This is a genomic window from Gulosibacter macacae, assembly GCF_003865375.1.
GTDB lineage: Bacteria > Actinomycetota > Actinomycetes > Actinomycetales > Microbacteriaceae > Gulosibacter > Gulosibacter macacae.
This window is the reverse complement of record NZ_RQVS01000014.1, coordinates 1-44,263: the sequence shown is the minus strand read 5'-3', so window position 1 is coordinate 44,263 and position 44,263 is coordinate 1. Positions and strand designations below refer to the sequence as shown.

66 protein-coding genes are annotated in these 44,263 nt (G+C 63.4%); 55 read left to right on the top strand and 11 right to left on the bottom strand.

Annotated features, from left to right (window positions below; genetic code table 11):
- The 6 genes from EG850_RS11215 to EG850_RS11190 form a co-directional block, all read right to left on the bottom strand.
- On the bottom strand, positions 1-287 hold a 287-nt coding region (locus EG850_RS11215; protein WP_214609554.1), incomplete at its 3' end, for a hypothetical protein.
- Positions 284-670: an ImmA/IrrE family metallo-endopeptidase gene (locus EG850_RS11210; RefSeq protein WP_124973512.1), complete on the bottom strand. Its 387-nt coding sequence runs from the start codon at positions 668-670 to the stop codon at positions 284-286. The genes EG850_RS11215 and EG850_RS11210, both read right to left, overlap by 4 nt.
- A gap of 42 nt (positions 671-712) precedes the next feature.
- Complete coding sequence (locus EG850_RS11205; RefSeq protein WP_124973510.1) at positions 713-1,549, bottom strand: DUF3037 domain-containing protein; 837 nt, start codon at positions 1,547-1,549, stop codon at positions 713-715.
- Between the two features lie 6 nt (positions 1,550-1,555).
- Positions 1,556-2,416 carry a hypothetical protein gene (locus tag EG850_RS11200; RefSeq protein WP_124973508.1) on the bottom strand — a complete coding sequence of 287 codons (861 nt, stop codon included), beginning with the start codon at positions 2,414-2,416 and terminating at the stop codon, positions 1,556-1,558.
- Positions 2,413-3,300 (bottom strand): hypothetical protein, encoded by an 888-nt coding sequence (locus tag EG850_RS11195; protein WP_124973506.1) that lies wholly within the window; start codon positions 3,298-3,300, stop codon positions 2,413-2,415. The genes EG850_RS11200 and EG850_RS11195 overlap by 4 nt, the downstream gene beginning before the upstream one ends.
- A 2-nt stretch (positions 3,301-3,302) precedes the next feature.
- Positions 3,303-3,791, bottom strand: a complete 489-nt coding sequence (locus EG850_RS11190) for a hypothetical protein (RefSeq protein WP_124973504.1) — start codon at positions 3,789-3,791, stop codon at positions 3,303-3,305.
- A gap of 166 nt (positions 3,792-3,957) precedes the next feature.
- On the opposite strand from EG850_RS11190, the gene EG850_RS11185 reads away from it, so the two are divergent.
- The 24 genes from EG850_RS11185 to EG850_RS11080 all read left to right on the top strand — a co-directional run bounded on the left by EG850_RS11185 (position 3,958) and on the right by EG850_RS11080 (position 17,400).
- The gene (locus EG850_RS11185) at positions 3,958-4,206 is read left to right on the top strand and encodes a helix-turn-helix domain-containing protein (protein WP_124973502.1); all 249 of its coding nucleotides are present in this window, start codon (positions 3,958-3,960) and stop codon (positions 4,204-4,206) included.
- Entirely contained in the window at positions 4,203-4,457 is a 255-nt protein-coding gene (locus tag EG850_RS11180; protein WP_124973500.1) for a hypothetical protein, read from the top strand. The genes EG850_RS11185 and EG850_RS11180 overlap by 4 nt, the downstream gene beginning before the upstream one ends.
- Positions 4,454-4,744 (top strand): helix-turn-helix transcriptional regulator, encoded by a 291-nt coding sequence (locus tag EG850_RS11175; RefSeq protein WP_124973498.1) that lies wholly within the window; start codon positions 4,454-4,456, stop codon positions 4,742-4,744. Before EG850_RS11180 ends, EG850_RS11175 begins: the two co-directional genes overlap by 4 nt.
- Complete coding sequence (locus EG850_RS11170) at positions 4,741-5,535, top strand: phage antirepressor (protein WP_124973496.1); 795 nt, start codon at positions 4,741-4,743, stop codon at positions 5,533-5,535. The genes EG850_RS11175 and EG850_RS11170 overlap by 4 nt, the downstream gene beginning before the upstream one ends.
- Positions 5,536-5,599: 64 nt before the next feature.
- A complete protein-coding gene (locus EG850_RS11165; RefSeq protein WP_124973494.1) occupies positions 5,600-5,812 on the top strand; it encodes a hypothetical protein in 213 nt (70 codons plus the stop codon).
- Positions 5,809-5,973 (top strand): hypothetical protein, encoded by a 165-nt coding sequence (locus EG850_RS13325; protein ID WP_185715044.1) that lies wholly within the window; start codon positions 5,809-5,811, stop codon positions 5,971-5,973. Before EG850_RS11165 ends, EG850_RS13325 begins: the two co-directional genes overlap by 4 nt.
- Positions 5,970-6,338: a hypothetical protein gene (locus EG850_RS11160; protein WP_124973492.1), complete on the top strand. Its 369-nt coding sequence runs from the start codon at positions 5,970-5,972 to the stop codon at positions 6,336-6,338. Before EG850_RS13325 ends, EG850_RS11160 begins: the two co-directional genes overlap by 4 nt.
- A complete protein-coding gene (locus tag EG850_RS13320; protein ID WP_185715043.1) occupies positions 6,331-6,660 on the top strand; it encodes a hypothetical protein in 330 nt (109 codons plus the stop codon). Before EG850_RS11160 ends, EG850_RS13320 begins: the two co-directional genes overlap by 8 nt.
- Positions 6,657-7,628 carry a YqaJ viral recombinase family protein gene (locus EG850_RS11155; protein WP_185715042.1) on the top strand — a complete coding sequence of 324 codons (972 nt, stop codon included), beginning with the start codon at positions 6,657-6,659 and terminating at the stop codon, positions 7,626-7,628. The genes EG850_RS13320 and EG850_RS11155 overlap by 4 nt, the downstream gene beginning before the upstream one ends.
- Complete coding sequence (locus EG850_RS11150; RefSeq protein WP_124973488.1) at positions 7,625-8,323, top strand: hypothetical protein; 699 nt, start codon at positions 7,625-7,627, stop codon at positions 8,321-8,323. The genes EG850_RS11155 and EG850_RS11150 overlap by 4 nt, the downstream gene beginning before the upstream one ends.
- Entirely contained in the window at positions 8,323-8,778 is a 456-nt protein-coding gene (locus tag EG850_RS11145; protein ID WP_124973486.1) for a hypothetical protein, read from the top strand. Before EG850_RS11150 ends, EG850_RS11145 begins: the two co-directional genes overlap by 1 nt.
- Complete coding sequence (locus EG850_RS11140) at positions 8,775-11,351, top strand: DNA methyltransferase (protein WP_124973484.1); 2,577 nt, start codon at positions 8,775-8,777, stop codon at positions 11,349-11,351. Before EG850_RS11145 ends, EG850_RS11140 begins: the two co-directional genes overlap by 4 nt.
- A complete protein-coding gene (locus EG850_RS11135; RefSeq protein WP_124973482.1) occupies positions 11,351-11,749 on the top strand; it encodes an HNH endonuclease in 399 nt (132 codons plus the stop codon). The genes EG850_RS11140 and EG850_RS11135 overlap by 1 nt, the downstream gene beginning before the upstream one ends.
- A complete protein-coding gene (locus EG850_RS11130) occupies positions 11,746-13,131 on the top strand; it encodes a DNA cytosine methyltransferase (protein WP_124973480.1) in 1,386 nt (461 codons plus the stop codon). The genes EG850_RS11135 and EG850_RS11130 overlap by 4 nt, the downstream gene beginning before the upstream one ends.
- A gap of 399 nt (positions 13,132-13,530) precedes the next feature.
- Complete coding sequence (locus tag EG850_RS11125; RefSeq protein ID WP_124973478.1) at positions 13,531-14,109, top strand: hypothetical protein; 579 nt, start codon at positions 13,531-13,533, stop codon at positions 14,107-14,109.
- A complete protein-coding gene (locus EG850_RS11120; RefSeq protein WP_124973476.1) occupies positions 14,072-14,413 on the top strand; it encodes a hypothetical protein in 342 nt (113 codons plus the stop codon). Before EG850_RS11125 ends, EG850_RS11120 begins: the two co-directional genes overlap by 38 nt.
- 12 nt (positions 14,414-14,425) lie before the next feature.
- On the top strand, positions 14,426-14,638 hold the full coding sequence (locus EG850_RS11115; RefSeq protein ID WP_124973474.1) for a hypothetical protein: 213 nt from the start codon (positions 14,426-14,428) through the stop codon (positions 14,636-14,638).
- Positions 14,638-15,129: a single-stranded DNA-binding protein gene (locus EG850_RS11110; RefSeq protein WP_124973472.1), complete on the top strand. Its 492-nt coding sequence runs from the start codon at positions 14,638-14,640 to the stop codon at positions 15,127-15,129. Before EG850_RS11115 ends, EG850_RS11110 begins: the two co-directional genes overlap by 1 nt.
- Before the next feature lie 110 nt (positions 15,130-15,239).
- On the top strand, positions 15,240-15,782 hold the full coding sequence (locus EG850_RS11105; protein WP_124973470.1) for a hypothetical protein: 543 nt from the start codon (positions 15,240-15,242) through the stop codon (positions 15,780-15,782).
- On the top strand, positions 15,779-16,105 hold the full coding sequence (locus EG850_RS11100; protein ID WP_124973468.1) for a hypothetical protein: 327 nt from the start codon (positions 15,779-15,781) through the stop codon (positions 16,103-16,105). The genes EG850_RS11105 and EG850_RS11100 overlap by 4 nt, the downstream gene beginning before the upstream one ends.
- Positions 16,092-16,277, top strand: a complete 186-nt coding sequence (locus EG850_RS11095; protein WP_124973466.1) for a hypothetical protein — start codon at positions 16,092-16,094, stop codon at positions 16,275-16,277. Before EG850_RS11100 ends, EG850_RS11095 begins: the two co-directional genes overlap by 14 nt.
- A gap of 17 nt (positions 16,278-16,294) precedes the next feature.
- Entirely contained in the window at positions 16,295-16,621 is a 327-nt protein-coding gene (locus EG850_RS11090) for a hypothetical protein (RefSeq protein ID WP_124973463.1), read from the top strand.
- Positions 16,611-16,898: a hypothetical protein gene (locus EG850_RS11085; RefSeq protein WP_124973461.1), complete on the top strand. Its 288-nt coding sequence runs from the start codon at positions 16,611-16,613 to the stop codon at positions 16,896-16,898. Before EG850_RS11090 ends, EG850_RS11085 begins: the two co-directional genes overlap by 11 nt.
- Positions 16,888-17,400 (top strand): hypothetical protein, encoded by a 513-nt coding sequence (locus tag EG850_RS11080; RefSeq protein ID WP_124973459.1) that lies wholly within the window; start codon positions 16,888-16,890, stop codon positions 17,398-17,400. The genes EG850_RS11085 and EG850_RS11080 overlap by 11 nt, the downstream gene beginning before the upstream one ends.
- Before the next feature lie 124 nt (positions 17,401-17,524).
- Here the strand turns inward: EG850_RS11080 and EG850_RS11075 are convergent, their stop codons facing one another.
- Both EG850_RS11075 and EG850_RS11070 read right to left on the bottom strand, forming a co-directional pair.
- Complete coding sequence (locus EG850_RS11075; RefSeq protein WP_124973457.1) at positions 17,525-17,710, bottom strand: helix-turn-helix domain-containing protein; 186 nt, start codon at positions 17,708-17,710, stop codon at positions 17,525-17,527.
- Positions 17,707-17,949 carry a hypothetical protein gene (locus tag EG850_RS11070; RefSeq protein ID WP_124973456.1) on the bottom strand — a complete coding sequence of 81 codons (243 nt, stop codon included), beginning with the start codon at positions 17,947-17,949 and terminating at the stop codon, positions 17,707-17,709. The genes EG850_RS11075 and EG850_RS11070 overlap by 4 nt, the downstream gene beginning before the upstream one ends.
- Before the next feature lie 95 nt (positions 17,950-18,044).
- Here EG850_RS11070 and EG850_RS11065 point away from each other — a divergent pair, with 95 nt between their 5' ends.
- The 4 genes from EG850_RS11065 to EG850_RS11050 all read left to right on the top strand — a co-directional run bounded on the left by EG850_RS11065 (position 18,045) and on the right by EG850_RS11050 (position 20,561).
- The gene (locus EG850_RS11065; RefSeq protein ID WP_124973454.1) at positions 18,045-18,404 is read left to right on the top strand and encodes a hypothetical protein; all 360 of its coding nucleotides are present in this window, start codon (positions 18,045-18,047) and stop codon (positions 18,402-18,404) included.
- Entirely contained in the window at positions 18,397-18,729 is a 333-nt protein-coding gene (locus tag EG850_RS11060; protein ID WP_124973452.1) for a hypothetical protein, read from the top strand. The genes EG850_RS11065 and EG850_RS11060 overlap by 8 nt, the downstream gene beginning before the upstream one ends.
- A gap of 440 nt (positions 18,730-19,169) precedes the next feature.
- On the top strand, positions 19,170-19,568 hold the full coding sequence (locus EG850_RS11055; RefSeq protein ID WP_124973450.1) for a hypothetical protein: 399 nt from the start codon (positions 19,170-19,172) through the stop codon (positions 19,566-19,568).
- A 150-nt stretch (positions 19,569-19,718) separates the two neighbouring features.
- Positions 19,719-20,561 carry a hypothetical protein gene (locus EG850_RS11050; RefSeq protein WP_124973448.1) on the top strand — a complete coding sequence of 281 codons (843 nt, stop codon included), beginning with the start codon at positions 19,719-19,721 and terminating at the stop codon, positions 20,559-20,561.
- Positions 20,562-20,623: 62 nt separating this feature from the next.
- On the opposite strand, the gene EG850_RS13315 is transcribed toward EG850_RS11050, so the two are convergent.
- Positions 20,624-21,412: a PH domain-containing protein gene (locus EG850_RS13315; protein ID WP_185715041.1), complete on the bottom strand. Its 789-nt coding sequence runs from the start codon at positions 21,410-21,412 to the stop codon at positions 20,624-20,626.
- A gap of 166 nt (positions 21,413-21,578) precedes the next feature.
- On the opposite strand from EG850_RS13315, the gene EG850_RS11030 reads away from it, so the two are divergent.
- From EG850_RS11030 to EG850_RS10910, 26 genes are all read left to right on the top strand, one after another.
- A complete protein-coding gene (locus tag EG850_RS11030) occupies positions 21,579-21,959 on the top strand; it encodes a hypothetical protein (RefSeq protein WP_185715040.1) in 381 nt (126 codons plus the stop codon).
- Positions 21,960-22,359: 400 nt separating this feature from the next.
- Positions 22,360-22,794: a DNA primase gene (locus tag EG850_RS11025; protein ID WP_124973446.1), complete on the top strand. Its 435-nt coding sequence runs from the start codon at positions 22,360-22,362 to the stop codon at positions 22,792-22,794.
- An 11-nt stretch (positions 22,795-22,805) separates the two neighbouring features.
- Entirely contained in the window at positions 22,806-23,192 is a 387-nt protein-coding gene (locus EG850_RS11020; RefSeq protein ID WP_124973444.1) for a hypothetical protein, read from the top strand.
- A gap of 76 nt (positions 23,193-23,268) precedes the next feature.
- Positions 23,269-24,663 carry a terminase large subunit domain-containing protein gene (locus EG850_RS11015; RefSeq protein WP_124973442.1) on the top strand — a complete coding sequence of 465 codons (1,395 nt, stop codon included), beginning with the start codon at positions 23,269-23,271 and terminating at the stop codon, positions 24,661-24,663.
- A gap of 4 nt (positions 24,664-24,667) precedes the next feature.
- Positions 24,668-26,083 carry a hypothetical protein gene (locus EG850_RS11010; RefSeq protein ID WP_124973440.1) on the top strand — a complete coding sequence of 472 codons (1,416 nt, stop codon included), beginning with the start codon at positions 24,668-24,670 and terminating at the stop codon, positions 26,081-26,083.
- Between the two features lie 136 nt (positions 26,084-26,219).
- Entirely contained in the window at positions 26,220-26,939 is a 720-nt protein-coding gene (locus EG850_RS11005) for a VG15 protein (RefSeq protein WP_124973438.1), read from the top strand.
- Positions 26,940-27,027: 88 nt separating this feature from the next.
- Positions 27,028-27,582, top strand: a complete 555-nt coding sequence (locus EG850_RS11000) for a hypothetical protein (RefSeq protein WP_124973436.1) — start codon at positions 27,028-27,030, stop codon at positions 27,580-27,582.
- An 18-nt stretch (positions 27,583-27,600) separates the two neighbouring features.
- Positions 27,601-27,984: a potassium transporter gene (locus EG850_RS10995; RefSeq protein WP_124973434.1), complete on the top strand. Its 384-nt coding sequence runs from the start codon at positions 27,601-27,603 to the stop codon at positions 27,982-27,984.
- Positions 27,985-27,998: 14 nt separating this feature from the next.
- Complete coding sequence (locus EG850_RS10990) at positions 27,999-29,018, top strand: major capsid protein (RefSeq protein WP_124973432.1); 1,020 nt, start codon at positions 27,999-28,001, stop codon at positions 29,016-29,018.
- A gap of 62 nt (positions 29,019-29,080) precedes the next feature.
- Positions 29,081-29,425, top strand: coding sequence for a hypothetical protein (locus EG850_RS10985; protein WP_124973431.1), 345 nt, complete (start codon positions 29,081-29,083; stop codon positions 29,423-29,425).
- A gap of 2 nt (positions 29,426-29,427) precedes the next feature.
- Positions 29,428-29,823: a hypothetical protein gene (locus EG850_RS10980; RefSeq protein ID WP_124973429.1), complete on the top strand. Its 396-nt coding sequence runs from the start codon at positions 29,428-29,430 to the stop codon at positions 29,821-29,823.
- On the top strand, positions 29,813-30,145 hold the full coding sequence (locus EG850_RS10975; RefSeq protein ID WP_124973427.1) for a hypothetical protein: 333 nt from the start codon (positions 29,813-29,815) through the stop codon (positions 30,143-30,145). Before EG850_RS10980 ends, EG850_RS10975 begins: the two co-directional genes overlap by 11 nt.
- The gene (locus EG850_RS10970; RefSeq protein ID WP_124973426.1) at positions 30,142-30,378 is read left to right on the top strand and encodes a hypothetical protein; all 237 of its coding nucleotides are present in this window, start codon (positions 30,142-30,144) and stop codon (positions 30,376-30,378) included. Before EG850_RS10975 ends, EG850_RS10970 begins: the two co-directional genes overlap by 4 nt.
- On the top strand, positions 30,375-30,740 hold the full coding sequence (locus tag EG850_RS10965; RefSeq protein ID WP_124973424.1) for a hypothetical protein: 366 nt from the start codon (positions 30,375-30,377) through the stop codon (positions 30,738-30,740). Before EG850_RS10970 ends, EG850_RS10965 begins: the two co-directional genes overlap by 4 nt.
- Before the next feature lie 12 nt (positions 30,741-30,752).
- The gene (locus EG850_RS10960) at positions 30,753-31,358 is read left to right on the top strand and encodes a hypothetical protein (protein ID WP_124973422.1); all 606 of its coding nucleotides are present in this window, start codon (positions 30,753-30,755) and stop codon (positions 31,356-31,358) included.
- Positions 31,359-31,448: 90 nt separating this feature from the next.
- Complete coding sequence (locus EG850_RS10955; protein WP_124973420.1) at positions 31,449-31,784, top strand: hypothetical protein; 336 nt, start codon at positions 31,449-31,451, stop codon at positions 31,782-31,784.
- Between the two features lie 224 nt (positions 31,785-32,008).
- Positions 32,009-32,161, top strand: coding sequence for a hypothetical protein (locus EG850_RS13310; protein ID WP_185715039.1), 153 nt, complete (start codon positions 32,009-32,011; stop codon positions 32,159-32,161).
- Between the two features lie 75 nt (positions 32,162-32,236).
- Positions 32,237-35,644, top strand: a complete 3,408-nt coding sequence (locus tag EG850_RS10950) for a phage tail protein (protein WP_124973418.1) — start codon at positions 32,237-32,239, stop codon at positions 35,642-35,644.
- Positions 35,641-36,468: a phage tail family protein gene (locus EG850_RS10945; protein ID WP_124973416.1), complete on the top strand. Its 828-nt coding sequence runs from the start codon at positions 35,641-35,643 to the stop codon at positions 36,466-36,468. The genes EG850_RS10950 and EG850_RS10945 overlap by 4 nt, the downstream gene beginning before the upstream one ends.
- Positions 36,469-36,476: 8 nt before the next feature.
- Positions 36,477-37,376 (top strand): hypothetical protein, encoded by a 900-nt coding sequence (locus tag EG850_RS10940; protein WP_124973414.1) that lies wholly within the window; start codon positions 36,477-36,479, stop codon positions 37,374-37,376.
- Positions 37,377-38,531: a hypothetical protein gene (locus EG850_RS10935; RefSeq protein WP_124973412.1), complete on the top strand. Its 1,155-nt coding sequence runs from the start codon at positions 37,377-37,379 to the stop codon at positions 38,529-38,531.
- The gene (locus EG850_RS10930; RefSeq protein WP_124973410.1) at positions 38,525-40,483 is read left to right on the top strand and encodes a hypothetical protein; all 1,959 of its coding nucleotides are present in this window, start codon (positions 38,525-38,527) and stop codon (positions 40,481-40,483) included. Before EG850_RS10935 ends, EG850_RS10930 begins: the two co-directional genes overlap by 7 nt.
- A gap of 7 nt (positions 40,484-40,490) precedes the next feature.
- Positions 40,491-40,949, top strand: a complete 459-nt coding sequence (locus tag EG850_RS10925; RefSeq protein WP_124973408.1) for a hypothetical protein — start codon at positions 40,491-40,493, stop codon at positions 40,947-40,949.
- 61 nt (positions 40,950-41,010) lie between these two features.
- A complete protein-coding gene (locus tag EG850_RS10920; RefSeq protein ID WP_124973406.1) occupies positions 41,011-41,673 on the top strand; it encodes a hypothetical protein in 663 nt (220 codons plus the stop codon).
- Between the two features lie 10 nt (positions 41,674-41,683).
- Positions 41,684-42,157: a hypothetical protein gene (locus EG850_RS10915; RefSeq protein WP_124973404.1), complete on the top strand. Its 474-nt coding sequence runs from the start codon at positions 41,684-41,686 to the stop codon at positions 42,155-42,157.
- Positions 42,154-42,513: a hypothetical protein gene (locus tag EG850_RS10910; protein ID WP_124973402.1), complete on the top strand. Its 360-nt coding sequence runs from the start codon at positions 42,154-42,156 to the stop codon at positions 42,511-42,513. Before EG850_RS10915 ends, EG850_RS10910 begins: the two co-directional genes overlap by 4 nt.
- Before the next feature lie 161 nt (positions 42,514-42,674).
- Here the strand turns inward: EG850_RS10910 and EG850_RS10905 are convergent, their stop codons facing one another.
- Positions 42,675-43,322, bottom strand: coding sequence for a helix-turn-helix domain-containing protein (locus EG850_RS10905; protein ID WP_124973400.1), 648 nt, complete (start codon positions 43,320-43,322; stop codon positions 42,675-42,677).
- Between the two features lie 48 nt (positions 43,323-43,370).
- The gene (locus tag EG850_RS10900) at positions 43,371-43,712 is read right to left on the bottom strand and encodes a hypothetical protein (RefSeq protein WP_124973398.1); all 342 of its coding nucleotides are present in this window, start codon (positions 43,710-43,712) and stop codon (positions 43,371-43,373) included.
- A 140-nt stretch (positions 43,713-43,852) separates the two neighbouring features.
- On the opposite strand from EG850_RS10900, the gene EG850_RS10895 reads away from it, so the two are divergent.
- Entirely contained in the window at positions 43,853-44,071 is a 219-nt protein-coding gene (locus tag EG850_RS10895; protein WP_124973396.1) for a DUF3263 domain-containing protein, read from the top strand.
- Positions 44,072-44,263 lie beyond the last annotated feature (192 nt).

The window sequence follows — 44,263 nt, the reverse complement described above, 5'->3', positions numbered from 1 at the left end:
TATCGACCTACGCGAATGTCCTCTTCCATTGCCGCGGCATACGCCTCGGCATCGAGCTTCACGGTGAAGCTACGGCCGCGCTCGCGGCGTTTGCCGTCGTGGTGTTCGTGCCAGACGACGCGCCATCTCTTGCCGCGTTGAAACTTCGAGGTGCGGAACTCATCGGGGAGTTTGTTCAGTGCGCGCAGTTGTGCAGCTGTCGGTGGGATGCGGCGCAGTGACCCGTCGGGCATGATCACTTCGGCGTCCTTGACCCAGAGATCGACGATCCATGTGGCGGCCATCATGCTCTCCTGGCGATTGGTGGACGGGCGACTTGCTGTTGTGCGAGGTGTACCTCGAGCAGGCGCGGGGAGACTTGCAGGTGCAGGCACCAGGCGCCGGGGTTGTCGGGGTAGAGGCGTGCGACTCGCTCGAGTTCGGCGGGGTCGATGAGGCGACGTGCTGCCCATCGGTCGGCGAGTAGTTCGGCGCGCGGGCTCGAGCAGTAGTGGCCATAGTGCCGGTGGCCGAGTTCGTGCGTGAGCACCGACCGTTCCTCGATCGGTGTTAGGCCGGTTCGGATGAGGATGCGGTCGCTACCGGGGTAATAGCGGCCATCATCGGGGAGGTCGTGTCGGTACTCGACGTCGATGTCGTTGAGGGCGACGTAGGCGTGCGGGTCAAACATGTCGCGAGCATGCCACTAGCCTCCGACGGAACGAACTTTTGGTCAGCGTAGGAGCATCTCCGGTTCGAAACTCGAGATGGGGGTTGCGTCAATCTCGTAGTGCTCAAACAAGCTGAGCGTGTTGCGCAGCAAGCTATTCCGCTCCTCCGCTGGGCCTCGCCAAACAGTGTCATAGACGACAGTGATCGGGGTGTCATCGCGCAATTCGTGCTGTTCACTGTCAAGACGTACCGTTGCTCCGTGCTCTCGAATGATTGATACGCCGAGTAGCCAGGCTTGGATCTTTTCCATGAGGTTGTCGAGGTTCATCATGTCGAATGACCACGCGTGGGCCAGCTCCAGACTGGAACCTTGTTCGACTGCGAAGTCAAAGCTCAGTGGGAATGCATTCTCGACGCTTGGCGATGCGCTTACGTGCTCGAAGAACTCGACACTTGAAAGGCTTGATAGCGACTGTGCCAGCTTCTCGTGGATTAGCTTGCGTAGGAGCGTGCGAGCCTGCGACCGATCTTGTTGTTCCCGTTGAACCAAGTGAGAGAAGAGCATCTCAGCGGCAGCGGTAGCTGACTCGGCGAGTACTGGCCTTGGGTCAGCAACTCGGAATGAGTTATTACCGAGCTCCGCGAGGAGGTGCATGTATCGCTCGGAGATTGCATCGTCAACGGAAGCGAGCCATCCTTGCTGATCCGAGACTCGACGTTCGAGATCGCGTAGGGCATCACCGATGTCAGAGACCCGTGCGCCATCGCGTTGCGAACTGCCGGGTAAGATCTTGGCCGCCCAGTCGCCACCGTCGGCACCGGCAACGACACCGACGTTACGAAATTCGCCACGTGCCACGTCGGGAACCTGGCGTAGTAGCCAAGTTTGGTAGATCATTGCCAGTCACTTCCTTCCGTGTACTTGGCGACTTGCGTGAGTAGCGCCGTTTCTGAGACGTGACGCGACGTCGGGGATCCGGGTGGTGATGAACCAGCCTAAGGCTTCGAGGTCACGATTTGGAGTACCCCAGCAAGCAGGTACCTGTGCAATGACGTCTAGGACTTGCTTGTGTGTGATTGATTCCAACTCGAGCGCCGCAGTCTCGAGCGAATCCGGGTCAAGGGCGCTTAGGTCGGCCCACTGATTGTCGACGCCAACCAATTGGAATAGATCACATTCAGTCCAGTCGCTCTCCTGGGTGTACATCCAAAAGCCGTGGTCGTGGCTCCAAATCGAGTGGTCACGTGGGTGTTGATAGAGCCATTGAGGGTCGCCTCCAAGGAACAGATCCCAGAGAGCAGCCAGGTGTGCTTGTCGGCGCTCATTATCATCGCGCTTGGGATATTGGAAGGCCTCGGCAGGATGCTCGGTTACAAGCTCGATGTGGGTTGACGCATGGCCGATGACAGGCCCATCGAGATGCATATATCGGTCTCCCCAAAGTGGCCTGCCAGACCAGCTGTTAATTAGGTCGGCGTCAACGTTGACTAATTCTCTATGAGGTGTCGGGCCAGCAATAAGAGTTGAAAACCCTCCGATGACTGTCTCATTGACGAGTACCTGGGTGCCTTGCGGGTTGCCAGGCAACTTGACCCAGACTTCGGAGCCATCGTCGAGAAGTCCGAAAAAACAACCGGCACCAGAGTCAGTAGCTACGTGAAGTGGAGCAACGAGCGTTCTGACCGCGACTCCCCTGGGATATCCGTCCAGGATTCCAAACCACGATGCGCGCGTGCCAGAGATTGAGGTGATCTTCCGAGTCATGTGGTCTCCGGGTCGACGGTGTCCCGTGAGTGCTCGCCGGTCTTTGAACCAGATGATTCATTGGTAGGTCGGAATGCTGGTCTGCCGGGAGGGCTGTTGAGTGTATGAGGTGGAGTTGCTTTGCCGTCGCGAATTGCGAACCAGTAGTTGGCGATGGCTTTGATCTCGGCGAGTTCGCCCTGGTCGAGGTTGAGTTGTTCGGCGTTCTTGTAGACGCCCCACCATTTGCGTCCGTAGAGGTCGGCTGAGTGTGGGTCGGCTGGTCCATCGACAGGTGGGAAGACGCTGCCTGCGATATCGTGCCGGCGTTGCAGGGTCGGGTGGGGTGGCATGCCGAGGAGTGTGCGGGCGTCGATGACTCGGGCGACCATCTCGTCGTGGTGGCTCGGTTCGAGAACGGCGAGCGGTGCTCCTTGGATGATGCTGGTGACGTCTTTGAGTCGAAGGCCGACGGCTCCGGCGCCACGCCCGTAGCCGATGACGACGGCTGGGCTTGGGCCTTCAAACCCGTCCACGATGACTCGTTGGCCGACGAGTGCCGGTTCGCGGAGTCGCCAGTAAAAGCTGTAGCCGGTGTCAGGGTCTGTGCCATCGGGCATGAGTTCGTTGACGTCGCGGTAGGCGACGCGGACGATGAGGGGCTTGCCTGGCCCGTGTTCGGGGATCGCGGACGCGAGGTTGGCCCGGTAAGCCTGCTCGGCCAGGAGAGCAGCGCGTTTGGCTTCTCGCTTCGGCTGGCTACGGCGGCGTGCGTAGATGATCCAGAGTGTGATTGCGGCGATGAGGAACAGCGCGCCGACGGGCGGAAGCCAACCGAATAGAAATGTGCAGGCGGTCGAGATCCAAGCCCATTGCAGGATCGACAGCTTCTTCATCCATTCCATGCCTACGGCTCCTCGTGGTAAATGTCTTCGACGGAGTGGACGCCTCGTTTGGTTGCGGCGGACTGTTCCTCGTGGTCGAAGTCGTCGAGCAGGTCTTTGGGTGCGGTGACGGGTTCGTTTCGCGCAGTCCGGGCGGTGCGCATCTGGTCGAGATCCGTGACGTTCTCGAGGGCAGCCTCTTCGCGAAGCGTTGCGCGATGCAGGAGATGACCGAGCAACTTGGAATCGGGGAGTAGCTCGAGCTGTGCCGGTGTCGCGAGGTGGTTGACTTCGGCCTGATCGATCCAGCCGGCGGCGATTAGGCCTTCAAGCATCGGCAGGTCGAGCGTTTCGAGCGCGGCCACCACGAGGTGGATCGGCAGGCGGGGAAGTCGGTGTCGGTAGTAGGTGGATCGAGACACGCCCGCAGCCTGTCCGATTGCTTCGACGCTCGTGAGATCGGTTCGTGCGAGCACGAATGTCTCGAAGTCGGTGTACTCGGTTCGTGCCATGTCCCCATTCTGTCCCACTTGCGAGACGAATAAAGGTCACAGGCGGTTCGCAGACTTGTAGATAAGTCCCAATGCTGGGACATATATTCGAAACAAGTGTTCGAACTCGGGACTGTGGTGTTACTCTCATTGTGTAGTCGCACAAATGAGACGAAAGGTCGCACCAGTGACACCTAAACTTCGGGTTCGTGAGGGCTTCCTCGCCAATCGTCGCCGCGAACGCGGCCAGACCTCTATCGATGAACAGGCAGACGAGCTTGGTATCGGTCGCTCGACGCTCTATCGGCTCAACGCAGGTGCACAGCCTGCATCGGAGGTTGTCGCAACACTTTGCCTCCACTACGGCTATTCAGCCGGTGAAGTCGTTGAGCCGTACGACGCAACGCCCTCTGAAATGGCGGGGGTGGCCTCGTGATCACGCTCATCTCTATCCCTCGTCCAGGAGTCGGCCTGACCGACGATGCTGTCGCTTATCTCGAGGGTGCTGGCTTCACTCCTGAAGAGTGGGCGAAGCGTCACGATGACGCTGATGGCATGTGGCGTGGCGACTACTGCGGTTGCCCGGATGACCGTTGCGTCGGGAACCATCACGCGGTCGATGCTGACTGCTACTGCTTGATTTCGCTCGTTGAGGAAGCGATGCAGGAGCGGCGGGCGGAATCATGAGTATTGCGCCAGTCACGCCTATCGGTTCGCTTGAGATCTCGGCGGACGATCCCGAGCTCGATGACATTCGGCTGATGCGGGCGAGCGAATTTGCCGCTCTTGCCGGTGTCGCTCAGTCGACGTTGCACCGTTGGGATGCCGACGGCGTCGGGCCGGTGCGTCTGCGCCTTGCTGGATCGACGATCCGCTATCGCGAAGCCGACGTCCGTGCATTCATCGAGGAGAGCGCCAAGGATGCTGTCGCCGCACGCGAAGCGCGAGCCGAACTTCGGGCGGTGACCTCATGAGCGCGCTCGAGTTGTTCCAGTTCGAGGGCGCGGAGGTGCGTGTCGTCGTGATCGACGACGAACCGTGGTTCGTGCTTGCTGATCTTGCTCGCGTTCTTGATCTTGCGAGCACCTCACGCCTCGCTGCTCGGCTCGACGAGGGTGTGCGTCAGACGCACACCCTTCCGACCGCAGGCGGTGCGCAAGAGATGACCGTCGTCAGCGAAGCTGGCATGTACGAAGTGGTCATCCGGTCGGACAAGCCGGAGGCCGTGGCGTTCCGTCGCTGGATTACGAGTGAGGTGCTGCCGTCGATCCGCAAGTCGGGGTCGTATGCAGTGGCCGCGCCGACTGGTTCTGAATTGCTAGCGCTCGCGGTGCTCGAAGCACAGTCGATGATCGCCGCGAAGGACGCGCACATCGCTGAGATCGAAGCGAAGGTCGCCGAGGACGCGCCGAAGGTCGAGTACGTCGACCGGCATGTTGCCGCGGGCGACGACGTCGTGCTCTTGCGCGACATGGCCGCGCACTACGGCATCGGCGAGGGCGATCTGCGTCAGCGGTTGAGCGAGCGCCGGTTCATCTACCGGAAGCTGATCGGCCAGCGGTGGAGCGGTAAGCAGGGCCGCATCGTCGACGAGTACGAGTGGCGCGCCTATGCCGAGCACTCGCACGAGTTCAGTTTGCGGGCTCAGCACAACGCGCCCCGTCACCACAACGGCCAGGTGCGGCAGACGCTGTACGTGCTCGCCGCATCTATGCCGCGCATCGCCGCGCGCATCGGCCTCATGGCCGCCGAGATCTCGAAGTAAACAGATGGCCCCGTCGAGGTCGTAGCTCGCGGGGCCGGTCGACAACAAGCCTGTAGGAGGGCCGGTGTCTATCTCAATCAAATCAGGTGACCGATCGGATGGTCGAGTCGTCACGGAAATTCACTGCCGCACCGATGCCGATGCGCAGCGGGTGATTGCCGGGTTCAACGCGCTCGCTACCGAGATGTACGAGCGCGGCGACATGGAGTCGGTGCGCTTGTGGCGTGACGCGGCGGACGACCTCGAGATGGTCGCAGGGACGGTGAGCAACCGATGAGTAAGCGTGCCATTTTGGCTGGGCTCGTCGTGGCTGGCGCCTTCGCGCTCGCGATTGCGCAGGCGTGGGTCGCGCCTGCGGCCGCGTTCGGCGGCATTCTGATCGTCGCTGGCGGAATTACCGCCGCGGCGTTGATTCTCTCGTCGGGGGCGGAAGCATGACCCGCGGCGTGCAGGCGGCGTTCCGTGAGCTGCGGAAGCGGTTCCCGATCGAGCCGAACATGTTCGTGAAGTGCGGGCATGACGGCGGAGATCTCGCGGTCGGGGTGTTCGTGCTCGCCGGCGGCCATGACGTCGAGCCGATCTGGTGTCCGGTGAACGACCTCGATGAGATGGGCGGGCACATCGTCATCAGTGCGGGCGGCCGCTGGATTCTCACGTGCCCGGTCTGTGACGAGCGTCTCGACGTCGAGGCGGAATCGGCGGCGAGCGTGTTCGACGACCTCAAGCGCGCGCAACGCTCGCACCTCACCATGTGGGGTCTGCGGGATGCGCTCCGGTTCAAGCCGGGGGTGGTCCGTGTCTAACCGCATCGAGATCGTCGAACGTGCATCGGCGGGACTGACCTGGTGGTGCGTCGAACTGACGCTGACGAAACATCTTCGTGGTCGCACGGAGATCATCGCGTCTCGCGCGTGGGTCGGTGACGAGGCGAAGGCGAAGTGGTTGGCCGATCTCGTCAACGAGGCTCCGCATCATCCGGCGCTCAAGGCAATGCAGTGGCTTTCGCTCGCAGAGGTGCCGTCACCGGCGGCATGTGCGAGTCGCGCTATCGAACTCGACGGACACATCGCGTCCGTGATCCCAATTCGTGGCCGGGAGGCCGAGGTACAGGAGGTGTGCTCATGAGTAAGCAGTACGAGAAGGGCGTTGTTGTTGTGGACGCGGACGCGCCACGGCTGGTGTGGCTCGATGCTCGCGCCGAGGGCGTGACGGCGTCGGAGATTCACGAGATCGCTTCGGGCGACCTCAAAGTGTGGGAGCGCATCCTCGAGCAGAAGCTCAACGGGTCGCGATTCCAGGGCAATGCGCACACTCGCCGGGGGAATGAGCGTGAGGCGCTCTTGCTGGATTTCGCGGCGACGATCGATCCGACGATTGAGCCGAACGGGGCGCTTTGGGCTGCCGCGCTCGACGGACGTTTCCGTGGCACTCCTGACGGCATTGGTGACGGCACGGTCGCTGAGGTGAAGTCGCATGCTCATGGGCACAAGCTTGCTGGCGTGCCGCCGGAGCATCGGGCGCAGATGCAGTGGCAGATGCTCGTCACCGGCGCCACGCGCGCGCTCTACGTGCGCGAAGTGATGGACGAAGACGGGCTCGGCGCGCTCGATGACCCGGACTGGCAGTGGATTCACCGCGATGACGAGTACATCGCCTACCTGGTCGGTCGCGCGGTCGCGTTCCTCGACTGGTGGGACGACGACATGACAGTGGTCGCCTCAATCTCAGGCGACGACGAGGAGCTGCTCAAGGTGTGGCTTGCTGAGAAGGCGAAGCTGACCCCGGTCGAGAAGTCGGAGGCGGCGGCGAAGCGGAAGCTGACGGCGGCGATGAAGGCGCGTCAGGGGTCGAAGTTCGGTGTGCAGTTCCTCACCGACGGCGGTGGCGCGGTGTTGACGGGTGCGTCGTGGTCGCGGTCGCTCGACGAGTCCCGTGTGCCGAAGAGCTTGCTTGATGCGCGTACCGAGCTTCGTGCACGGGCCGATCGCGCGAACACGGCGCTCAAGAACCTTGAGGACGATCTGCTGCGCGAGTATGGCGTGGATTCGCCGTCGGGGTCGCAGTCGCTCCGCCTTATCGGGGGTGCGAAGTGAGCGCACAGACTGCGTCAACGATCGCGGAGATTGAGCGCATCGTTCTCGCCTCGGGCGAGTGGGACGGCATCGAAGAGGTCGAGTTCTCGGTCGACGGCAGTACGTGGTCGACGGTGTTTGTACCGGAAGAGACTGACCCGACCGCGTTCGCGCGGGCCACGGTGCACCGCAAGGGCGTATCCGCGCCGACACGGGTGACGATCTCGTGGGCCGAAGCGGTGCCGCTCGACGAGGAATGGCGTGCGAAGTGGAACCGTAACCCGATGGCGTTGTTCGGGTCGGCCGCGATCCGCGCTGCATACCGTCGAGCGTTCCGCGACTTGGTCGAGATCCTCCCGAACGCCGCTGAAGGCGATGGCGAGCCTGCCGAACCTGTCGAAGAGATCGATTGGTCGGCACGGATCAAGGAAGCCAGCACGCTCGACGAGGTCATGCAGATCGGGGCCGAGGCGAAGCGCGTGCGCGCGTTCACGACGGTGCTGGATCGCGAATGGCGGGCACGTCGACGTGAACTTGAGGCTCCCGCCGCGGTTGAGCAGGTTACTTCGGCGAAGCCGTCTCGGAAGCGTCGCCGCAAGCCTGCGGGCGACTTGAACAAGAGCATGACTGCTCTTCAAGAGCAGGTCGTGGCGGATGAGGCGGCGCGGCATTCGCGGCCGACTCCTCGCGTGCTCGACAAGAAGCGGGGTGCGTGATGGCTGAGCACATTGACCCGGAGACGGGCGAAGTGATCGATGCTCCATTGGGGCTTGTGCCGCTGAATCTGTCGGCGTTGTCGGAGGATGAGTTGGCGGCGGCGCTCGCGACTCCGCAGCAGGCGTATGCGGCGTTGCAGAAGGCGCGGTCGTTGAATGCGCGCGTGCCGGCGGGTCTCGATAAGTATCGGCGTGCGTTGCGTGCCGCGGAGCGTGATCTGTCGCTCGCGAAAGCGGTCGAACTGAAGCGTCTCCGTGAGGAATGGTCGAAGGCGACGTTGACGGAGCTTCGCGAGCTCGCAACCGTCAGCGACGCGGTGCAGGAAGCGCTTGATGCGCGCGACACGGCGTGGCTGTTGTTCGAGTACGCGCAGGACTGGGCGAAAGCTATCGCGGCGGATATTGACCTGTTGCGGTCGATCAACGCGAACGTGCGAGCGGAGCACAAGTCATGAGCGCGATACTCAACAACCAATTCTTCGCACGTCCGTCGGTTCCGTACGAGCAGTTCATTCGCGACAAGGTTGCCTTTGACCGATCCTTCGGGTTCGAAGTTGACGACACCGAGATTTCGCCGACACTGAAGCCTCACCAGCGGGACATCGTGAAGTGGGCGGTAGCTGGTGGGCGTCGCGCGATCTTCGCGCGGTTCGGGCTCGGCAAGAGCGTCATGCAGCTCGAGGCTCTGCGGTTGGTGATCGGTCATCACCGGTCACCGGTCTACGGAGGGCGGGCGCTCATTGTTGCGCCGCTCGGCGTGCGCGGCGAGTTCATTCGCGACGGACACGAACTGCTCGACCTCGAGGTGCGGTTCATCCGCCGAACCGAAGAGATCGACACGGCATGGAGCGGCATCTACGTCACCAACTACGAGAGCGTGCGCGACGGCAAGCTCGACCCCGACGAATTCGCGGCGGTGTCGCTCGACGAAGCGAGCGTGCTGCGCTCGTTCGGGTCGAAGACGTACCAAGAGTTCCTGCCATTGTTCGATCGGGTCTCGTTCCGATTTGTGGCAACTGCCACGCCGTCACCGAACCGACACAAGGAACTGATCCACTACGCCGGGTTCTTGGGAATCATGGACACTGGCCAGGCGCTGACGCGCTTCTTCCAGCGCGACTCGACCAAGGCCGGCAACCTCACGTTGTACCCGCACAAGGAACGCGAGTTCTGGCTGTGGCTCAATACTTGGGCATGTTTCGTGCAGCGACCTTCCGATCTTGGGCACTCCGACGCTGGCTATGACTTGCCGGATCTCACTGTCGATTGGCGTCCTGTCGAGGTCGACCTCATGTCGGGCGAGGTTGAGCGAGATGGGCAGGCGGTACTCGTTCGTTCTGGTGCTCGTTCGCTCGCGGACGCGGCGCGGGAGAAGCGCGATTCGATTGGCCAGCGCGTCGATGAGCTGATGCGCATCGTTCGCGCACATCTTGAAGATGGTGCCGGGCAGGTCGTCCTTTGGTGCGACCTAAATGCTGAACAAGATGCGATCGAGCGCGCGTTGAAGGCTAATGAGATCACGTTCTCGTCCGTGCACGGCGGGCTGGATGACGAAGAGAACGAGCGTCGGCTTGACGCATGGCGCGATCGCGAGACTGTGGCACTCATCGGCAAGCCGGTGATGCTTGGGCAGGGCATGAACCTGCAGCAGTCTCACGTTGCTGTCTTTGTAGGTGTGACGTACAAGTTCAATGACACCATCCAGGCCGTTCACCGTATTCAGCGGTTCGGTCAAGAACACGCCTGCACGGTGCATCTCATCTACGCGGAGACCGAAGCGGAGATCCGGGACGAGCTCGCGGCGAAGTGGGTGGAGCACGACGACCTGACTGAAACGATGTCGGATGTGATCCGAGAGTTCGGTTTGAACTCGGATGCGATCTCGCGCGAGCTCACTCGCACGATGGGGGTCGAGCGTGTCGAAGAGCATGGTGATGAGTGGACGATCGCGCTGAACGATTGCGTGCTCGAAACGCGTGATCACATGGCCGACAACTCGGTCGATCTCATCGTGACCTCGATCCCGTTCAGCAACCACTACGAGTACACGCCGAGCTACAACGACTTCGGGCACACCGATGACAACGCGCACTTCTGGGCGCAGATGGATTACCTCACTCCCGAGCTATTGCGAGTGCTGCGGCCGGGCCGAATCTACGCCTGCCACGTGAAGGACCGCATTCAATTCGGTGCCGTCACGGGTGCTGGAATCCCGACGGTGTCACCGTTCCACGCTGAGGCGCTCGCGCACGGGCTCAAGTGGGGGTTCGACTACATGGGCATGATCACGGTGACTACCGACGTGGTTCGCGAGAACAACCAGTCGTACCGGCTCGGATATTCGGAGATGCGCAAGGACGGGTCGAAGATGGGTGTCGGTTCGCCGGAGTACATCTTGTTGTTCCACAAGCCACAGACCAACCGTGCGAAGGGCTACGCGGACGAGCGGATCACGAAAGACGTCGACGGTTACTCGCTCGCGCGTTGGCAGATCGACGCTGCCGCGGACTGGCGGTCGTCAGGGGACCGGCTGCTTGCTGTAGATGAACTCGCAGCGTTACCCCCAGAGCAACGTTCGCGTCTGTTCAAACGTCAGTGGCGAGAGAACATCTACGACTTCGGGGCACATGTCGAGTTGGGTGAAGCGCTCGAGTCGAAGAAGGCGCTGCCTTCAACGTTCAAGAGCCTCGATCCGGGGTCGTGGCGGCCCGACGTGTGGGATGACGTCAATCGCATGCTCACGCTGAACGGTGAGCAATCTCGACGTGCGCTCGAGTTCCACATCTGCCCGCTGCAGTTCGACATCGTCGATCGGCTGATCGAGCGGTATTCGAATGTCGGGGAACTGGTATTCGATCCATTCGGGGGGTTGGGCACGGTGCCACTGCGGGCTCGGAAGCTCGGACGGCAGGGGCGGGCGTCGGAACTCAATCCGACCTCGTACCGCGATGCGGTCATGTATCAGCGCGAGATGGACGAAGCGCAAGCCGTGCCGACACTGTTCGATTTGTTCGATGAGGTGGCGTGATGGCTGTCGACAAGCGGTTGACCGCGCTGGTGCTCGCGCGCGATAACCACCTGTGCGTGATCGCCGGGCCACGGTGCGGGGGTTGGGCAACCGTGCCCGATCATCGCGCGAATCGCGGCGCTGGCGGATCTCGGGCGCTCGACGATGCCGCGAACCTCATCGCCGCATGCGGCGTGTGCAACGGCAACAAGGAAGACGCGACCGGGGAGTGGCTTCAGGATCTCATCCGTCGTGGTGTGCGCGTGCTGCGTCGCGGGCAACGTTCGGCGCAGGTGCTTACTCGTGCCCGTCTGGTGCCGGTCGAGTACCCGGATGGTACGTGGTGGCAACTCGATTCTGCGGGCGGTAGGACGCCGTGCTTGAGGTCGGTTGCGACGAGCGAGAGGGGCGAACGATGAACCTCAAGATGGGCGAGCTATTTGCAGGCTACGGCGGGCTCGGCATGGGCACGCACGCGGCACTGAGCCGGCTTGGCGTTGAGGTTGAGACGGCGTGGGTGTGCGAGTTCGATGAAGCGCCGTCGAAGTTGCTGGCGCAGCACTGGCCGGACGCGCCGAACCTGGGTGATGTGACCAAGGTGGACTTCACGAAGGTTGAGCGCGTGGACGTGCTCACGGGTGGGTTCCCTTGTCAGGACGTGTCGCTTGCGGGTCGTCGCGCTGGCATGGGTGCCGGTACGCGCTCGGGCTTGTGGTCTGAGTTCGCGCGTGCGATTGACGAGCTTCGTCCGGGGCTTGTCGTGATTGAGAACGTGCGCGGGTTGTTGTCCGCGCGGGCAGGGAAGGCTCACGATGCTGATTTGGAATATTGCCCTATCTGTGTGGGAGACGGCGACGGTTCAGATTTGCGGGCACTCGGAGCGGTTCTCGGAGACTTGGCCGAGCTCGGGTTCGATGCGGAATGGGGTCTGCTCGCCGCGTCCGCCGTTGGGGCGCCGCATCGCCGGGAGCGGGTATTCATCGTCGCCTGGCCTGCCGACTCTGACGGCGACCTATTCAGGGAACTCGCCCGAAGAGCATTTGCGGAAGAAACCGGGTCGCAAGAAGGTGACGGATTTGCGGATTCTGGTGGAGGAACTGGGTTTGTAAGCCTGTTCCGTACGCCGTGCGCTGCTGAGGCTGAGGGTGGGCGCCGGAATCCGGATCGTGAGGGTGCGACGATGCGGCTGTCTGATCAGGTGTTGGAAGAGGTGGAGGCGGGCAATTTGTTGCCGACTCCGGAGGCTGCGCTTGGTGTGCGTGGTGGTGCGCAGGATCCTGTGCGGCGTCGTGAGGGTGGGCATTCGGTGTCGCTCGCGGATGCGGTGCATGTGTTGCCGACGCCGACGGCTTCGGCGGGGGACAAGGGTGGGCCGGGCCAGCGGTATGGGTCGGGTTCGCTCACGATTACGTCGGCGGTCGCGATGTTGCCTACGCCGAAGGCAGGCGATGCGGACTTTGGCACGCCTCGCACCTCGGGGCGACCGCCGGAAATGTCTACGCATCTCGCTACTCGCATCGCTTACCGGGACTTTGGCGAGTATGCGCTTGCGGTTGAGCGGTGGTCGGGCGTGATTGGTCGTCAGGCGCCGTCGCCTACTGAGGTAGGTCCGAAGGGGGGTGCCCGCCTGTCGTCGGCGTTTGTCGAGTGGATGATGGGCGTGCCCAAGGGGCACGTTGTCGGTCATGGCTTGACTCGCGTGCAGGAACTCCGTGCGCTCGGGAACGGTGTCGTTCCGCAGCAGGCGGCCGCCGCGGTGCTCGCGCTGTTGGCGCGCGCGTGGTCGGAGGTGGCGGCATGAGCATGCCTGAGTACGCGATGACCTATATCGCCTATTGGCCGGAGCATGAGGTGCTCAAGGTTGGTCGTGCCTGGAAGTGGTCGCGGATTGATCTGCTGACTCGTTCGGGTGCGGTGATTGTGTCGGTGGCTCGTGGTACGCCGGCGAATTGGGAGCGGTTCGCGCTCGAGGAGTTGTCGTACTCGTTCCCGAAGGCTTTCGAGCGTTGGGAGGACGCCTTCGGCATTCTCTGGCGCGGGCGCGGGTGGACGGAATGCTTCCACGTCCCTGAGGCGCTGCTGAATCTTGCTCTGGAAGCGGTGATTGCGGGGTATGCGCGTGGCGATGAACCGATTGAGGTCGTTGAGACCGGAGGACTGGACGAACGCGAACCTGGCGAGGGCGTCGACGTTGGCGCGGATGACGGGCCTTGGCCTGCACCTGTTTGCGGACGATCACGGGCGGGCGGAAGCACGTCCGGCGCTGATCAGGGCGGCGCTCTACCCGGAGGACGAGTCGGTGACGACGAGTCTCGTGGAGGAGCATCTGCTGGAACTCGACGACGTCGGCTTCTTGCGCCTGTACACGTCGGAGGGTCGGGATCTGTTGCAGCTCCTGCATCCGACGCGGGTGGATCGGCCGACGAAGTCACGCATCCCGGAGCCGCCTCGGGAACGCTCGCGAGGATTCGCGGCTGTGGGGAGTGGGCGGGTGTTGCGGGAGCGGGTCGAGGCGTCGGCGGAGTGGGCCGAGTGGGAGGCCGCGCAGGAGCGTGGGGCCGCACCGCCGGTCAGGCCGCTGCTGCTGGATGCTCCGCCGATTGGGTGTCCCGATCATCCGAACGGACGGTTCGCCGATTGCGGGCCTTGCGGTACGGCTCGCCGCCGGCATTCCGCATGGCTGGCTACAGCGCGTTATTCGCAGCAGGTCGACGAGTACGAGAGATCAAGGAGGGTGACTGATGAGCAAGCGGACTATTACGACGAAGAACCATTTTGACGGGTCTACGACGGTGCCGGTGACGATGCCGACTGATGTGTGGGCGAAGCTCGCGGTTGTTGCGGATCGTGCCGATGCTCGGGTCGCTGACGTGATCGCGGATGCGATTCGTGGGCTCGTGTATGTCGGGCGTCCGGCGACGTTCACTGAGGCGCAGCGTCGGGCGCTTGATGCGGTTGCTGGCGGGTGGGACGACTGGACCATCGCCGAGCAACTCGGTGTGCCGTTGCGCATGGTTGCGCAGTGGCGTCACGAAGCAGGAATGAAGCCGTGCCCACCCGGTCGCGGTCATGGACAGATTTAGGGAGCAGGACACATGGACGAGAAGAAGATGACGGCTGCCGAGTGGCTTCAGTTGCGGGCTCGGGTGGCGGAGTTGATCAAGCGTGAGCATCCGCGGATGGAGGTGCTGACGTCGGTGAAGATCGCTGAGGCGTTGATCACGCTCGGGGTGATCGACATTGATGCGGTGAAGGCGTTGTGGGAGCGGTCGGTTCGGGATCTCGAGCCGGTGGAGGTCGACGAGTAATGGCTGGCGAGACTCTGATCACTGTGGTGGGCAACCTGACGGCTGATCCTGAACTGCGGTATACCCCGAACGGTCTTGCGGTCGCGAACTTCACGATCGCCTCGACTCCTCGCATCTTCGACCGTCAGTCGAACGAGTGGAAGGACGGCGAAGTGCTGTTCCTCCGCGCTTCGGTGTGGCGCGAATTCGCCGAGCACGTTGCTTCGTCGATGACGAAGGGCCAGCGCGTGATCGCGCAGGGCAAGCTCAAGCAGCGTTCGTATGAGACTCGCGAGGGCGAGAAGCGTACGACCTTTGAGCTCGACGTTGAAGAGATCGGTCCGTCGCTGCGGTATGCGACTGCGCAGGTGACGCGCACGTCGGGACGGGGTGGCGCGGGGCAGTCGCATGAGGCGTGGTCGCGGTCGGTGCAGGACCGTGCTGATTCGCCGTCGTCTGGGTGGGGTTCGCCGCCTACGGATCTTGGTTTCCAAGACGAGCCACCGTTTTAAGGAGTGCAGAGCAGTGAGTGATGCGACTGTGACGACGATTCCGACGCTTTATGCGCGCATGCACGTGTGCGTGATCAGTGATTGTGACTTTCTAGACGAGGAGTATTCCGATGAGTGAGTCGGTTCGTGACCGTATCGCGCGGGCTATCTACGAGAGCGATAAGCGCGAATGGGCCTGGACTTGGGACGCGCTTCTTGAGGGCGGCAAGAACCGCCCCTATCCCGACTACCCGCATCTGGTCGATGACTACTACCGGCAGGCGGATGCGGTTCTGTCTGCCGTGCTCGGTAGTGCGCAGCGGGCGCGGTTGGCGGAGCGTGACGCCGAGCGGATCGCGGAGCTGGAAGCCGAGGTCGAGCACCTGCGGGCGCAAGTCCCGCCTTGCGACGGCGGGTGCTCATACGGCGACGGACCACAGGAGGATTGTTCCGCGCATGGTCGGCGCCCGACCGACCTATGGCGCCTGCTACACGAGGAGCACGAGATGGGCCGAGCGGCGCATGAGCGGGCTGAGGCTGCCGAGGCGAAGATCGACGCCGTGCGGGAGTTCTGCTTGGAGCGCACTGAGGGCTATGCGGACGACCCGTTCGACTACGTCTTGCAGTTCGCGCTGAATGTCCTCGCGGTGCTCGACGGGAAGGAGACGACATGACGGAACGAATCGACCACGCCGCGGAAGCGCGGGAGGCGTTGGGAGGGAGCGGAGACGGGCGCAACTTCGCTACGGACGCGAGCCAGAACGCTATTGCGCACGCTTTGCTAGCGATTGCCGAGCAACAGCGCATCGCGACGCTCATCGCGTTGGCGACGCTCACCGACGTGGACACGGACGGGGACAAGCTGCGCGCAGACGCGATGGACCGGCTCGTTCGGTGGGTGCCACACGGCCCCGACGACGAGCACCCCGAGATGCGCCCCGAGATCGCTGCGGTGCTCGGGATCAAGACGAAGGAGACACCCAATGCGGCGCAGTGACCTGGAAGAGGCAGTGGCAGAAGCGAGGCGGTTCCTGGACCGCGCGGAGCGGGCGCTGAGCGCCGACCATGACCCGGACTACCCCTACCTGTACGGGCCGGAGGCGGCGGCGGTCAAGCGCGCGTCGATGGACCTGACGAAGGCCCTACCGAAGCTCAGGAGGACACGATGAGCGAGAGGACGAAGACGATGCCTGAGTTCACTGAGCGCCAAGCGGCGGCGTGGCCGGAAGCAATTGCCGAGGCCAGGCGGTACGTCGAGACGAGCACGATTCCGCTGGACATTGATCACTACGCGTGGCAGGTGACCTGGGCTGAGGAATCTCGGCCCGGTCGGGGCCACGGGTTTTCCGCCACGTGGTGCGACGGCGAGTACCTGGTGCAGGTCCACATGGACGTGTACGGCTATCCGTCCGTGTCGGTGGCTGAAACGACGTGGCTGCATTCCAGCAGTTACGAGGAGTGCGAGTGCTCATGGTGCGAGCGATATCGAGAGGACGAAGACGATGAGTATTGACCGACTCGTGACCGTGTACGAGAACGACTACGGCGAGAAGGCGTATCAGCCGACGCTCCCGGACGGGACAAGGCTCGTCTACGACTACTCGGCGTCGTGGGCTGGAGAGCCTCCGGACCCGGTTTGGACCAAGATCGGCCCGGTCCTCGTGCCATCTCAACGCCCGGTCCTCTATCGGTCCGAGCGACGTGCCCACCGGAAGGCCGCGAGGGAGCAGGCGCGACGAGACAAGCGCCAACGACAAGCATTCAGGGAGGTGCCGGGCGATGAGCAGTGACGAGGCGTTCGGGTGGCGGATCACGGATGAGGAGTGGCGAGAGTTCCAGGAGATCCCCGAGCAGGGGTTCTCGCATCGGGCATGGGTCGACTGCCGTTTGCAGCAGCGCATCGAGTGGCAGGCGAATCGTGACGCCGTGCGGATCGCGGAGCTGGAAGCCGAGATCGAGGGCATCAAGCGTCGTGACGCCGAGGTCGGCGAGGACGAGGGCTGGTGGGTCGGCGGAGCCTGGGGCGACTACGGCGAGGCCGTGGTGCCGCTGCGCATCCTCTCGTACGTGATCGACGGGAAGCTCGATGAGAAGGTCACCAGCATCGACCCCGGATTCGCTTTGACCTACGCCGAGCAGACCGCGCGTGCTGAGGATGCTGAGGCGAAGCTCGCCGAGGTGCGGGCGTACTGCATCGAGAACACCGAGGGCATGCCCGACGACCCGTTCGCATACGGCATCCAGGAACTGCGTCGTGTCCTCGCCTTGCTCGATGGGGGTGACGAGACATGACCGCCTGGAAGACACGGAGCGTCTACTACCGGAAGATCGCCGGGATTTCTACCGGGCTGAGGCGCGTGCTGTGCTCGAAGCCGTCTACGGGAAGGCAGAGCAATGAAGAACATAGACCTGGCGTCTACCGTTTCCCCGCCCATTTGCGCACAGTCATTCGGTCTACACCGAGGTCGCGCGCTACCGCTGCCTCGGCGTGGCCCTCGGCGAGGGCTTGCAGGGCGGCAGCCTGTGCTTCCTCGGTCGCTTTGGCGAGGGCGGCGCGGGCGCGCCGGAGTTTTGCCCCGGCGCGCTCTAGGTCGGTGGTCATGCTGCGATCATTCCACGGTTGCCGTTCCAGCGCGCCCAGCAGGCGTTAGCGGCTTCGCGGGCGGCTTTCTCGGTGAACTTGGTTGCCCAGGTCATCGAGCGGCGGTCAGAGGCGCGGCGGAGCAGGTGTACGAAGTCAACGATGTAGATGGTCTTGCCCGTGTAGGAGGTTTCCTGCCAGATGTTGATCTGGGTTGCGTTGTCTGCGGTGGTGGCGGTGGCGATGCGCTTGCTGTTCATGTAGATCACTCTACACCAATATCGGTAGAGTTGTCTACAGATCATTTAGGCGCGGAATCTTCAATTTTCCGCCCCGTTAAGAGGAAGGCAGAAGCATGAACGCGGCTGAGCGTGAGGCCGAGCGGCGCTACCCACTGTGGCTCCCGACTGGCGATTACGAAATCGACCGAGAGGACTACAGCGAACTCGATGCCCAGTGGCAGAACTATGACACGGAGCGCGACCGAGCCCACTTCGTCCAAGGGGCGAAGTGGCAGGCGGAGCGGGAGCGTGAGGCGGAGTTTCGAGCCCGGTTCCCGAATGGTGAAGTGGTCGGGGAATCGCGGATCAACGCTGGGGCTGCCGTCAACGCCTTGTACGAGGCTCACGCTGAGTACCCGTTCGTGATCGAGGACGAGCGGATCGTCGTGGAGAAGCGAACGGTCGGCCCGTGGGAGGTGATCGGCGATGAGTGACCTGATCGAGAGGCTGGTAGATCAGCGAGATACGTACCGGAGCCACCAAGAGCACTACTGGGCGGACACCCTCGCTGAGGCCGTGCATGCCCTGGAGCGGTACTACGCCATGCTGGATCGGCGCGAATACGCGGTCGCCCGCCCGGCTTCCATGCCGGACATGAGTGGCCGGGAGCGGTACACGCTGATCGTCGGGGCGACGTTCCCGACATGGGAGCAGGCGGATAACGCACGACGTCGCGTGCCAGCGCTACGGGACAGCCCCACGGTGATCGTGTCCCGGATCGCTCCCGGCTCTGACTGGGGGGAAGACGATGACCAGTAGAGAGCAGGTGCGCGAGGAGATCGCGCGGGAAGCGAGGGAGTCATGAGCATTTGGACGATCAAGTGCGACGGTGGTTGCGGTCGAGAGATGCACACCGATAAGCCCACGGTGCTGTGGTCCGTTACCACCTGCCCGGACTGCGAGCGAGAGGACGAAGACGATGAGCAGTGACCGGCTTGTGACCGTGTTCGAGAACGCCGACGGCGAGAAGGCGTATCAGCCGACGCTATTGGGCGGGACGCGCCTTTACAGCGATCGCACGATGTGCTGGAACGGCGAACCGCCCAGACGAGTGTGGGTATCGGCTGTGCCCCTGGACCGCGCGTGGTGCTTCACGGCGGTCCTCTATCGGTCGGAGCGACGTGCCCACCGGAAGGCCGCGAGGGAGCAGGCGCGACGAGACAAGCGCCAACGACAAGCATTCAGGGAGGTGCAGGGCGATGAGCAGTGACGAGGCACGGGCCGAGGCTGAACGCCGGTACGCGATGGAACACGGAGCGGGGTACTCGTATCCGCGAGAGGCTGTCGTGACGATGATGCGCGGAGCGTTCGTGGCGGGCGCGGAATGGCAAGCCGAGCAGCACAAGCCGCGTGGGTTACAGGAAGCCGAGCTATGTACGGGCATTACATTGCACGCGGCGATCGCCGTAGATGAGTCGCTAGCCAAGCTGCGCGCGCTCGGCGTTACTGATCCGAAGGGTGTTGCCGGGGTCATTGATTCAGGGATCGCACTTTGGGCTGCGGGCGTCGCACCGGTGGATGTGGTCACGTTGGTGAAGATTGCTCAGACAAGCGAGTTCGTCCGGCGGCACTTGCCGGAAGAGGGTGGTGGCTTGTGATGCCGTTCTGGGAGTACCTCGGATGGGTCTTGGTCATGCACGCCGCATTCGTTGCCGTGATTCTCTCCATCGAGTGGAACCGGAAGCCGGAGACGATCCCGCACCTGATTACTGGAATGTTCGATTGGCTCGCTGGCGGATGGAGAGATCGTGGATAAGTACCTTGACGCGCTTGTCGAGTTGCCGGATCTGCTCGAGCATCTCGCGCACATCGTGATGCCGGGCGCGCATCTTGGTGATGGACAACCGCGCTCGCGGGATTTGACGCCGGCACCGGTGCGCTTGGGTCCGCTCGATCAAGTGGACTTCAGCTTTGCTGAGCTGTGGAAGATGGAGAGCTACTTCCGGGAGGTCTTGAACCGGCACAACTTCGCGAGTACCGAGCACATGGTGCGCCGTGCCGTGAATGGTGAAGAGGTTGGTGTGCAGCTCGTCGTCACCGATGACCCAGACACACTTCGCACGTGGACGATCAACCTCACCGGGAGGCTCCGCGCTTGGTGGCCTGACGTCGTCGCGCATTCTGCTTGGCCGATCTACCGAGACCTCATGGACGTGTGGGCGATCCGCCCGATGCGGCAGTGGCCGCTCGAAGGTCGTGCCCCGGTGGCTCAACGCCCTCGGAAGTGTCCGGAGTGCGGTGCCGAGGTCTGGGCAGATCTGCAGCTCGACGGTGTGCGTTGCGACACCTGTCGGTGGGAGCGTCGCGCCGAGCGGTGGCGCCCGGTCGCACAGGCCGCGACAGAGCTAGGCAGATCTCGCCGCTCGCTTGAGGAATGGATCTCAGTCGGCGGTGTCACCTGTATCAAGCGCAACGGCAAGCGGCATGTCGAGCTTGGCGAGTGTGAGGAGTGGCGCGACTACCTCGAAGCCAAGCGACGACGGAACCTGCGACTGAAAGCCAAGTACCGGCCGGAGGTGGAAGCCGTCGAAACTGAATCCGGAGATTGGGAGATTGTTTTGCCCGAACTTCACAGTCCTGTAGTAGGGTGAGCCCTGCGAGATACGTGTGCCCCGACCAGATGACTGGCCGGGGCACACGCCGTTTCGGAAGACTATCGCCCGAGCAGGGTTGCCTTCGCCGTTGCGAACTCGTCGTCGGTGAGAACGCCTGCAGCACGGAGCGCGCCGAGTCGTTCGAGCTGGGCGAGTACGTCGTCGCCTCCACTGGCGGCGGCTGGTGCCGCGGCGGCAACGGTGACTTGCGGCATGGCGATGCGGCGCTCGCGGTCTTGAATCTCGTGCAGGCGAGCGCGGACCGCGTCGTTGATGAGGTCACGCACTCGTTGCGCATCGCTGATCGATTCGAGCAACACCTTTTCGGCACGGTCGCCGTGGGGCTCGCAATGCAAGACGATGTCGGACACTCCACGGGTGCGCTGTGCAAGCGACTGCTTCACATCGACATCCTTGACGGATTCGAGCGGAATCTGCTGCGACTGCGAAGTCAGCATGCCGCGCTCGAAGATGACGAAGCGTCGCGTGAGCCGGAACTTCCCGCCACCGACACCGGTCATGGTCTTCGAGGTACCTTCCCAGAGCACATCGTCACTCGAGCCTGCGGTGTCGTGCTGCACGCTTTCGCCGGAGGCACGCCGCACCATCCCAGTAGGGAGCTTCGGTAGGCGGTCGGAGACGCCTTGCAGACCGGAGAGTCGAGCGCGGAATCCGCCGGGCTCCTGCTGTACTCCAGGGTCATGAACCGCGACCGCACCGTCATCGACGACGACGACCTGCCAGCCATCCGGTGCTGGTGGCCATGACGGGTCCGGTAGCCAGCCTTCGGGAGGGAGCCACCCCTCGGGGGCAGGAGGCCAGCCGGGGGCGGGGTTGAATCGCAGCATTGTGTTCTCCATCGACACAGGGACAGTCCTGTCGCGATCCTATCCGGGCACATAGAACTACCAGGCCCGGCCAGGGGAGGAACGACAATGACCGACCCGTACTTGTGTAGCGATTGCGGCAAGGCATATGTCGTGCCTGGTCTAGCGAGAGATTGTGAGGCTCGTCATGAGCGTGCACGCCGGGCCGACTAACGCGAACGGTCACCGTCGCCGACAGCTCGTCGCTCGGGTCAAGGCGGAGGAAGACTACTGCGCACTCTGCGGTGGGATTGTCGACAAATCCCTTGGCATGATCGCGGGCGAGCACGGACCTCGCTGCGCGAAGCCTGAGTGCGCTGGTTGTGTTCCGCATCCGATGCGCGGCGAGGTGGACGAGGATCTACCGCGCGCTCGTGGTGGTTCACCGCTTGAACGCGCGAACGTGGCACTCATGCACAGGTCCTGCAATCAGGAGAAGGGCACGCGCACGATCGAGGAAGAACTCGCTCGACGCGCAGGCACCACTGCGCAGAGCGCGGCTGTGATCACGAACCTCGTCGAATGGTGACCGGCTCAAGCCACGGTCTGCCGACTTCGAGGTAGGGGGCACCACCCCCGCCCCCATCCCGGCAGGGCCGCCCCGGAGGCATAGGGCCGATCTCTCCCCGAAGTTTTTCCACACGGCACCGCGGTGCAATAAACCTCACTAGAGCGGGCTTCGGCATTGTCGCTGAGGCTCAATTGGACTCGATCCTTCACTCATTGAGGCTCGCTTGATTCTGTGCCGTGGTTCTGGTGTGCGAAATCGTGCACTTGCGTCTACCGCATAACTAAGCCATTTATGTGTGACATGCGTTAGAATTGAGAGCATGGAGCACCGCACCTGCATCGTCTGTAAGTCGCCGATCAACCTTCGGCGCGTTGACGCTCGGACTTGTGGTGCGAATTGCCGAAAGAAGCTGTCGAGAATGCCGGCATATCCGGCGGACATGATCGGTATTGACCGTTGGGTGCGATGGCAGCTCATCGATGGCCGAAAGGTTCCGCTGCAAGTCTCAGGACGGTACGCATCTTCGACCGATTCCGGTACGTGGTCGAGCTACCGGGAAGCCTCTCGCGCGAAAGTCGGTGACGGGCTCGGGTTCGTGCTCGACGGTGACGGCTTCGGCTGTTTCGACCTTGATGACGTCTTGGTCGACGGTGACCTTCTGCCGGCGGCCCGAAAGTTCCTCGACGAGCATGAGAGCTGGCTTGTCGAGATCTCGCCGAGCGGCAAGGGCTTGCATGTCTGGGTTTACGCCGACTCGCAAGCCGGATGGGTGCGAGACATCGACGGCATCAAAGTTGAGTTCTACACGCGAGGCCGATACATGACGATGACGGGAGTCAAGTTCCAGCAGTGAAAGGAGCCGTCGTGAAGTGCTCCACATGCGGGAAGCCCCTGAACAGTAGCGACCGACGTCGCCGGTATTGCTCGGCAAAGTGTCGCGACAACAAGGGCAAGCACCGTCACCTTCGAGCCGTCGAACCAGACGAGCCGCCCTCGGCACTGGAACCGCGCACTCTCGCTGTCGACGAAGCAGCACGCGACGGAAGCGACCTCGAGCTCCTCATGGCGATGCGAGATCGGGTCGCTGAAACGGTGGCCGATCCGAACTGTCCGCCGCGGGATCTCGCCGCGCTCACTCGCCGCCTCGAGGAGCTGCGTAAGCAGATCGCTGCCGAGCGCCTGCGTCTCAAGGAGGAACTCGCCGATGCCGAAGCTGTCGACGACGAAACCTGGGACGAGGCGTCTATCTGAAGTAGCGAAACATCTCGTTCTGCCGTCGGGGATCAAATCGAGCGGCTATCCGGCCGTCGCGGCGCAGTGCAAGCGTATGGGCGTCGTGCACGATGATTGGCAGCGGGGTCTCGGACGTGCTGTGCTCGCGAAGCGCGAGAAGGGGCTCTACGCGGCCGGCGTCGGCGGTGTCGTGCTCTCGACTTGCCGTCAGGTGGGTAAGACGTTCACGTTCGGCACGATTATCTTCGCGCTGTGCATCTTGCAGCCTCGGCGAATAGCGCTGTGGACCGCACACCACTCGAAGACTTCTGACGAGACGTTCGAGTCGCTGGCAAGCCTCGCGAAGCGGCCTCAAATCGCGCCCTATGTCGAGAAGATTCGCCTCGGCAACGGCCAGCAGGCGATCATCTTCAAGAACGGCTCGCGTATCCTCTTCGGTGCTCGCGAGCACGGCTTCGGCCGCGGTATCCCCGGCGTCAGCATCGTAGTTTTCGACGAAGCGCAGATCCTGAAGCAATCCGCGCTCAACGACATGATCCCGGCCGCGAACACCATCAAGAACCCGCTCATCCTGTTCATGGGCACGCCACCGGACCCGAAAGACCCGAGCGAGGTCTTCAAGGGCTATCGGAAGAAGGCGCTTGCGGTGAAAGAGGCCCGCGCCAACGGCGAGGTGGTCGAGTCGAACCAGCTCTACATCGAGATCGGTGCAGATCACGGCGCCGACCTTGACGACCGTGAGCAGTGGAAGCGCGGCAATCCCTCGTATCCCGATCGGACGCCGGAAGAGTCAATCCTCCGGCTTCGTGAGCTACTCGGTGACGAAGCTTCGTTCGCGCGTGAAGGTCTTGGGATCTGGGACGAAGAGATCCGTGCCGGGTCTCGCGCGATCCCCGCTCCTGCATGGAAGGCGACTGCGGTCTCGACGTCTCCGCCCGAGGGTGTTCGCTCGATCGCGATCACGTTCAGCCGCGATGGGCAGAAGCAATCCGTGGCAGGCGTCGTAAAGCACGATGAGGCGACGCATCTCGAGCTGGTCGGCAATTACCTCGGACCCGTCGAAGAAGGTGTCGAGCCGCTCGCAAAGTGGCTCGCCGAGCGGTGGCGTGACCTGGCCATGATCGCGATCTGTGGGCAAGCAGGTGCCGCATCTCTCGTGCAGGCGCTCCTCGAGGAGAAGGTGCCGCAACACTTCATTCACGTGCTCTCCGCTGCTGAGTACTTAGCCTCGGGTCCGCTCTTACTGACGGCGATTAGCGGTCGCAAGGTCACGCATCCTGCAGCGCCGGAAGACGACGTGCTCGAGAAGTCGGTCGCAGTGAGCGACAAGGAGTTCCGCGGCAAGACCGGCGGCTGGGCTTGGCGGGCCACGACCGACGACGGCGACGAGACACCGGTAGAAGCGATCGGTGTCGCGCTATGGGCGTCGCAGAACACTAAACGAATTCCGCGCGCGAAGCGCACCCGACGAGTCATCGTGAGGAGCTAACCCGATGTTTGACGGCCTCACCGAGGACGAACTCACCACGTTCAACCGCCTTCGCTCGACGATTGAGAAGAAACGCAACCGGAACCGAATGCGTACGCGGCTCTATGACGCGCACAAGAACGTTGAGCAGTTCGGGATCACGATCCCGCCGCCGATGAAGAAGTTCGCGACGGTGCTCGGTTGGCCCGCAAAGGCAGTCGATACGCCTGCGCGTCGAATCCGCCCGGATGGGTTCTCGATTCGCCAGGGGTCTGACCTCTTTGAGGAGGTGCAGAATGCGCTCGCTCAGCCGCGGCCGATGGCGGTGGAGAAGCTCGCGATCCAATCGTCACTGAAGCACTCGTGCGCGTTCGTGTTCACGACGGGGAGCGACAGCGACGACGGTGAGGTGCTGCTGACGGCCGCATCTGCACTCGATGCCTCGGCGACCGTTGACCCGCGCACTGGCAACACACTTGCCGCGCTCGAGCGCTTCGAGGGCGGCTGGGTGCTCTACCTGCCGGGCAAGACGATCAGCATCGAGCGACGTAACGGCAAGAACATCGTCACGCATCGCACCGAGCGCGGCCATGACCGAGTGACCTGCACGGTGTACTCGTGGGGCAAGACAATCGACCGGCCATTTGGCCGCTCACGCATCACACGACCGCTCATCGGCTACACCGACATTGGTGTGCGCATCCTGCTCCGCCAAGAGACGCACGCCGAGTTCTTCTCGACTCCGCAGCGCTTTGCGCTCGGCGCTCGTCCCGAGGACTTCACTGACGAGAGCGGGCGCGTTGTCGCGGCCTGGGAAGCGCTGATCGGCGGCATGCTTGCGATGCCTGACATCCCGATCGAGGAAGAGCAACAGGAGAAGCTCCGCCGTGTCGAGCTTGGGCAGTTCGCGCAAGCGTCGATGCAACCGCATTCTGATCATCTGAAAACGATCGCGATGATGGTGTCGAGTGAAACGAGCCTGCCGCTGAATTACCTCGGTATCGTGCAGGAGAATCCGCCGTCGGCCGACGCGATCCGCGCGTCAGAAGGTGACCTCGTGCAGATCGTTGAAGACGAGCTCGACTGGTATCGAGACTCTCGCGCGAACCTCGCCCGTGATGTCGCCGCGGTGCTGCACGGCGAGTGGACGCCCGAGATGTCGAAGGATCTCCGGGGCATCCGTGCCGAGTTCCGCGACCCAGCGACCCCGACGAAGGGCGCCGAGGGCGATTGGGCGATCAAGATGGTCTCCGCATTCGACTGGCTGAAAGAGTCCGAGATCATGATGCGCATCATCTTCGGCGAACACATCGCTCGCCAGATGGTCGAAGAGCGTCGCCGGAACGCGGGCGGCGGACTCCTCGACCGGATCATCGCTCGCGACGGGGCTACTACCACCCCCCTGACGCTGCCACTCTCCGAGAGCGGTTCGACGCGCTAGGACTCGCCGTCCGCGCGGGCGTTGAACCTGAGGCGGCAGGCGACATGCTCGGCCTCGACGGTGTGAAGTTCACCGGCGCGGTTCCCGTCTCGCTTCGCCTTCCTGAATCGGAGGCCACGACGCTCGAGGAGGAGTAATGACATCCCGCGGCGACATGGACCGGCTGCAATCTGCGAACGACCGGCTGGTCGCGATGGCTTTGCGCGATATGAAAGCACTCCTCGAGGTACTCAACCCGTCGACGCCGGGCGAGCTTCGTGACGCTCTTCTCGAGCTTGCGCCGGCGCTCGTGCGCGAGTACGGGGACGTTGCCGCCGCCGCGTCCGCGGAGTGGTTCGAAGAAGTTCGCCCGATGGGTGGATTCAGCGCGGTCGCCGCCGCGGGAACCGATCCCGAAGCCGTCGCCGGAAGTGTCAAGGCGCTCTTCAAGGAAGATCCCGCGCAAGTCGTCGAAGCGCTGTCCGGTGCGATCCAACGACACATCCTCTACTCGTCTCGTGCGACGATCGCGCGGAATGTCGAGCTTGACCCGGCGAAGCCGCGGTTTGCTCGTGTGCCTTCGGGTCGAGAGACATGCGCGTGGTGCGACATGCTCGCGTCGCGCGGGTGGGTTTACCACTCGCGGGAAACTGCGGGTGACCGTGGCTTCAAACAGTTCCACGACAACGACGACTGCATGATCGTGCCGCAATGGGATCAAGACACGGCACACATCGAGGGCTATGACCCGGATGCCATGTACGACCGATATATGGCGGCACGAGCATCGCTTGAAGCCGAGGGCCGGGTCGTGGACGACGCCGCAGTCGCGGTGCGAATGGGGCAACTCTTTCCCGACTCGTACCCGGCGCATTAGACCACCCGCATTCGTGCGGGGTTCGCTGACCCGAGCGCATCGGGGTGATGGCCGACGGGCCCTAATCGGTGTTCATGAAAGGAACAGAATGCCCATTCTCATGCAACAGCAACCGCAGCAGTGGTGGCAGTCCGACGCCAGCCAGGGCCAGCAGGAGAGCGCGTCGACGTTCACGCCTCCGGCCACGCAGGCAGATCTCGACAAGATCATTGACGCCGCGGTCGCACGCACGCACAAGAAGTACGACGGCTTTAACGACTACAAGGCGAAGGCCGAGCAATTCGACAAGCTGCCGAAGGAACCGCCGGCCGATGCCGTCGAGTCCGCGCGCGAAGAAGGCCGTGCCGAAGTTCGTGCCGTGCTTGCCGCTGAGCGAGTGAGCACCGCGTTCACGTCAGCGCTCGCAGGCCGTGCACTCTCACCGAACGCGCTGCTCGACTTCGATAAGTCGCGGTTCATCAAGGGCGACGGTGCGGACGTCGACGCAATCACCGAATGGGTGACCGCGAACTCGACCGAGATCAAGCGGACGACGGAAGTCGTCCCTGACTCGGGCCAGCGCGAAGCCGACCGCAAGGGCGGCTCCGTGCAGTCGGGTCGCGAGCTGTTCCAGAACCGACACAAGAAGAAGACCAACTCATAACACTCAAAGGAGTAACCCATGCCTCGTCTCACTACCGAGACCTTCGGCGCAGGTGACATGACTTGGCTCGGCTCGTCGCACGGCATCCGCAATGCGCGCACCGAGATCCTCGACGTCTCCGCGTTCACGAAGACCACGCACTTCCCCAACGGCTTCATCAAGTCGGGCACTCCCGTCGCGATTGTCGACAATCGCGTCGTGCCCTACACGGTTGCCGTGGGCACTACCACAGACGCCGGCGTTCTCGCTGGCTTCATCCTCACTGACCAGAAGGTCGTCGGCGACGCCGACTTTGGTGTGCCCGTGCTTGACCACGGCCGCATCAATGTCGCGAACGTGCCGTACGCCGACTTCGCTGCCCCCGCGGCCGCGAAGAACGCCACGACCTGCGTCTTCGCCTAGAAAGGACTAGTTCAATGGCAACTCTCTGGACCGAACTGATCGATCCTGCCGAGCTCACGGGCTACGTCCGCGAGGCTCTGGCCGATATCGAGGCGCGCAAGTCGAGCCTCGCTCACTTCCTCCCGAACCGGACGGTGAACGACATTGTCGTGCGCTTCAAGGCTGGCCAAGCTGGTCTCGTCGCGGAGGCGCAGTTCCGTGCCTTCGACGCTGAGCCGGAGATCGGCAAGGGCGAGGGCGGCAAGCGCTACACGCTGGAGCTCCCCGCAATTGGGCAGAATCAGATCATCTCTGAGTACGACCAGCTGCGCGTCCGCAATGCTGACAACGAGGACATCCTCACCGAAGCGCTGTCGACGACTCGTCAGGTCGCGCAGGCAGTCTCGGACCGTATCGAGCGGCTCCGCGGCATCGTCCTGTCGACCGGCAAGGCGACGATCCCCGAGATCGGCAGTGCTGACGACTTCGGCCGTAAGGCATCGCACACGGTGACCGCGGCGAACCTTTGGTCGACCGGCTCGACAGTGTCGCGCCTCGCTGACCTTCAGGCATGGTCGGACGTCTACGAGGCGACGAACGGCGTCGCGCCCGGTGCGATCATCATGTCGCGCAAGGCGTACCGTCTGCTCGCGGCCGGTGATGAGTTCAAGACCAACCTGGTTGGTGGCGGCTCGCGTCCGGCATCGGCAGCTGAGATCAACTCGCTTGTCGAGGGTGCCGGTCTGCCCCCGATCGAGGTGTACACCCGTCGCACGTCGGCTGGTCTGATCCTTGGTGAGAATGAGCTTCTCCTGCTCCCCGCTCCGGTCGACGTCGACGCTTGGGAAGACGCGCCGCTCGGCGCGACGTTCTGGGGTCGCACCCTCACCTCGTCGGACCCGAAGTTCCAGCTCGAGGGCGATGCTCCTGGCATCGTCGCGGGCGTCTACCGCGGCGAGAAGCCTCCGATGCTCGCCGAGGTCGTCTCCGACGCGATCGCCATGCCGGTGCTCGCGAACGCGAACCTGTCGCTCAAGGCGACGGTCGCGGCCTAGTTGATCAAGCGTGTGGGCGGTGACGTTCGTTGCCGCCCACACGTGTCTCAAAGGAGAACATCATGAGCAAGATTCGTGAAGACCTCGAAGGCGTCGTGATCATCACGACCGGCATTGGCTCGGTGGTCACGCTCGCCGCTGGCGACGTCGTGCCGGAAGATGTCGAGCTTGGTGAGCACCTCATTGCCGACGAACTCGATTCTGGCGAACAACCCGAGGTCGACGACCAGTCTGGCGACGACCAGCAGGACGCCGACCCTGAAGGCGAAAGCCAAGATGACGAAGGCAACGAGTCCGAAGACGATGAGTCGGAGGATGACGAGCGCGAGGTAGCCACCGAGACGAAGGCTGAACCGGCCAAGGCTGGACCGTACGCCGCGGCGCCGAAGACCCGAGCACGGAAGTAACCATGGAGCCGTTCGCTGACTCGACCTACTTCAAAGAGAACGAGTTCATCGCGCCGGCGGGCACATCAGACGACAAGCTCGACCGCAATCTCGCGCGGGCATCCCGTACAGTCCGTGCGGAGATTGCAGGTATCGATGACCGGATCGCGCGCAAGGAACTTGACCCGGACACGGTCGCCGACGTCGTGTGCGAGATAGTCGAGTCGGCGCTGGCATCCGGTAATGGCCCAGGACTTGAGTCTGTGCAGCAGGGCGCTGGCCCGTTTCAGAAGACGCTCAAGTTCGCGAACCCGCGCGGCGACATGTTCCTGACCGCGAAGCATCGCCGGATGCTGACGGCCAAGAAGGCACGTCGGGCGTTCACCGTGCAGGTGAAGGGACCGGGCGATGTTCGATGACTGGAAGGTCACGGTAGTTCGCATCCGGGCAGGGGACGGCGGAATTGATCAATACGACGAGCCGGTCCCCGGCGAAGACGAGCGCGTAGCGCTCCCTGACGCGCTGTTCGCGCCGACGCCAACCGATCTGCCGATCGAAGCTGGCACCGACGCCACGGTCACAAGCCCGACCTTGTACTGGCCTGATCAATGGCCAGACATCAAGTCGGGAGATCGACTCGAAGTCGATGGTGCTGAGTGGCGCGTCGACGGCCGACCGGCACGTTGGCCACTGGGACTGTCGGTCTCGCTCATTGGCGCACACCGTAAGGAGACTTCGTGAAGTTCGTACCCAACAAGCGCGAAATAGATGCGTTCCTCAAGTCGGCGCAAGTACAGGCGATGCTTGCCGAAGCCGGTGAGACCATCGCAAGCCGTGCAGGCGACGGCTTCGGTTCGCAAGTCAACGTGGGTGCTGATCGTGCTCGCGCCACGGTGATGGCCGAAACGTATGAAGCGAAGATTCGGCAGGCGCGAGAGCATGTGCTCGAGCGCGCTGTAGGCGATGGCTTATGAAGTCACCCGACGTCAAAGCCGTCGTCATGGCTGCGCTCCGCGCCCTCGATGTGCGGGTGGTGTCGTCCCGGCCTGACGACGGCACGAAGCGATTCGTGCGCGTCGTCGGCACGGGTGGCCCCGGACGACGAGAACGCATCATGCAGGTCGTGCAGCTCACGATCTCGGCCTACGACACGTCGACGGGTCGTGCGGCTTCGCTCGCTGCCGACGTGGACGCGCTCATCCGCAAGCTCCCCTCTGACCAGGCGTCGCCGGTCTCATCGATCGTGTGGGCGACCACGCCGCAAGAACTCCCCGATCCCGACACGGGCTCGCCACGCAGTGTGGCGACCTACCAACTCACCGCTACTTGCCGCTAGGAGGCAACCAAAATGACTGTCAACTCGCTCAACGCGCTGATGTTCGGGTCGGATGACGACTCGGTCTATCTCGCTGAATACACTCCCGCGCTCGCTGCGCAGCTCGCCGATCTCGACTTCAACAGCGCGATCCCCGCAGGCATGATCGACTGCGGCTGGATCTCCGAGGAAGGCATGGCGCTCGACCTGTCCGACTCGGTCGAGAAGATCCGCGGTCACCAGGGCAACGCTGTCGTGAAGGAATTCATGTCGAGCTCCGACACGACCCTGAACGCAAACTTGCTCGAGTCAAAGCTCGAGATCGTCAAGTGGAACCTTGACGCGACGGTCGAGAAGAAGACCGCGGCAGGCAAGGACTATGCCGAGTTCAATGCGCCCGCGTCGCGCACAGTGAAGAACCTCTGTGCAGTGATTGATGCGTTCGAGACGACCGGCTCGGGTTCGAAGTGGCGTCTGATCCTTACTCACGTGACGCTCGGAGCCCGCTCGTCGGTTGCCCTGAAGGCGAAGGAACTCACGGCGTGGCAGTACGCGCTCGGGGTGCTCGGCGGCTTCCGTCTTCTTACCGATGCCCCGGCGATGATTCCGGGCACTGTGACGGTGCCTGAGACGCCGTAGCAGCCCATCTACTGCCCCCGCGACGCTCGATGCTCTCCCGACGTCGCGGGGGCTCTGTATTTCCAGGAGAGCACCCATTCAGGGAGAGCAATGACTACTAAGAAGACCACCAAGGAACTCGCGGCGGAGGCTGGCGCGAAGGCACCTGCTGATCACGCGGCGAAGGCCGAAGCGACTGGCGAGCTGATCAAGGTCACGGTGCGCGGATTCGACCTCGAGTTCGACCCGAATGACCTCGACGATGACGACCTCATGACCGCGCTCGAGCACGGAAGCCCGAACCTCGCGTTGCAGGTCATCGTCGGCGACGCGAAGCGCGTCGCTGAGATCAAGGACTCGCTCCGCGTCGACGGCAAGCTCAAGCGCAGCGATCTGCTCGTGTTCGTTACGGAGGTTATCCAGGCGGGTGGCCAGGGAAACGCCTAGCGCTCCGGAAGCTACTGCGTGACTACGCCGATGAGATCGAGGCGGATCTACAAAGTGAATACGGCGTAGACCTCCTCGATCTCTGGCGCGGCACCCTCTCGTGGCGCCGCGCGTGGGTGCTCGTTACGCAGCTGCCTCCGGGGTCGCGTCTTCTCCGTGCGCGAGGTGGGCCAGCGGCCTGGTCTGACGAGGTCGCCGCAATCCATTTCGAGGGCCACCGCATCGTGACCGGAATCATGTCCGCGCTCGGCACGAAATCGCATCAGCTGCCGAAGCCAGTCGAACCGCCGAAGCCCGACTGGAAGGTCGAGGCGCAGGAGCGTGACCGGCGTGCTCAGGCGAAGGCCGAGCGGTGGCTCGCACGCCAAAAGAAGTAACTCAACATCGAGGGGGCGATCTTGACCACGAACGGGTTCACACTAGGTTCCGCATGGGTTTCCATTGTCCCCTCGATGCGGGGTGCGAGTCGCCAGATCACTGCCGAGCTCGCAGGCGTCGACGTCAAGGGCGTTGGCTCGAAGCTCGGTCAGGAACTCAGCGGCGCGATCGGCAAGGGCCTCAACCTGCAAGCGGTCGGCGCGAAGATCTCGCAGTGGGGCGACGCGGCCACCGCAGTCGGATCGAAGCTCACTAACGGGATCACAAAGCCCGCGCTTGCCGCGGCGACCGCCGTGGCTGGCATCTTCGCGGTCTCTGGCTGGAACCGTCTCGTCGCGATCGACACGGCACGGGCGAAGCTCAAGGGGCTCAAGATGTCCGCTGAGGACATCGACGCGGTCATGGCGAACGCCCTCGCATCGGTCAAGGGCACCGCCTTCGGCCTCGGTGAAGCCGCAACGACTGCCGCGGGAGCTGTGGCCGCTGGTATCAAGCCGGGCCAAGACCTCGAACGCACCCTGAAGCTTGTCGCCGACACCGCCTCGGTCGCCGGTACCGACATGAACGAGATGGGCGCGATCTTCAACAAGGTCGCCGCCACGGGCAAGCTCAACGGCGAAGTCATCGCGCAGCTGTCCGAGCGAGGCGTCGCTGTCCTCCCTGCGCTCGCGGAGCACCTCGGCATCACGACCGAAGAGGTCATGAAGCTCGGCTCTGAGGGCAAGATCTCGTTCGAGACCTTCCAGGAAGCCATGGAAGGCGCGGTAGGTGGTGCCGCGGGCATCATGGGTGCTGAGTCCATGGTCGCCGCGTGGGACAACGTGAAGGCCGCAATCGGCCGCGCCGGCGCGGCATTCCTCGACGCTGGCGGCGAGGGTGGCGGGTTCTTCTCACAGATCAAGCCGCTCCTTGTCGAATTCACCGGCATGATCGATGACCTCACGCCGAAGGCTGAGGAACTCGGCATCGCATTCGGCCGAATGCTCGCGACCGCTGTCGAGCACATCCGCACGCTGATCGGCTGGTGGCAGGGCCTCGACCCGCAGATCCAACGCACGATCGGGATCGTTGCCGGTATCGCTGTCGCGGCGGGACCGGTGCTCTTGCTCCTGGGCAAGATCGCCGGCGCCGTCGGCGGTGCGATCTCCGCGGTTGGTACGCTCTCGGCCGCGATTGGCGGCATCGGTGCGGGCGGCGCAGCCGCCGGTGGTGCCGCCGGGATCGGTAGCAAGATCGCTACTCTCCTCGGCCCGATCGGCATGGTGATCGGTCTAGTCACCGCACTGATCGCCGCGAGCCCCGAACTGCGCGAAGCCCTCGGCGGCGCGTTCGGCGCCATCGGTAGCGTGCTCGGCGAACTATTCACCGCACTCGCTCCTGTCGTGCAGGATCTCTTCGCGCAACTCGCCCCGATCTTCGGGACGCTCGGCGGACTCCTCGGCGAAGTCATCGTCGCGCTCACACCGCTGATCGAGATGCTCGGCCCGATCCTCGTGCCGATCGTTCGCGCGCTCGCAGCGGTCTTGACGCCCGTCATCTCAATCCTCGTCGCGATCCTCGACCCGATCATCGGGCTCGTCTCGTGGGTACTCGACCTGATCACTCCGCTCATCGACCTCGGCGCAGCCTTCCTCATGGAAGGAGCCGAATGGCTCGCTGGCATCCTCACCGACTATGTCGTGCCGGCACTGCAATGGGTCGCTGATGGCGTCGAAGTCGTCACCGACTGGTTCAAGAGCCTCGGCGACTCGAGCACGGAAGCCGGGCAAGGGTTCCAGGACGTATGGGGTGGACTCACTGAGTTCTTCCAAGGCGTGTGGGACGGAATCACCGGCGTATTCACCTGGGCTTGGGAAACCGTCATTGCGCCGATCCTCGACCTATTTGCGTTCGTACTGAGCACGATCCTCATGCCAGTGATTCAGGCATGGTGGAACGTCAACTCATTCGTCTGGAACGCGGTCGCTGGCGTCATCGGCTGGGTCTGGAACACGATCCTGGCGCCGATATTCGACCTCATTGCGTTCGTATTCAACACGATCCTTATGCCCGTCTTCATGGCATTTTGGAACACCGTGTCGTTCGTGTGGACCGCGATCCAAGTGGCCCTCGCGATTGCCTGGGGCGTGATCGGCGCGATCTTCCGCGGCATCGTCGACTTCGTACGCAACACCCTCGGTGTCGCGTTCACGTGGCTCTACGAAAACGTCATCAAGCCAGTTTGGGATGGCATCCAGTCGGTGATCCGGCCGGTCGCGGACTGGTTCACTGCGAACGTGGTTCCCGCCTTCGATTCGGCGACCAGCAAGATCGGTGGCGCGTTCGACACGCTCAAAGACGCGATCGGCAAAGCCTGGGACGCAATCAAGAGAGCCGCGGTTGGGCCGGTCAACTTCGTCATCAATACCGTCTACAACGACGGCATCAAGGCGCTGTTTGACCAGATCGCTGAAGCGGTCGGCCTCGATATTCGGATGCCGACGGCGACGCCGATCAAGCTCGCTTCCGGTGGTGTCCTTCCCGGCTATACGCCGGGTCGTGACGTGCACAGGTTCTACTCGCCAACCGGTGGTCTGCTGCATCTCTCCGGTGGGGAGGGCATCATCCGACCGGATGCGCTCCGGGCGCTCGGGGGGAAGGCTTGGCTTGACCGCGTCAACTCCGCTCGCGGTGATGCCGGTCGAGTGCCGGCGTTCGCGTTTGCGGACGGCGGTGTGTGGGACTGGATTGGTGAGACCGTCTCGGGTGCGCTCGGGTTCTTCGCTGAGGCGACGAATGCGGCGATGGACATCATCAGCGATCCGCTCGGCGCGATCAAGAATCTGATCGTCGAGCCGGTGCGTAACCTGCTTGGCGGCATCGGCGGCGGCATCTTCGGCGACATACTCACCGGTGTGCCGAACATGGTGATCGGGTGGCTCGAAGATCTCCTCAAGGGGAGCATCGCACAGTCCGCGGTCATCGACGGATACCGGGGCGGTCCGACGCTTGCTCGGCTCGCGCCAATCATCGCGAAGCATGGCCTTGTCGTCACGGACACGTATGGCGATCCGGCCTATAACGCTTCGCTGGGTCGGTCACCGACGTCGTATCACGGTGACTGGGATAACCCTGCGGTCGACATTGCGGGCTCGCAAGCTGCCATGTTCGCAGCTGCTGACGAGATCATCGCGATGGGTGGTTGGCGTCAGATCCTCTGGCAGGTGGCCGGTCACTACGATCACATTCACGTCGCGAATCAGGGTGGCATTTGGCCGGGCCCGAAGCTGTACGACGAGGGCGGTTGGTTGCAACCTGGGCTCACGATGGCGTACAACGCCACGGGGAAGCCCGAGCCGGTGCTCACGTCGGAGCAGTGGGATCGGATGCAGGGTGGGGTGACCATTCAGCAGACGAACTACATGCCGCAAACCGACGCGAATGTCGTCGGTGATCGTCTCGCCGCGGCAGCGGCTCGTGGACTTGTAGGAGTAGACGCATGATCTGGATCGACGACATCGAGATCGGTTTTCACACTCCGTCGAGTGCCGGGCTTATCGTCACCGAGAAGGGCATCGATGGCTGGTATGACCTGCCTGGTGTGAAGTCGAAGGTTGAGGAGAGGGAAGGTACCGATGGTGCTTTCCCGCTCCGGTCTTCGGATCTCGAGTATTCGGCTCGGACTGTGACGGCGCACCTCGCGTACGTCGGCGATTCACGCGAGTTCGCGGTCGACGTGTACACGCGCTTCAACGCGCTCGCGCACAAGGTCATCCCGGTGCGGGTGCTCGACGTTGACGACACGTTGGTCGATGGCTGGGTCGAAGTCGAATTTGGTCCAAAGTGGCGCACTTCGGGCGAGTTTGCGGTCACCGTGAATACGGCTGACCCTCGCCGGTACGAGTCGGCACCGCAACGGGTGCAGCTCGTCGGTGCGGGTTCGACCGGCGGGTTCACTTACCCGGTCAAGTATCCGATCGTGTATGGCAATGTGGCGGGGCCGTCGCAGTCGGGCACGGTCTACAACCGTGGGTCGGCGGAGTCGTGGCCGGTGATCACCGTGCATGGCAACATTCTGGGCGGGTTTACGCTCATGGATTCCCTCGGCCGGTCGATCACTTATCGCGATGACGTGATGCTCTCAGCGCCGGTCGTCATCGATTGTCGACGTCGCGTCGCGCTCGTGCAGGGCGTGAACCGCTCCCGTGCACTCACTGCGCGCGGTTGGTTCGACGTGCCGAAGCAGCGCGACCTCACTCTCTCGTTCATTCCGGCGCAAGTCGGTGACTCCTGGGCGGACGTCGAGTTCCGTTCAGCCTGGATTTAGGAGCAATCATGCCTACAGGTGTCGGTATCGACGCAATGACCGTCGGCGGGAATATCGTCGGACGCACGGCCCTCGACGACCGGATGCTTGTGCGCTCGGGGTTTCACAACCTCGGAATCGTGATGGGGTGCCGGGTGACCGGCTCTGCAACGGCGATGGCATACGTGCTCGACTCCGGGGCTGATCCAGTGTCGGTCGCGGTCGCCTCGCGGGGCGGCGCCGATGGCGCGACCACGTTCCCGATTGCGAGCGGGACCGTCACGACCACGGCCGCGCCGGCATCAGGGTCTCGTATCGATCTCATCTGGGCTCGCCAGAATGACCCGTCGAAGGGTGATGCTGACAACCTTGTGACGAGTGGTGTGACGCAGGGTAATGCGGCTCCGACGCCGGTCGCTCCGGCGCTGCCTGCCGGCGCGGTCGAGCTGGCTCGCGCACTGGTGCCATCGGGTGCGACTCGCGGCTCAGCGACCACGCTCACGCCGGGGCCGCGGGCGATCCCTTACGGTGCATCGCTCGGCGTACTGCACTCATTCCGCGACGTGCGTAACTCGGCATTGCCGGATGCGGTTGAAACGGTGGGAGCGGGGAGCTTTGTCCTCCCGACCGCGCGGACGCTTGAGTTTCGGATCATGCCCTCGCTCATGCCTACTGCTAGCGGTGCGCGGGGGGCACAATTCTTCCGGGCTGCTCTCGACGACATCGACCGTGCAACTTTTGTTGCGCAGGTTGACGGGGCGAGCACGCAAACATTCATTTGGACCGCCGAGGTACCGGCAGGTGAGCACACAGTGGCCTACAAGCGGTTGAAGCGTGACGGTCAATCGGCCCGTGGATTGTATGGTGCGTATCAGGGTGAGGTTTATCAGGGGACTGTATTTCAGGTGATCGACCTCGGGGCCGCCTAAATGTGGTCGCTCGAGCTGTTTCGTACGGTCGACGGCCTTCGTCTCGGCGAGCTGCCGCGCGTGCCGTTTTCGTGGTCACGCGATGTGAGAGACGGACGTATGGCTGAGCCCCCGCAGAGCGCCGGGGAGCAGTCGCTGTCGTCTTTCTCGTGGTCATTGGCGGCGCTCGAACACGCTGGGTGGATAGATCGGTCGGAGCCGAATTGGCAGGCGCGCCTGCTCGCGACGCTGATGCCGGTTCGAAACGGCATCGCCGCGCTCTGGGACGGAGTGCCGATCGTGGCGGGACCGATCAATCCGCAAGTGCAGCTCACTGCCAAGAAGATCTCGATCACCGTCGACGGGCCAACCGACCTACTCAAGAGCCGCTTTGTCGTGCCTGAGGAGTTCGCGGCGAACCGTCAAATCGCGTTCAAGAATCTCGATCTTGGCTCGATTGCGGCGGAGGTCGTGAAGATCGCGCTCGCGAAGCCCGGCGGCAATCTTCCGATCCAGTTTGAGGAGCCTCGGACGGGTACGCGAGAGCGCACCTATCAGGCATTCAATGTCGCGAACCTCGATGTCGCGAGCGTGCTCGAGAAGATCGCCAACGTCGAAGGCGGCCCCGATATCGACTTCCGACCGGTGATCCTCGACGAGCAGCACATTGGCTGGCAGATGCTCACCGGCACCGAGCACGACCCGTGGCTTGGACAAGCCTCGATCCATTCTTGGGAAGTCGGTTCCGTCGATACGCAGTCGCTCAACGCCACTTACTCGGCCGCGTACGTCGCACATCGCGTCTACGGCGTCGGTGGCGGGCAGGACGTCGCCGTGCCGGTGGTGCGAGCCGACACTGACGTGCCAACCGATTGGCCACTCGTTGAGCGGGTCGTGTCTGACTCGAGCATTGAAGCCAACTCCGTACACCTCCTGCGTCGTGATGCCGAAGCACGGCTCTTGCCGTTCCCGCTCGTGCAGGTATCGCTCGAGGTGCGCGCCGACGGCTCGACGCCGCTTGGCACATTCTGGCCGGGCGAGCTCGCCGAGATCTCGGTGCAAGGCCATTCGGCACTCAGTGACGGTACGCACCTGCTCCGCATCCTCGGAATGAAGGGGAACGCGGGGAAGAGCGTCACGCTTACTTTCGATCCCGTGGAGGTCAAAGCATGGTGAGAAAGCTCAACCTGCAACCGTCGCTACCTGGCGTGCTGGCTGGCCTCCAACGTCAAGCGGGCCAGGGCATCGCTCGTGCCTCGTCGAGCCTCACTGTGCAGACGGGTGAAGCGGCTCCGGCGGGTGAGTCGATCATTCCCGTGCGGGATGTGCTGACCGAACTCACCGGGGTATCGACAGCGGTCGCTGCAGCGGAGCAGGAACTCGCCGATGCGGGCGCACGGCTCACTACCGTGCAGGCGCTCGCGCAGGAAGCTTTCGACGTAGCGGATGATGCGCTCGGCGCCATTGGTGCGAAAGCGCAGGTGCTTTACGGCACGGGGATGCCGCCGTCGACCACGGTGGGGGAGGCGACCTACTACCGGCTGAACGCTGAGGGTGCCGTGATCGCGGCCTATCGGCTGACTTCACCGTGGCAGGGCGCTGAGTATCCGGCGGAATGGGCCGAAGTCGACTTCCACGAGTCAATGATGGTCGGCAAGATCGTCACCTCTCGGCTCGCGGCCTCCGAAGTTGCGGCCGCGGTAGGCGTCTTCATCGACGCGATGATGCAGCACCTCACCGTCACGGGCATCGCGAACATCAACGCGCTCGTCGCTGACGAGCTGTTCGCGAAGCTCGCGGTCGTCGACAAGCTGCAGGCGCTCACGTCGATCATCACCGAGGACATGATCGCGACGGGTGCGATCAAAGCGCACCATGTCGGCGCCAACGAGATCTCGGCCGCGATGCTCGACGTTGGGGAGAACGCCCGCTGGGACTCGAATGGCCTCGTGTTCTATGCGCCGCCCCAGCCCGGGCAGGCGTACGACGACTGGGAGAACCGCACCCCCCTCATCCAGATCCGCCCCGACGGGTCCTCGTCGGTGCAGGTAGGCGATAGCGCCGGACTGCACGGCGGTATCACTCCCAGCGGTCTCGTGTATGGCACCGCGGGCGACTTCGAGACGATCGCCGTCGGCGGGCAGGACTTCGCGACCGCGATTTCCGAGGGTCCCCGTGGCGTCCTCTCTGCGGTTGTCCCGTCGAACGGTATCAACGCCACGACCGCGAACGGCCCCTACTTGTCGACGAAGTTCACCCCCGAGCCAGGGCGGATGTACCGCATCACCTTCGGGTTCAGGGGCGGCGCGGCATCGGCAGAGAACCTGCTCGTAGCCGACTTCCGGCAGGCGCGCCTGGGGGCGTCCGGTGCAGGCTCGGCCTCGCGGCGACTCGCCGAGTTGGTGATGCTCGCAGCGCAAGGAGTATCGGGCGATGCGAGCGGGGTCACGCACATCGACGTGAGCGGCGATTACCTGCTCGCCAACTCGACCTACCTCTCGAACGGCGAGACGGTTATCTGGATCTATATCCGGACGAACGCGGGCACCTTCTACCTCAACGGTGCTGTTGGCGGGCAAATCACCACGCTACCCGTGCTAAAGATCGAGGATATCGGGGCCGCGTACGTGGTCGAGACTCAAACGGTCTCGGGGACCACGCCACAGCCGCCCTCGAAGGTGACGAAGACCGACTACATCTGGTCCGGCGACGCCGTGGGCATTCGCCCCGATGGCTCGAACGCAGTCGACTCCCGCCTCACGCTCGGTGCCTACAACACCTTCGGGAGCGACATGGCTGAGTTCATTTGGTACCCGTTCGATCTGTCGCGACTCAACGGCGCGACGGTCAATGAAGCGCTCGTCCAGCTCACGATCACCCAGACCTACTCAGGCGGGCAGATCGCCTACTACATGGACGCATCCACAAACCGCCTGTCGGGGCGCGCGAACCTCTCGCAGGGCTGGGGCGGGCCGGGGGGTTCGCACAACCGCACCGTGCCGTCAGGCAACTTGTCGCGGCTGATCGGCAAGGGCGGCATCCTGATCGCGCCGTTCAACGTCGGGCAGCTGTCGTCGTACGGCTATTTCGCGAGTAGGGCCCTGCTTCGCGTGACCTACACCAAGTGAGGATGTAATGACAATTCCCGAAATCGATTTCGAGTCCCTGACGGCGGAAGAACTCGCCGACTTGATCGATCGCGCCAACATCGAGTCCATCCGTCGCGCGGCAGTCAAGGACGCCGAGCAACGGGTGATCGATATCCAGATCGAAGTGCTCACCGCGTCGGGGCGGGAGATGGGCGCGCCGTGGGTCGCCCCGTCTGGGGCTCACGACGCCTACCCGCAAGGATGGACAGTCGCCTATGGCGGCAAGACCTGGGAGTCACTCGTCGCCGGGAATGCTCACCCGCCGGGCGTCTCGGGGTGGCGTGAGGTCGCGCCTGCCGGGGCTGTACCGGAATGGGTGCAGCCAGTCGGGGGACACGACGCATACAAGGTCGGTGACGTTGTCACTCGGGGTGGGAAGACCTGGCGGTCCACTGCCGACGCGAATGTGTGGCCTCCCGGCGTCTACGGCTGGGTCGAGACCTAACGCAAGAGTTCATCTAGCGCCCCTACTTGGGGGCGTTGTTCGTTTCCGAAGGAAGGCACCAATGACCTCTCTCGATACCGCGGGCCTCTCACGGAAGCTCCGCTCCACCTACCCCGGACGAGACTGGCGAGGCCGCTGCCAACAGCTCGTCTGGAACGTCGTCTGGCTCACCGGAACTCCCCAGCACGACATTGCCACCTACCCCGATGCGCGAGCGGCCTACCGCGCCTCGAAGATCGTCTCGCGCGATCCGTCAGGCGCTCCGGTCGGGGCCTGCCACTGGTGGTGGGAGCCGGAACCGTATGGGCATGTCGCTATTGAACTTGGCGACAACGACGTCTGGATGGCGTCCGGGCACGTCGATGACGGTCACGGTGACGGGCTCGGCGTCATCGGAGTGCGCGAGTACACACGCCGCACCGGCTTCACCTATCTCGGCTGGTCCGTAGACAACGGAATAAACAAAATCACTCTCTCTAGCGGGCTCACTCCCGCGATCAAGTCTCAGGAAGGTTTTCTCATGGCACTGACCGAAGAGCAGCAGAAGCGGATGCTGAAGCAGTCCGATCTTGATGCGTATGCGCGCGACAAGATCATGCTCCCCGTGCTTTCGCGGGTGGAGCAGCGCACGTTTGAGTCGTTGAAGCTCACGCGTGAGCAGTCGGCACTCATCCGCGAGCAGAACGCGCTCCTGACTCGTATCGCTGACGCGCTCGAAAAGTAGGGGGCCGCGCATGCCGATTGACCCGAATGTCATTGTCACTGCGGTCATCTCGGCTGTCGTCGGCATTATCGGCCTGCTCACGGGGCGCGGTAACGCCAAGGCGCAGGCCGCGAAGGCCGCTGCCGAAGCGCTCGCCGCCGCCGCCGCCGCTGATGCGTCGAAGGCCGCTACGGCAGCCGAAGCGGCGCAAGTGTGGAAGACGCTCTATGAAGAACAGCGCGACGAATTCAAGGGCTTGAAGGACGAATTTCGTGCCCTCTCGACGCGCGTGGAAGAGCTTGAACAGCATCGGGACGATTCCGAGTTGCTACGCGGATTCATTGCGCGTGCACACCGCTATTACCGAGGCGGCGGCACGGTGCCGTATCCGGTGCCGCCCGAGGTGGCTCGCATCGTGTGGCCGGAGCTTTACGTTGAGGCGCTGTCGTCGGGCGCTATCGCGATTGGCGAGCACATTGACGACCGACCAAAGGAGACAGAATGACTGATGATCTGACGCACGGTGATTGGGGCGCCAAAATGGCCCGTGAAACCGCTGCACACAATGTACGCATGGCCGCGTGGGAACCGCAGGCTTCGACGCAGGCGCGGTTCCCGTGGCAGGCCGCGATCCGCACCGCGATTCAGGTGCTCCTGAGCGCCCTCGCTGTCCTCGCTGTCGCGATCCCGCTCGCGATTGAACACCTTGGCGCGGTGATCGGCCCGGAGGTTGTCGCGTGGCTCGCAGGCGCGCTCACGGTGGTGACTGCGGTCTCGACGTTCCTCGCACGGCTCATGGCCGCGAGTCCGGTGATCGAGTTCACGGCCCGGTTCCTGCCCTGGCTCGCCCCCACCAAGTAGACCCACTCAGACATTGCAGAGAATCTAAGACCCCCTCACTAGCCCTACATGGGCCGGTGAGGGGGTCTTCTTTGCGTTTCCGCATCCCCGCTGACGCGGGGCAGTATGTAGCTCCACAACCACACGTGGGCTCATCCCCGCTCGCGCGGGGCAGTCACACTCTAGCCTCCTTGACCTGTGGTGATCTCCCAAGCCTTGACGAGGATGACCGCCTCGCCCTCGGCCTGCCCGATCCGGCGGCGGGCGCCATCCGCGACAGTGCCGACGAGGCTGTAGCGGCGGGCGGTCTCGGGGTCGGCGTGCCACGTCGAGTGCTCACCTGTAGTGCGGAAGGCCGTGCCGACGATCCGACCCGTCTGCGTCACGAAGACCCCCGCGTGCATGTCGCGCATATGGGCGCGGCCCCACTCTGCGAGGTCATGCCATTTGCCCGGTGCACCGCCGTGCGCCCGCCAGTATTGCGAGGTCTTCGTGTCCACATAGTCGTCAAGCTCGAAAGCAATATCAGCCGGTCGTTCTGCGATCGCGAGGGCGGCGGCGTGCCGCCACGAGCGGGCAGGCCACCCGTCTTGCTCGGCCTGCTTAGGGACGATGATCGGATCGTCACCGCTAGCGACAATCCGGTCAATGAGCGCATCGAAAGCGGCGGTGATCTCGCGCAGCTCGTCCTTGATCGACTCGCGCGGCTGGCGTGCCGCCGTCTCCCAAGAGATCAGCGTCTTCTCGGGCACGCCGAGGCGGCGGGCCATTTCACCGTGCGTGAGCCCGCAAAGCTCGCGCACCGCCCGGATGTGTGCAGGACTAGTCATTGTCGCCCTCCTAAAGGGGGAGGGGCCGGTCTCCCGGCCCCTGAGGTGTTAGTTGGCGGTGCGCTCTGCGAGGACGATAGCGGCGTGGCGTGCGACGCCCTTGTAGCCGTCGTGCAGGGTGATGCCGCTGACAAGCTGGCCGTTCACCGATTCGACTCCGGCGCGCATGCTCGCCTGGCTCCGGGCTTCGAGCGCGAGCATCGGGTCGAGGGCCGCCGTGGTGATCTCGATCACCTGCTGGAGCTCCTCGATGGTGGCGATGTCGTACATCCAGTCGTCCAGGTCGGTGGCGCGGATGCCAGCGTGGAGGTTGATGTAGGGGGCTGCCGAGTCGGGGAACTGCGCGAGGACGTGGTTGTGGAGGGCTTCGAAGGTGGTGAAGGTGTCCATTTGTTTCTCCTTGTGAGTGGTTGCGGTGACCCTTGTGGTCGTGCTTCCTGATACCTCTAGTGTAGAAGAAACTACTACACCGCGCAACCTCGTGAATCTCGGGCGTGTCGCATGTCGTAGGCACATGCCACCCTCAACACATGCTCACCGATCAAGAGAAGGCAATCCTCGACCTCGAGGAGCGCATGCCCGTGCACTCGTCACACAAGGGCGATGTCATCCGCGCCGAGGTAGGCCTCAGCGTCGCTCGCTATTACCAGGCGCTGCATGTGCTCGTGGACCATGAGATTGAAGCTCGTCGCGAGTATCCCGAGGTCGTAACTCGGCTCGAACGAGCGCGTCGACGTCGGGTGGCGTGACCGCGTTCCGTCCATGATTGGTCCATGATGGCAATGCATCTCGATGCAATCCGGCGGAAAGCATGGAAAGCCAAAACTTGGTGAAACGCCTGATCGTCGGGTGAATATCGAAAGCATGCAATCCTGTGCGTTCTTATGGAAAACGTGCCCAAAATAACAAGGGGTCGCAGGTTCAAATCCTGTCAGCCCGAC

Excerpts from the sequence above, each read along its gene's own strand:
- EG850_RS11155 (WP_185715042.1), top strand. The coding sequence starts at position 6,657 with ATGAGTAAGCAGTACGAGAAGGGCGTTGTTGTTGTGGACGCGGACGCG.
- EG850_RS11175 (WP_124973498.1), top strand. The coding sequence starts at position 4,454 with ATGAGTATTGCGCCAGTCACGCCTATCGGTTCGCTTGAGATCTCGGCG.
- EG850_RS11140 (WP_124973484.1), top strand. The coding sequence starts at position 8,775 with ATGAGCGCGATACTCAACAACCAATTCTTCGCACGTCCGTCGGTTCCG.
- EG850_RS11010 (WP_124973440.1), top strand. The coding sequence starts at position 24,668 with ATGTTTGACGGCCTCACCGAGGACGAACTCACCACGTTCAACCGCCTT.
- EG850_RS11160 (WP_124973492.1), top strand. The coding sequence starts at position 5,970 with ATGACCCGCGGCGTGCAGGCGGCGTTCCGTGAGCTGCGGAAGCGGTTC.
- EG850_RS11190 (WP_124973504.1), bottom strand. The coding sequence starts at position 3,791 with ATGGCACGAACCGAGTACACCGACTTCGAGACATTCGTGCTCGCACGA.
- EG850_RS11070 (WP_124973456.1), bottom strand. The coding sequence starts at position 17,949 with ATGAACAGCAAGCGCATCGCCACCGCCACCACCGCAGACAACGCAACC.
- EG850_RS11110 (WP_124973472.1), top strand. The coding sequence starts at position 14,638 with ATGGCTGGCGAGACTCTGATCACTGTGGTGGGCAACCTGACGGCTGAT.
- EG850_RS10955 (WP_124973420.1), top strand. The coding sequence starts at position 31,449 with ATGACTACTAAGAAGACCACCAAGGAACTCGCGGCGGAGGCTGGCGCG.
- EG850_RS10910 (WP_124973402.1), top strand. The coding sequence starts at position 42,154 with ATGACTGATGATCTGACGCACGGTGATTGGGGCGCCAAAATGGCCCGT.
- EG850_RS11100 (WP_124973468.1), top strand. The coding sequence starts at position 15,779 with ATGACGGAACGAATCGACCACGCCGCGGAAGCGCGGGAGGCGTTGGGA.
- EG850_RS10935 (WP_124973412.1), top strand. The coding sequence starts at position 37,377 with ATGTGGTCGCTCGAGCTGTTTCGTACGGTCGACGGCCTTCGTCTCGGC.
- EG850_RS10980 (WP_124973429.1), top strand. The coding sequence starts at position 29,428 with ATGGAGCCGTTCGCTGACTCGACCTACTTCAAAGAGAACGAGTTCATC.
- EG850_RS10975 (WP_124973427.1), top strand. The coding sequence starts at position 29,813 with ATGTTCGATGACTGGAAGGTCACGGTAGTTCGCATCCGGGCAGGGGAC.
- EG850_RS11025 (WP_124973446.1), top strand. The coding sequence starts at position 22,360 with ATGCCGGCATATCCGGCGGACATGATCGGTATTGACCGTTGGGTGCGA.
- EG850_RS11080 (WP_124973459.1), top strand. The coding sequence starts at position 16,888 with ATGAGCAGTGACGAGGCGTTCGGGTGGCGGATCACGGATGAGGAGTGG.
- EG850_RS11000 (WP_124973436.1), top strand. The coding sequence starts at position 27,028 with ATGCCCATTCTCATGCAACAGCAACCGCAGCAGTGGTGGCAGTCCGAC.
- EG850_RS11205 (WP_124973510.1), bottom strand. The coding sequence starts at position 1,549 with ATGATCTACCAAACTTGGCTACTACGCCAGGTTCCCGACGTGGCACGT.
- EG850_RS10990 (WP_124973432.1), top strand. The coding sequence starts at position 27,999 with ATGGCAACTCTCTGGACCGAACTGATCGATCCTGCCGAGCTCACGGGC.
- EG850_RS10945 (WP_124973416.1), top strand. The coding sequence starts at position 35,641 with ATGATCTGGATCGACGACATCGAGATCGGTTTTCACACTCCGTCGAGT.
- EG850_RS11105 (WP_124973470.1), top strand. The coding sequence starts at position 15,240 with ATGAGTGAGTCGGTTCGTGACCGTATCGCGCGGGCTATCTACGAGAGC.
- EG850_RS11210 (WP_124973512.1), bottom strand. The coding sequence starts at position 670 with ATGTTTGACCCGCACGCCTACGTCGCCCTCAACGACATCGACGTCGAG.
- EG850_RS11090 (WP_124973463.1), top strand. The coding sequence starts at position 16,295 with ATGCCTGAGTTCACTGAGCGCCAAGCGGCGGCGTGGCCGGAAGCAATT.
- EG850_RS11130 (WP_124973480.1), top strand. The coding sequence starts at position 11,746 with ATGAACCTCAAGATGGGCGAGCTATTTGCAGGCTACGGCGGGCTCGGC.
- EG850_RS11120 (WP_124973476.1), top strand. The coding sequence starts at position 14,072 with ATGAGCAAGCGGACTATTACGACGAAGAACCATTTTGACGGGTCTACG.
- EG850_RS10905 (WP_124973400.1), bottom strand. The coding sequence starts at position 43,322 with ATGACTAGTCCTGCACACATCCGGGCGGTGCGCGAGCTTTGCGGGCTC.
- EG850_RS11065 (WP_124973454.1), top strand. The coding sequence starts at position 18,045 with ATGAACGCGGCTGAGCGTGAGGCCGAGCGGCGCTACCCACTGTGGCTC.
- EG850_RS11085 (WP_124973461.1), top strand. The coding sequence starts at position 16,611 with ATGAGTATTGACCGACTCGTGACCGTGTACGAGAACGACTACGGCGAG.
- EG850_RS11005 (WP_124973438.1), top strand. The coding sequence starts at position 26,220 with ATGACATCCCGCGGCGACATGGACCGGCTGCAATCTGCGAACGACCGG.
- EG850_RS13315 (WP_185715041.1), bottom strand. The coding sequence starts at position 21,412 with ATGCTGCGATTCAACCCCGCCCCCGGCTGGCCTCCTGCCCCCGAGGGG.
- EG850_RS11095 (WP_124973466.1), top strand. The coding sequence starts at position 16,092 with ATGCGGCGCAGTGACCTGGAAGAGGCAGTGGCAGAAGCGAGGCGGTTC.
- EG850_RS10995 (WP_124973434.1), top strand. The coding sequence starts at position 27,601 with ATGCCTCGTCTCACTACCGAGACCTTCGGCGCAGGTGACATGACTTGG.
- EG850_RS10940 (WP_124973414.1), top strand. The coding sequence starts at position 36,477 with ATGCCTACAGGTGTCGGTATCGACGCAATGACCGTCGGCGGGAATATC.
- EG850_RS10950 (WP_124973418.1), top strand. The coding sequence starts at position 32,237 with ATGCGGGGTGCGAGTCGCCAGATCACTGCCGAGCTCGCAGGCGTCGAC.
- EG850_RS13325 (WP_185715044.1), top strand. The coding sequence starts at position 5,809 with ATGAGTAAGCGTGCCATTTTGGCTGGGCTCGTCGTGGCTGGCGCCTTC.
- EG850_RS10895 (WP_124973396.1), top strand. The coding sequence starts at position 43,853 with ATGCTCACCGATCAAGAGAAGGCAATCCTCGACCTCGAGGAGCGCATG.
- EG850_RS11135 (WP_124973482.1), top strand. The coding sequence starts at position 11,351 with ATGGCTGTCGACAAGCGGTTGACCGCGCTGGTGCTCGCGCGCGATAAC.
- EG850_RS11125 (WP_124973478.1), top strand. The coding sequence starts at position 13,531 with ATGACGGGCCTTGGCCTGCACCTGTTTGCGGACGATCACGGGCGGGCG.
- EG850_RS11060 (WP_124973452.1), top strand. The coding sequence starts at position 18,397 with ATGAGTGACCTGATCGAGAGGCTGGTAGATCAGCGAGATACGTACCGG.
- EG850_RS11075 (WP_124973457.1), bottom strand. The coding sequence starts at position 17,710 with ATGACCACCGACCTAGAGCGCGCCGGGGCAAAACTCCGGCGCGCCCGC.
- EG850_RS10960 (WP_124973422.1), top strand. The coding sequence starts at position 30,753 with ATGACTGTCAACTCGCTCAACGCGCTGATGTTCGGGTCGGATGACGAC.
- EG850_RS10965 (WP_124973424.1), top strand. The coding sequence starts at position 30,375 with ATGAAGTCACCCGACGTCAAAGCCGTCGTCATGGCTGCGCTCCGCGCC.
- EG850_RS11170 (WP_124973496.1), top strand. The coding sequence starts at position 4,741 with ATGAGCGCGCTCGAGTTGTTCCAGTTCGAGGGCGCGGAGGTGCGTGTC.
- EG850_RS10915 (WP_124973404.1), top strand. The coding sequence starts at position 41,684 with ATGCCGATTGACCCGAATGTCATTGTCACTGCGGTCATCTCGGCTGTC.
- EG850_RS10925 (WP_124973408.1), top strand. The coding sequence starts at position 40,491 with ATGACAATTCCCGAAATCGATTTCGAGTCCCTGACGGCGGAAGAACTC.
- EG850_RS10930 (WP_124973410.1), top strand. The coding sequence starts at position 38,525 with ATGGTGAGAAAGCTCAACCTGCAACCGTCGCTACCTGGCGTGCTGGCT.
- EG850_RS10900 (WP_124973398.1), bottom strand. The coding sequence starts at position 43,712 with ATGGACACCTTCACCACCTTCGAAGCCCTCCACAACCACGTCCTCGCG.
- EG850_RS11055 (WP_124973450.1), top strand. The coding sequence starts at position 19,170 with ATGAGCAGTGACGAGGCACGGGCCGAGGCTGAACGCCGGTACGCGATG.
- EG850_RS11195 (WP_124973506.1), bottom strand. The coding sequence starts at position 3,300 with ATGGAATGGATGAAGAAGCTGTCGATCCTGCAATGGGCTTGGATCTCG.
- EG850_RS11115 (WP_124973474.1), top strand. The coding sequence starts at position 14,426 with ATGGACGAGAAGAAGATGACGGCTGCCGAGTGGCTTCAGTTGCGGGCT.
- EG850_RS11015 (WP_124973442.1), top strand. The coding sequence starts at position 23,269 with ATGGGCGTCGTGCACGATGATTGGCAGCGGGGTCTCGGACGTGCTGTG.
- EG850_RS10920 (WP_124973406.1), top strand. The coding sequence starts at position 41,011 with ATGACCTCTCTCGATACCGCGGGCCTCTCACGGAAGCTCCGCTCCACC.
- EG850_RS11030 (WP_185715040.1), top strand. The coding sequence starts at position 21,579 with ATGAGCGTGCACGCCGGGCCGACTAACGCGAACGGTCACCGTCGCCGA.
- EG850_RS10985 (WP_124973431.1), top strand. The coding sequence starts at position 29,081 with ATGAGCAAGATTCGTGAAGACCTCGAAGGCGTCGTGATCATCACGACC.
- EG850_RS11200 (WP_124973508.1), bottom strand. The coding sequence starts at position 2,416 with ATGACTCGGAAGATCACCTCAATCTCTGGCACGCGCGCATCGTGGTTT.
- EG850_RS11145 (WP_124973486.1), top strand. The coding sequence starts at position 8,323 with ATGGCTGAGCACATTGACCCGGAGACGGGCGAAGTGATCGATGCTCCA.